This is a genomic window from Leptospira kmetyi serovar Malaysia str. Bejo-Iso9 (assembly GCF_000243735.2).
Taxonomy (GTDB): domain Bacteria; phylum Spirochaetota; class Leptospiria; order Leptospirales; family Leptospiraceae; genus Leptospira; species Leptospira kmetyi.
The window spans coordinates 3,487,672-3,545,342 of sequence record NZ_AHMP02000003.1; the positions used below are offsets into that span (position 1 = coordinate 3,487,672).

Genomic DNA, 57,671 nt, shown 5'->3' on the forward strand with positions numbered 1-57,671 from the left:
TTCCCTTCTCGAATAATAAAGAAGCTAGGAGAATCCTTTTTGCCCTCTACGATAATGTAGGAGCCCTTCTGGAAATTAACGATTTGGAAGATCCCTGTGGACATGCTGTTGTGTTAGTATTTTTTTTGAAAATCAGAGTTCAACTGTTTTCATTATCGGAATCCGGGAATCGAATCTCGAAAAAAAGCGCTACTTTTCTCCGCATTCCGACATTTCCGTCTTGGAACCGCTTAAAATCTCCCATTCCGAGAGTTCCAAAGAGGCTTTTTCGGCCAGTTCTCTGGAAAAGGATTGGGAACAGATCGACTTGAAAACGTCTCTCGCCTTACTTTCCTCTCCGATTTCAAGGTAGAGTTTACCGGCTTCGAAAAAGGCGTTCAAACCTTGGGAAGAATTCGGTTCCTGAGCGTACTGATGCAGATTGATTTCGAGGACTTTTTCCGGACGACCAAGTCTGGAATAGTTGTTCTTTAAAACCTGGTAGGCCTTGTTTTTGAACTTACTCGAAGGATAAAGAATCAGAAAACTTTTAATTTCTTCGATCGATTTATGGAATTTCCGATCCTTGAAGGCTTCTTCCGCGATTCTGAGGAGATTTTCCGCCTGAGTTTCCTGGAGGGGGCTCGCTTCCGAATGGAGGGAATCGGAAAAGGAGATCCAAGTTAAGAATGGGATCAGTATAAAAACGAAGAATCTTTGGGCCTGCAAGATAAACTCCCGAGGAAAACGGTTCCCTCTAAAGATTATCTGCAGGTTTTCCGAAAAGGTTGATTACTTTTTCTTATCGATTGTCTTGCGGTGGTGTTCGCAAAGCCTATAAAGTTTGCCGGAGGAAGGGTTCTTTTTGGAGACTTTCGTTCCGCATACGATACAAAGGCCGTTGTTTCTTCTTCTTTGATAGAGAAGTTGAACTCTTTCAGCGCCGGACAGATTATATTTACTAACCTGTATTCTGAATCCTTTATATAGATAATTCCCCACTGCTTCTAAGGATTGAGATTTAACACCTGTTACCAGGGACTCAAGATCGTCGTTCGAAATTTTTTTTGGTTTCATACAGGTATTTATGACGAAATCACCTAATTAAAATTACAGAAAAAAATTAACGTTGAATATTTTTTTCTATAAGCGCCAAAAAAAATGGAACATCTTTTTACCCCAAACAGCGATTAAAGGCCAATCATTTGAAATAATTTTTTTCCTAATTTTAAATAAGGCTAAACCGTTTTATCACCGATTGATACGATAAAAATCCGAATCATGATTGCCCGACCGCCGGTCGGTCCGTGAAACGTTAGCGGAATGAATGCGCGGACGCTACGACAAGAGTGAAATCGCGTTTCGCTAAAACGTCGAAAAACGGCTAAAAGCTTGCAAAAAACCGATGGATCTCCTAAAATTAATGAGTCTCTTTCGATAAAGAAATAAAGGAGGTTTTTCCATGAGAAATGAACGATTGTATTTAAACGAAACGGATCAGAACTCCTTCTCGAATCAAAAACAAGTTCCTAAGAATCAAAATATTGTATATAGGGCCTTTCACCCTATTCTTCTTTTTGCGATCTTAATTGCGTATACGGGTTGTAAGCCGACCGCCAAAGACCAGGTTCAAAAGATATTATCCGATCGCCGGGTTCCCGTTGAGGAAAAAATTCGCCAGACCTCCTTTTTACTGTTAGGGGATCGATTGAAGGAAATCGAAATCTCCCCCGGTGTTTCGCCTGACGGAACCACGACGGACGCGGTGCGAGTAACGTTATCCGTGGGCGGAAACTCCGCGCTAACCTTTCTCGGGCAGAAAGAATATAAGGAAAGAATGAAACTCGAAGTCGCATTATTGTCCTTTCGGCTTTTGCAGACCTTAAAGGAACTTCCGATCGAAAGTTTTCGAGTAAGCATCGTAAAACCGTATTATGTGAAGAATTCTCCCACGGAATCCATCGAAGAGTTCGAGGTATTTCGGGCCAAAATGGAAAAGAATTCCCTGATTCGGATCAAAGGTTTCGAGACGGTGGATTCTTTTGCCGCCGATTCCTACGATTCTCCAGAACCCGCCGTGTTGGACGTGATGGTACAAATCGTCCAATCTTGGAAGGTGGAACTGGACGAATTGAATCGGGTCGAAGTGAACTGAAACTTTCGAGGAAGAGTTTTCGGATTTTTAAATCCGATTGTTTTCGGGTCTTAAAATAGAATAAATTTTCATTTATAATTCGTAAAAGACGGAGTTCGGGCGATATTCCGTTTCGGGATAATTTATGTTTTTTGAATATTCTAAAAACATGTTTTAGAAATCGAAAATATCCCGGACTTCCGCGTTCTCGAAGCGATTTTTGTTTGCATTATTTTCGCGTTTAAGACAAATCAAACGGAATTGAAAAGGACGGTTGTTATGACCTTATACGAAACGAATTCCGATATATACGGAAATAAAAAAATTCTTACCAACCTCGAAATCAAACGGCTGATCGACGAATGCAGAAACAATCCGAATCATTACGTTTGGATCCGATTTCTGTTTCTCTTCGGATTAAAACAGGAAGAGCTGGTCGGAATTCGGGTCATCGACGTAAACATAAAGGAAAGAATATTACGAATTCGTGGATTTCAAAGAAGAAAGGATCGTCGTCTGGACATTCCGCTTTGTCTTTTGAAGGATTTTTACGGAGCGATTCAAGGAAGAATGCCCGAGGAATATTTATTTCCCGGAAGAAACGGAAGGCTTCATCCGAAAACGATTCAGAAACTTCTACAAAAATTGAAACGTAAGACGGGAATCGAAGTGAACGTTCCGAAAATCAGAGAGACAATCGCCGTTCGTATGGACGCGAACGGAAATTCAATCCGATTTATCTCCGAGTATCTCGGATTTAAAACAAGGCGCGCTACCTATAAGTTGATCGGGAAAAAATCGAAGTCCGAACCGGTAAAAATATTTTCTTTGGATGAAATTCTAGATATCGGAGCTTAAAAATGAGTTGTAAACGCGTTCTGAAACCTTAATTTAGTCCTAATTCTTTAAAAGGAAGCCATCTTTGGAAATTAAAACGAAAAAGATCGGTAAGCACACTCTGGTTGCGCTCAACGGTAGGCTGGATATCGGACATTCAGACGAAGTCGAAGCGAAGTTACTGGATGATGTTCAGTCCGGACAGGGCGATATCTTAATCAACCTGGAAAATATTTCTTACATTTCATCCTCTGGGATTCGTATCTTTGTCGGTATGGTCAGAGAGTTGGAAAAGCAGGGAAGAAAGTTGAAACTTTGTTGTATCACTCCTCCCGTAAAAAAAGTATTCGATGTGGTCGAACTCTTAGATCTGTTTGAAGTGTACGAAACAGAAAGTTCCGCTCTCGATTCGCTTACCTAAAATCCGGGGTTAATCCCGGATTCTCCTCGGGTCTATGTCCCGGAAACGATCCACTCTCATTCCGATCCAAGCGGTCCCCTGGACCCTCTTGGTTTTCATCATAGCCCTTTTCGTCTGGGCTCCTTTCAATCAAAGACTCGAGTTTCCGCCGGTTTGGCCGGACGAGGTTCTATTCTTTTCACCCGCCCAGGATTTTGCGGAGAATGGAACCTTAAGAACGCAGGTTCTCGAAGGTTTGATTCCCGGTATGGAAGAAACGACGTTATGGATGCCTCCCTTGTATTTTTTCACGGGCGGTTTCTGGATGAAATACGTTCTTCCGGGAATCGTAGGACTTCGGTTGTTTACGCTTGCGACCGCGGCGTTTTGTATATTCGTATTTTATGGAATTCTAAATCGAATCGGATTTTCTCCGCTTTCCTCTTTGTTTTCCTGTCTTCTTCTTTCCACCGATCTTTTGTATCTAAGAGTAGGGACGATGGGGAGAATGGAAGCTCTTTGTCTTTTGTTTGCGCTCGCGAGTCTGTTCTTTTTAATCCGAAGCGCTTTCGATGAAAACCCCGAGCCGGTCGGTAAAGTCGAATCGTTTGTATCGGGAATATTTCTCGGGCTTTCCTTTCTTTCGCATCCTTTCGGCGCGGTGTTCGGCGTTCCCGCTTTGTTTCTTTTGTGGAAAAGAAAATCCTTGTCGGCGCCTTTGTTTTGGATCGGAGGAACGATTCCGCTCGGAGTTTGGATCGTTTGGTTGTTTCCGAGATTCGATCTGTTTTTGTTTCAGTTCGGATTGCAGTTCGGAAGAAAGAAGGAATTGTTTTCCGTTTTTTCGATTTTGACCAAGATCAAAATTCTGATCGGAGGTTATGAAAATCCGGGAGTGAGAATTCTATTCTATATTTTTCTTTTGGCCGGAATCGGAATCAATCAAAGGTTGTTGAAGGAAAAGTTGGATCGGTTTTTGTTTCTTTTCGTTTGGATTTTCGGAACTCTTTTCTTTTTGTTTTTATCCACGGAATTCTATTACGTGATGTATCTTACGATCCCCTTATCCGCGTTAGGCGGAATTCTTTTGGAGGAGTCGGATCGGAAACGGGTGATCTACGTCGCGTCCGGACTTTTGTTCTGCAATTTGATCGTTTTGTTTTTGGCGTATCGGAAAGTGGGTTTTTTAAATCCTGAATTCGATCTCGGAAAGAAATTTTCGGAGGAGATCGCGGCGGAATTGAAGTATTCGAAAAAAGTTTATCTTCAGGCGATTCCCGATCCTTATTTTCATCTTAGAGAAATTTATCCGAATCAAAAAATCCTGGAATTCATTCCGGGAGAATTGCCGGTTCCGCACGAAATGTTCGTTTCCACTTTGGATTCGATCGATACTTTCGTTTTCAGCGAAGGAACCAAACGCAACGAAGCCGTGGAAGGTTATCTTAAGGAGAATTCATCCTCATTTTACAAACGGACCGTCGGCGTTTCCCCGTCGACTACGCGGAAGTTGGTGCGCGCTCAGGCGGAAATTTATCTTCGGAAGAAAAAATGAAATCCGCCCGATTTCAATCCGTTTTCGTATTTCAGAATATTCTACTTTTCTTATTCTTTTTCTGCGTAAACGGTTGCGTGGGAAAGGAACACGAACAACAGGGACTTTCCGCGTTGTTGCCCTTGATCGGTCCTCTTTTAAAAGTGGGGATCATAGGAGATTCTCTTTCCCAAAGATCGGACGGTTTCGGTCTCAGGGAAAAATTGGGTTCTCGTTTTACGGTTACGGATTATTCGGTTTCGGGTAGGGACGTTCCCGGTTGGACCCAGGCGATCGGAACCGCGTTTACGGAACAACAGGACGTTTTGATTTTGGAATTGGGGACCAACGACGTTTCCGGTTATCCCACGGATCAATTTCCGAATCACTATGAGAATCTTATCGGAACGATTCAGTCGAAAACAAACTCGGCGATTATAGTCACCATTCTCCCTCCGACGATCCAGCCGGGTTATCGGGCGAACATCTTTCAGATCAATCCGTATTTGAGAAGTTTAGGTTCCCGATATCCGACCGCGGATATGGAAACCGTTTTTTTGGAAATGGAAAAGACGATTCCCTTGTATCCGGTAACGGATCCGATTCATCCGAATCCGGTCGGATACGATTTGATGGGAACCGTCTACGCGGATACGATCCGAAAATTCTACGTTCGTTAAAAGAAATCGAGCCGTTTTCTATTTGCTTGAATTATTATATTCGCAATTTAGAATATAAGGATTGAACACCTGCGCGATATACAATCTTCCGTCGTAAGGGATCGCGGTGCTTCCCGCCGAAATCAAATCTCCCGAAGTCGCGAAAATTTCCTGAGAACTTCCGTCCGGTGAAATCCGATATACTTGAGTCGGCGCGGGATAATCCGCGTTTCGCACGTGTCTCAAAAATCGATATACGGAGGCGTGACCGACTACGAAAATTCTCCCTTGGGAATCCAACTCAAGATTGTCCGGACCGGAACTAAGAAGGATCGACTTCGGTTCTCCGAGCACGGGTTTTCCTTGTTCTCTTGTGATCGGAAATTGAAACACGGTTTTGTCGGAGAAACCGGATCGATATAAGAGTTCCTTTCCCTGAGAATCTTTTGTGTAGAGAATTCCGTTTCCGAACGAAAGAGGGTTTCCGAGGTTCGACCAGGTTTTTCCGTCGTAGTAGGAAATTTCCGCGCGTTTGAATCCGAACAGATCGTCCCAGAGATACCGAACGATTCCTCCGGCTCCGTGGTCGTTGGAAAGATAGATTTCGTTTTCGGATACTACGAAGAGATCGTTCGGGCTTGTGACGAGCGGGTCTGTAAGAGTTCCCACATGGGACCAATCTTTTCCTTTGCGTTCGAAGATTTCGATCGTGTGGACTTCGTAGATTTTCGGATGGGAGATTACGTACAGCCTGTAGACGTCTTTCGTTTTGAGAAGACTGATTCCGTGTGGTCGGAAGTCCGGCGGATATTTCAAAGAAATTTCCTTGGGCGTAGCCGCGGGATTTTTCAGATCGATCGTAAAGATCTTTCCGGTTTGATCCTTGATTCTTCGTTCGTGGCTTGAGACATAAAGAATCTTTTCTTCGGAATCGATGGCCAAGTCTTCCGGACCGGGAAGTCCTTCGATCTTCGTGCAAGCCGCGCCGGAAGGACCGACGGCCTTGATTTCCGCCCCGCAATTCCAGAGGTTTAGGGTTAAGAGGAGAATGGTTCCCAGGTAGAAACCGAAGGAGTTCCTACATTCTCGGTTTTGTTTCAGCAAATTGGGTAGTTTCATATCTTTGTACGGTCTCCGAACTTTCGGGAAAACGGAAACCCGGGCAAGGAAAAAAAGGAAAAAAGTGTTTGCTATTTTTATGCACTGCACAAAAATAGCAATAGAGATCCTCGAAAGCAAATTGAGGGGTTACTGTATGGAAAACAAAAAATTAAACGACATAATCAATGCAGGAATCGGGGCCGTTCAGACTTCCCGTGAGATTTTTGATAAACTCGTGGATGATTTGAACGAAGGCAAAGAAAAGATCGAAGAAAGATTCGATCAACTCAAAGCCCAGGGCGAGAAGGACATGAGCGACAACGCCCTTAAACTGAAAGTCAACTTAGCTTGGGGATTGGTTCGGTTCGAAGAGATCCGGGACAATATCCTCAATCATTTTATTAAGAAATAAGGTTCTTGCTCAAAGGAAGAATTCTATTTCTTACTCTCTGGATTTTAATTTCCGCCGGAGAGATTCGATCCAAGGAAATTACACTATTCTCACACTTCACTGACCCCTCTCCTCGAATTTCCGGGGAGGGGGATCTTCTCAAAGAAAATTTCACACCTGCATCCACTCTCAAATATTGGATCACCTTATTCTTACTCGAAAAGAATTTAGTCGCGCCGGGTTTTCAAAAAAGAAGTTTCGAAGCGCATATCCCCGATTCTCCCCGCGATTTGAATCTGAGAGAAGCCATGTTTTATTCCTCCAATTCTTTTTTTCTTTCGTTTTTCGAAGAAGAGCCGAATCGATACGAAGAATTCGAAGACTTTCTGATTCGCATCGGATACGTTTCCGAAACATTCAAAAAACATTATTTAGATAAAAAGAATATTTATTTTTCGAAAGCGGTTCAAAGAACTCCCGAACGACAACATAACTTTATGGTGGAATTTCTAAAGGACGAGGGAAAATCCAAAGGAATCGATCGAAAGAATTTTCAACGTTGGAAAGAATCCGCGTTCTGGTCCGAATGTGATTCTGAAAATTCAATCGTCTACGGAAAGACCGGTTCTCTTTCGGGTGCGTTTTGGTTTTTGGGATTTTTAGAAAAGAAACAAAATCTTTGGGAACGTTGGGTTCTAAATTCTCCGAAGGAATATACGGTGATTACGGTTTTACAAACGGGGCAGGGCGCTTCGAGAGAAGGCGCGATCGATTCTTTTTATAAAACCGCTCGTTGTAAACGATGAAATTCGTTTCCAAAGGTTCGCACGGTTTGCGGATCGAAAGTTTTGTAAATCGTTTGTGTGGATCGGATCGGAAAGAACGGCGGGACTTTTAACATAGAAAGAATCTCGGAGTGACTGGATTCGAACCAGCGACCCCTTCCCCCCCAGAGAAGTGCGCTACCACTGCGCTACACCCCGATTCTTACTAACTACAGTAAGAATTTACGAAAAGGCTCTTCTGTAAACTTAAAAATGAAAAGGACTTAGCAGAGAAAATCGGGACAGATAAACCAGATGATTTGACCGTCCAAAAATTTTTCTCGAGGAACGTTGACGGCCAGAGCGGAACCCGGTGAAAAAAGAAAACTCTTTCCGACTCCGCCGATTCCCAAAAGTTTTTCGGCAAAGATGGAAACGTCCGGGCTATGACCGACCAACAGGATCGTATCCGAGTTGGAATATTCTCGGATCATCGGACAAACTCGGGACATGTCCTGACCGGCTTCGAGATAATCCAAGGATTCGGTTTCCTGTTCGGGTTTTAGAATGTCCGTATAAATTTTTGCGGTTTGTTTGGTTCTTTCGTAAGGACTGTGATAGATCTTGGAAATTTTGAAACCGGTCTTGAGAAAATTAGCCATCTTCCGTACGTCGGTTTCTCCCTTTGCGGTGAGCAATCTCGAACGATCGGTTCCGTCCGGAGAAGTCGTTTCAGCTTCCCCATGTCTAGCAATAATAATCTTCATGTTTCCAGAGGATTGACAGGGAATGGTTCCCGAAAATCATTGATCCTTCTCAAGTGGAACCTTCGTTTGCAAAAAAGGTCCAACGTTGTCATGGCTTCTTACGAAACTTAGTTTTCTTTGATATAAGTTTCGCTTTGCAGTTCCGTATCCCTTAACGGAGGATATGGATTCCGCCTTCGCGCGGTTTAAGAAAAGGCTCTGATTCCAAGGAAAAGTGCATGTCCGAATTTGCAATTGAAATCGATTCGATTCAAAAAAAATACAAAGAACAAAACGCTCTCAAAGGTATCTCCTTTCGAGTCCGCCAAGGTTCGGTTTTCGGTCTTCTCGGCCCGAACGGAGCCGGAAAAACGAGTTTGGTTCGAATCCTCATGGGATTTTCCAAACAATCCGAAGGAAGCTTTCGTTTATTTGGACTTCCGTTTTCCTCTCACTTGCGGAAAAGAATCGGTTATCTTCCCGAAAAAGTTTCCATTCCCGGATTTTTAACCGGGGAAGAATTTTTAACCTTCAGCGGAAAGTTAGCCGGAATCAAGGCCGCTTCGATCCGCGAAAAGTCTAAGGACCTTTTGGAAAAAACGGGAATCGCCGACGCGGCCGGTAAAAAAGTTTCCGGTTATTCCAAAGGAATGTTACAAAGACTCGGACTCGCATCCGCGTTGATCGGAGATCCCGAACTTTTGATTTTGGACGAGCCCGGTTCCGGCCTGGATCCGAAAGGTTATATCGATTTTCGGGAAACCCTCGTCCAGGAAAACAAATCCAAGGGCACAACCGTATTATTGAATTCTCATAGACTTTTGGAAGTCGAAAAGGTCTGTCACGAAATCGGAATTCTCAACTTGGGAAGTCTCGCGGCGATCGGACCTTTGGAATCCTTGAAAGAAGGGAAGAATCGAATTCTCGTGAAAGTCGAATCGATGAGTTCCGAATTGGATTCTTATATTCGCAAAATCTCATCCGAACAAAAGATCGTGGAAAATCAGATCGAGTTTCTTCCCGCAAACGGAATCGATCTCAGAAAAATTCCCGCGGAACTCGTGGACTTAGGAGCCAATATCTTGAAATACGAAAGAACCACCGAATCTCTCGAAGAGGTTTTTCTGAGAGTCACCGGAGGAAACCATGAATAATTTTTCCTGGGTTCGCGATCAGATTCCGAAAGTTTTTTCGATTTCGTTTTTGACTCTGAGGGAAACACTTCGAAAAAGAATCGTATATTTCATTTTTATAATATCCGCTTTGTTTCTCTTTTTGAATTTTACGTGTCAGCTTCAGATCGGCGGACAGGATCAATCCGGAAATCCCGATTTTCAAATCTACGTCGTGTTTTTGTTTTTCGCGTTTTGGAATACGGTTCTCGCCCTGTTTCTTCCCGTTTCTCTTTTGGGAGAAGAACTGGAAAACAAAACATACATTCCGATTCTTTCCAGACCCGTTTCACCTCTGACATACATTGGCGGAAAATCCTTAGGTGTGCTTTTACTCATCTTTGCGAACGCCGTTTTTTTGATCGGAACCTATCTCGTAAAACAGCAGATCGGCGGAGGAAACTTTTCCTGGGATCTTTTAAAGGCTTGTCTTACAATGTTTTTCGTTTTTTACTTTCTGATTCTTTTCGGGTTCGTTCTCGTTTTGAGTTTCGGTAAGAACGCGGCGTTTTTCGGAGGACTGGCGCTTTTGGTGTTCTCCACGTTTTTGGATCTGTTCATCTACGAATCGGCCGCCGCGAGTATCGTGCAAACCTCGGATCTGAAAAAACAGATTCTCGAGGTCGTTTATTGGATTCTTCCCCAAGAAGGAACGATCTTCTTTTTCTCGAGTTCTCTTCTTGCAAAAAGTCTTTCCCAGGTCCATTATTACGGAGAATATTCTCTGATCCAAATCGGAGTCTGGGTCGTTCTCTGTTTCGGCTTAGTAAAAGTTGTTCTGGACAGGAAAGAACTCTAAACTTAAAGTACCGGTTGACAAAACTTTAAAGAGTCATAATTCTACCTTGGGTCGACGTTCAAAGGACCCGGGCAGAATTTGGAAATCGGCAAATGAAGATTCAGTGGTTTCACTATGAAAAGGAGGGTTACTTTCTCTCCGTCAAAAACGTCAACGAGCCGATCGAATCTCTCAATCCTCTCTATTTAAGAATCACTCATCTCAATCGTAACATCGATAAGATCATCAGCTTTCTTCTGGATCGTTATCTTCAATATCTGGATATCACTCCTCTGCGGGAATGTATCTTTTCCATTCTTCGCGAAACCGTTATGAACGCGGTTAAAGCCAATCAAAAGAGGGTCGTTTTTAAGGAATCGGGTTTGGACATCAACGATCCGGGCCAATACGCGACCGGAATGGAAAAGTTCAAAGAGGAACTGATCGCCAATAAGGATCTTTATACGGATCTTCTCGAAAAAAACGGTCTTCACGTTTTGATCACCTTCGGTTTTAATCAGAATAGTTTTCTTTTGAAGGTCGCGAACAACGTAAGCATTCTTCCCGAAGAGGATCAAAGAGTTCAGGAAAGAATTTCGAAAGCGCACACATACAACGATCTTTCCGAAATTTTCGAAAATCACGGAGACGAATCCGAAGGCGCAGGACTCGGACTTGCGATGTCCTTGTTGATGTTGAAAAACGAGGGAATCGAAGGGGATTCGTATCGGATCAAATCCGAGGAAGGAGTCACTTCGGCTTATATCAAAATTCCTTTCGGTTTTAAAAAGAGAAACGTCAATCTTCAAAAGACGGGGGAGATATTGTCCGAAGTGGACACGTTACCCACGTTTCCCGATAACGTGAATCAGATTATGAGTCTGATCAACAAACCGGATTCTTCGATTCAGAATATCACCGAACTCGTTGGAAGAGACGTATCACTTTCTACGAATATTCTAAAACTTGCAAATTCGGCTTCGTTTTCCCAAAGAACGAGGGTGGAAAGTCTGGAGGACGCGATCAAGGTGATCGGTCTTTCGGAATTGAACAGCATTCTTTTGAGTTTGGGAACGAAAAAAATTCTCGAGGAAAAATACAAGGAATTCGAAGCGATCTGGGAACGATCCAGTCTTTCGGCTTTTATCTGCAGACGTCTCGGGGAAAGAATGGGTTGGAAAAAACAAACCATCACCGTTCTCGTCTGCGCGGCTTTGTTGCACGACGTGGGTCGAGTCATTTTGATCTCGCTCGAACCGGAGATTTCCGGAAAAATTTCCGAGATATTGGGGAACCGTTCGTTTCCTTCTCCTTTGACCTTGGAGGAAGCCGCATTAGGAATTTCTCATACTACCTTAGGCGCGATGATCTGCGAGAAATGGAATTTTTCGGATACGATCCGCGTTTCCGCGGAAATGCACCACAGACCTCTTTTGGTGAAGAAGGAATTTCAAGACTCGGTTTTTTCGATCTATCTTTCGGATATGATCATCGATATTTCCCAAGGACTCGCCGATTTTACTCTCATTCAATCCACGGTATTACAGTATTTCGGTTTTAAAAAAGAAGGAGAGTTCTCCGAATTTATGGAGAATACGCTTCAAGAATATAAGGATTTTAACAAAAAGTCCTAAGCGGTGCGGTACGCGCGGCGCTCTTCTATTTCGAAGACATTCGGTAAAAACCGCAATTGACCGTTCAACCGATCTAAACGATTCAAAACTTCGTTTCTCAAAAACGAAATTCAAATCACATTCAAAATTTTTGATATATAATTCGAAAGAAACTTTGCGGCTCCGTGAAAGTCGCCGGGGTTCAATTCTTCCGGTCTTTTGTCCAAATCGATTTTCGCCTCGTCCAAGGCTTTGAAACATTCTTCCCGAAACTTTTCTTCCGAAAAATTTTCGGAGGAACGGACTTCCAAAGGAAGGGAAGCGATCGGCGCGTCCCGAAAAGACGAAGTCAATTTTTTTCTTTTTCCCCAGAACGCGGTTCTACAAAGACATTCGAGCGCGAGGAAACCGAACTCGTTTTCAAAAACGGGCGCGGCTTTGTATTCTAAGATGGAGGAATCTACGTTCGGTCTCGGATAAAACGCTCCGGCTTTCACATCCTTTTTTAAACTCCAACTTCCGTACGCGGAAAGATAAAATTGGATCGAAGAAGGTTCGTTTGAAATTCTTTTTGCGAATTCTTTTTGAACGAGAAAGGCCGCGCCTTTCAATCCTTTGAGATTTTTAACGGCGCTTAACGTAAGTTCGGAGGAGATGTAATAGGGAAGATTTCCGAAAAGATAAACCGATTGGTTTGCGTATTCGGAAAGAAAATTCAAAGCGTCTCCTTCCTTCAATTCGAACTCGGGAAGATATTCGCGAAGCCAATTCGCGTAAACGGGATCGATCTCGAACAAGGTAACCGGTTTTTGAAATTCGAGTAAGCCGTGCGAGATGGCGCCGAGCCCCGGGCCGATTTCCAAAATACGATCGATCTTGGAAACAAGGTCGGAACTCAGACAAGAAAGAATGGATTGGATCGCGTTCGGATCGATTAAAAAATTCTGCCCCCATTTCTTCAAAGGCGCGGAGGATTTCGACTCCAGAAATTTCCGGATCTCAGTGATTTTCCGAAACGGGTATTCTCTGGAGCTCATCTTTTTCCAGAAACACCCAACTCTCCGAAAGCCCAAGCAGTTTTCGGTTTCGATTCCAGACTTCCGAGTCGTCTTTGCTTCCGAAAGGATGTTCCAAAAGAATCCAACCGCTTCCGCTTTTTGTTCTTCGAGCTAATTCCGTAAGGGAATCCTTTTTCGTATGAAAGAATACGATTTTGGAATCGACGGAACCCGTGCCGTTCTTCGTTTGGGAAAGGGAAATTTCCCGGATCGGCGGAGATTGCAAAAGTTTGAATTCGCTCGCGCGGCTCCAAAGGTCTAAATCCCTGCCGGAATACAAAAGTTCGGTTTGGGGGCGTTCCTTCAAACAACGAAAGGCCCAGGTCAGACAGGATTCGTCTTCCACGAAAATTTTTTCGAGGGGGCGGTCGTCGCGGTGTTCGCAATAATTTTTTTGCGAGGTTCGAAACGCGTTCGAGATCGCCTTGAATCCGTATTTGCACTTTCCGGAAAAGATCAAAGAATCTCCGTTGCGTAAGATAAAAAAGAATCGGTTGTTTACGATTCGATTCTCCCTCGGAAACCAATCGGGAGAATGGTACAAAAGAATATGAATTCCGCAAACGGATAGAAAAAACAAACCGATCAGAATCGGATAAAGATTTTTGATCCTTCGTTTTTTCGGCCTTGGGAAAGAATATTCTAAATTTCGAATGTTTTTTAGGACATTGTGTTTGTGTTCGTCGAGGTCGGAGGGAGGATCGGTTCCCGCTTTCGCGTCGACGCCTGAAACGGAGGACCCGGAAAAAAATTTTTCCAAAAGATACGCGAAGAACAGGGTTTCAAAACAAAGAAGAATCCATCCGATCATTCCGATCCAAACCGCTTCTCCCATTTCTTTGTAAAATCCGAGAGGCTTGGAAAGTGTTTCGGATAAATAGATCAGAATTTGAATCAAGAATTCCGTAACGGACCAAAACGGTCCCGTGATCGCGGTCAGTTTTGTTTCTTCCAAAAGCAAGGAAAGATAAAGGATCGGCAATAGAATTCCGGCGAGCGGAACCACAATCAGATTGAGAAGAATCGATCCGAAACTGAAAGATCCGAACGCGAAGAGCAACACAGGCATCGTTCCGAGTCCTGCCGCAAATGAAATCGATAGATTCTCCTTAAAAAAGGAAGTCAAAAAATTCTCGTCAGAAAGAAATTTACAAACGACTTGAATCGGATAAGAAAAAAGGAATATTCCCGCGACCGCTCCGAAGGAAAGACAAAAAGATACGCTGTAAAATCGGGAAGGATCGGAGATCCATAATATCCACGCGGAACAAAGTAGAAGATCGATCGCGCGAAGTTTTCGAAAGAACAATCCCTGCGCGAGTAATATTCCGGCGAAGATCCAGGCCCTTGCCAGAGATACCGGATAACCGAGCGCGGATAAATAGAGAAAGCCCGTGAGAAGCGGAAAAATTCTCGGGAAGTTGTGACCGAGACTCGGGATCCAGGAAAGAATTCTAAACTGAACTCCCATTAAAATTCCGAGATGGAGGCCCGATGCCGCGAACAAATGGAGAATTCCTCCTTCTTTGGCCTTCGTTTTAAATTCTTTGGAAAGCTGTTTGGCTTCTCCGAAGATCAATCCCAGCGCGATTCGATTGGAATTTTTTTCGAGGTCCGCGCCCTTGAGATCGAGTAAAATTCTTTCCCGAAATCTTTCTTGGAAAATTTTTTCCGGTTGTCCGAATAGATTTTTCTTCTGCGCGGGCGCGAAGTTGTTTTTCGAAGGACGTTCGACCGAGAATCGTTCCGGATAAAAAGATATCGCCGCAGCAAAAAAGAATATTCCAAATATAATATATTCTATTTTTTGAATTCGTTTTTTGATAAATGCTCCGGTCGAAAGGATCGAAAGCGCGAGGATGAAAATTCCGATCCAGAGTAGCGCGGTTCCCGGAAATAGGAGATCGCATACGATTCCCGTTAAGGTTCCTAAGGAAAATCGGGAGAATGTGGAGCAGGGGAGCCAATTTCGGATATGTTTTTCCATATCCTTTACGGTTCCGCGCCGGTTCGTTGCGGAGTCGGGGATTTGGTCGGAAGTCCGGCGCGCGGATTTGGTTCGGTCTTCGGAAGAATGTAGGAACTACTACGCGTTTCGCGAGGTTCTACTTTTATCCGCGAGGGCAAACGTCGACCCCGGTGGATACTTTGTAGTTTCCACGAGTGTAGGAACTACCACATTCTCCCGAAAAAACGAAACGATCTTAAAAGATACGAAGCGATTGGAAGGAACGATTCGCGCAACGAAAACAAAACGGAAACAAAAACGATTCCGCGTTGAAAACTAAAATCGATACATCCCCAATTCTTTACGAACTCGGTCCAAAACTTCAGTGATCGTTTTCTGCGCCTTTTCCTTTCCCTTTTTCAACGCGTCTTCCACAAAGGTTTTATCGGCTCCGATTCTCTCGCGTTCTTTTCGATACGGCGCAAAATAATCCAGAGTATCCTGCAGAAGTTGTTTTTTAAGATCACCGTAACCGGTTCCAGGAGTTAAGAATTTTTGTTTGAGGGATTCTTTTTCCTGCGCGTTTAAAAACAAAGAATGAATCGCAAATATATGACTTTGAGAAGGGTCCTTCGCTTCGTCCACACCGGCGGAATCGGTCATGATGGACATTATGGATTTCTTAAGTTCTTTTTCTGAATCGAAAAAGTTGATCGTGTTGCCGTAAGACTTGGACATCTTCTGGCCGTCGGTTCCGGGAACAAGCGCGGTCGCTTCGTCGATTTCCGGTTCGGGAATCTTAAAGACCGGACCGACTTCCCGATTGAAAGCCGCGGCGATATCTCTCGCATATTCCAAATGTTGTTTTTGATCCTTACCGACCGGAACACGATCTCCGTCAAATCCGAGAATATCCGCGGCCATCAAAACCGGATAAAAGAAGAGCCCGCCTCTCGGATGAAAACCTTTTGCGACCTTGTCCTTAAAAGAATGCGCGAGTTCCAATTGATTCACGCTGATCGAATGACTGAGATACCAAGTCAGTTCGGTGACTTCGGGAACCGAAGATTGAAGCCAAAACGTACAACGGTTCGGATTGATGCCGAGCGCTAAAAAATCGCAAACCGCGTTGAAGGTATTCTCCCTTTGTTTTTCTTTTGAGGAGAATGTGGTCAAAGAATGCAGATCCGCGACGAAACAGAATAAGTCCGTCGTTTCCTGATATTCTTTGAGTTTTCGAATGACTGAGAAGAAATTTCCTAAGTGAAGTTTACCGGAGGGCTGGACTCCTGTGAGAATCCTCATGCTTCCTCCGATCTCGTTGTTTCGTATGGTTTACCGGCAAGTCTTTCGTATTCTTTCATCAATGAACCGAGTTCCGTATCTATTTTTTTGTGTAAGGTCAGTTTGGTGATCGTGGATTTATCTTTGTAAATCACGGCGTAGTTATAAAGCAATTTGGCCATTTCCAAAAAGACGAAGTCGAGGGTTTTTCCGTTCAGACGATTTCCCGATACGACGGTGGAATCGCAGTATGGAATAAATCTATGAAGAATTTTGATTTCTTCGATCACCTTTTCTTTCGAAACCAAAACGCGTTCGTTCAACTTACCCGTCGATTCGTATTGTTTCGCGAGAAGGTGGTTTTCCACGATTATGTTGATCTTCTCCGCGAATTTTCCCATAAACCCCGCGGCGTCTCCGAGCAACTTCAAAAGATTCTGAGTGATCTGATCTTCCACGCCGGTTGTGGACGTCGTATGTTCGTTGTAAGTCGCAAAGCTGTATTGAAAGCTCGGATACTTTTTGTTAAACGCATCCAAAAGACGGAGCAAGTTGTTGATCTGTTCGATGTCGCCCTTGAAAAGACCGGGCAACATGATGATTACGTCGCGGCTTTGATTTTTCGTTCCGACTTTGACGGTTCCTTCGAGGATCGGAGCGTAAGACGCTTGGAAATCTCGGAGCAAAAGATACATCAACTTGTGAGGAGTTCCTTTAAACGAGGACTTGATCGATGCCGATTGCATGTTTTCGGGAACGTGATTCTCGAAGTAATCGTCGACGATGAGATTGAGGAAGTCGAAGTTCATTCTTCCCTTGTCGTCGATTCTAAAATATCTTTCCCGTAGGCTCTGCAATTCTTCCTTGCGGTTCAATCTCGTTTGAATGTCGTCCGCAAGACGGATCAAAGTCGTTTCCACTTCCTTGATGATATCGGAAGAACCTTGGAACTTGGTTTCGTTGATCGGAGGAACGTTGAGTTGTTGGACGATTTCTTCCCAAGTGATCATTCGTTTTGTGGCGACGATATGAAAGGCTCGGATCGCGTCCGACATTCTCGGCCTTCCGTTTTCCAAGTTGAGACCGTAGGAAAGACCGGCCATGATCTGAGGCATTCTCGGAACGAGTTTTTCGTCCTTGCGAATCAGTTCCGGAACCTGAGTCATGATGATGTCCTTGGAATCTTCCCGGCTCAAATGTCTTGCATAATAAAGTTCTAATTTAGTCGCGCGGTTCAAAAAGATTTCCGGAGAAATCTGATCGATGAACAAGCTATCCAAGGAAATGATGCTGTTGAGTAGTTTATTAAAGTTTAATACTACGTTATAAACGAGAGGCTTCCAATATCTCCAACCCTGTTGTTCGCAAAATCGAAGCGCCTGAATCGTAGCGATGATCTGATCTTCTTTCAGAAATTTGAATAGGTTTTGAACTCCGGGAGCGATCTGAAGTTTTCTTCCCAAAAAGCCAACATCAATCGTTCCAGAGTCTTTTGCGAACTTATTGATCGCGGGATTTCCGCCGAAGAGGTTCGCTAAAAATCCGATTCCCGCTCCGCCTCCGGAATTCGTTTCGGTTCTGCGGGCCGGTTTGGCGGCGGTTTTAGAAGCGCCCGCGGATTTGTCGGATTGTCTTTTTGATTTTTCCTCGTCTTCGGACTTTTTGTTTTCGTCTTGTCTTTTCTTTTCGAACTCTTCATCGACCTTCTTCATCAAATCGATTCGGATAAAGATATCGTTCGATTTTTGAATGACTTCGTCGATCTGCTCCTGATGTTCGGGGCTTCTCTGTTTTCGATAGAGATCCGCAAATATCTTATGGGCGTCGGTCCTTGAGTTCAGAGACAAGAGAATTTATTCCTTTTCGTTCAGAGGATTTTCTACGATCTGCGCGCTGGATGGAGCGCTGAAGTTGAACAAGGATGCCGCAAGTCCCACGTTCGTTTGCACGCCGGAGAAACTGATTGAAGTATATTCTCCGGTTCCTCTGTGTTTCATTCTTAACGATTTTGGAGTGTTGTCGGAATTCATAGTCACTACGATTTCTTCGTATGTTTTAGTCGCCGATTTGAGTCGGATCGATCCTCCGACTTGAGTGACTTCTTCGTAGCCGCTTAACAACCCGAAGACCCCGCCCGTACTTCCGCGCAGATCCTGTTTGCCTACGATCGCTCTTGCTGGAGAATAAAACCAAAGAAATCTTCCGTTGGAAGATACAACTCTGCCGTCTGAGAATTTGACGTGTAAATAGTTAGGTTTCTTAAAGGAAAGTGTTCCGGAAATTTCGTTATTGATCGTAACGCTCGCTCTCAATGAGTTGATTTCTCCCATTCTTCCTAAGAGAGCGTTCAGTCTGTCTCGTCCAGGATCCCCTGAAACAGAAATGCCGCAGACCATGATCAGTCCTGCGGCACCTGGGAGGATTCTCCTGATTTTCAAAAATGCCATAGTTTCAAACTATGGGCAAAGGTTGATTATCCAAGTACTTTTTTGAATAAAAACTCATGCTCAACTCCCTAAATGCCGCCCCATAGGAAGGCATTTATGAGTTTCCGATTCGTTTCGCAGGTTGGTTATCCAAGTACTTTTTTGAACTCTGCAGTTACCGCAGGAACAACCTCGAACAGGTCGCCTACGATACCGTAAGTCGCAACTTTGAAGATCGGTGCGTCTCCGTCTTTGTTGATCGCAACGATATACTTGGAAGATCCCATCCCAGCTAAGTGCTGAATCGCGCCGGAAATTCCGCAAGCGATGTAGCAGTTAGGAGAAACGGTTTTTCCTGTTTGTCCAACTTGGTGAGAATGGGAAATCCAACCAGCATCCACAGCCGCACGAGAAGCTCCGAGAGCCGCTCCGAGTGTGTCCGCAAGTTCTTGAAGGATAGGCCAGTTTTCAGGTCCTTTGATACCGCGTCCGCCGGATACGATGATGGAAGCTTCAGTCAATTGAACTTTAGAACCGCCGCTCAGATCGGTAGAAACGATTTTTACTTTTGCATCGCCCGCAGAAGGAGAAGCAGCTTCCACAGCGCCCGCTCCCGCTTTCTGAGTGATCTCTTGAGAGTTAGGACGAACGGTGAAAACTTGAATCGCGCTTGTAACTTTGAAGTTTGCGTAAGCTTTTCCGGAATAGATCGGCTTTTTCGCTACGACCTTTCCTCCGTCAACGGAGAATCCCACAACGTCCGCGATGATTCCCGCTCCGACCTTAACGGCAACGCGAGGAGAATAATCTTTTCCTTGAGAAGTATGTGGAAGAAGAACTACCACAGGGTTTTGCGCTTTTACGACTTCCGCAACGATTGTGGAATAAGTTTCAGCGTTGTAATCTCCGGAGTTAACGGTTACGATCGTGTCCGCACCGACAGCGGCCAATTCAGGAGCGTGTTTTTCAACTCCGCTACCGATGAGAAGAGCCACAACTTTTCCGCCGATGGAATCAGCGATTTTTCTTCCTGCAGAAGTGATTTCTCTGGAGATTTTTTTAAGTTCTCCGTCTTTCAATTCGCCAACAATTAATACGTTGATCACTTGTGTTCTCCTTATATAACCTTAGCTTCTTCTCTGAGAGCTTTAACGAGTTGAGATGCGAAACCGTTCGCGTCCGCCGCTTCCAGTTTTCTACCTGGAATTCTTGGTGGAGGAGGTTCGAGTCCTACAACTTCGATTTTGCTTGCCGGGCTTCCGAGATCCGCAGCGGATTTCGTTTCAACAGGCTTTTTCTTAGCGGTCATAATTCCTTTGAGAGAAGGATAACGAGGTTCGTTCAGACCTTTTTGTGCAGTAAGAGCGACAGGAGTGGTCGTTTCAACGGTTTGAGTTCCGCCTTCTACTTCTTTCGTAGCTTTTACCGCGGTTCCGTTGATTTCAAGGCTAACCGCGAAAGCAACGTGAGGAATGGAAAGAAGTTCCGCAACTTGAACCACAACTTGGGAAGAATCCGTATCGATGGATTGTCTTCCTCCGATGATTACGTCCGCGCTTTCCGCTTTTGCGAAGTTAGCGATCAGTTCTGCGGTATTGTTCGTGTCGAAAGGAACGTAGTTATCAACTTTGATATGAACTGCGCGGTCTGCGCCCATAGCGTAAGCGGTTCTGAGAGCTTCTACGACTCTGTCGGGTCCGAGGGAAACGGCGATTACTTCGCCACCGTGTTTTTCACGTAGTCTGATCCCTTCCTCGATAGCAAATTCATCATAGGGAGAAATAATCCATTTGATTCCGGCTTCGTTGATGGATTTATCCCCTACTTTAATACTGGTTTCGGTGTCAGGTACCTGTTTCACTAATACGATGATTTTCATTAAATGGGTACTCCAAAAAAATTAGTGCTGTTAAACACAAAAATCTTGTGTCTATGTCGTGCAAACCACTTTTTTAAACAGGTCTAAGCGGCCTCATCCGTGGAGAAGAGATATTTCAACCAGTAATAGGTCCAGATCATAAATCCGATTACGATTAGAACGTTCGCGTCCGTCTTTAGAAAAAATGCAAGTCCCCAGAACAAGGGCAAAAGCATCCAAGCACAAAGAGACAGAAGTAGGAAGGCGGATTCTTTCTGAAAGGGAGAATGGAGCGCCGCCTGAAACCGAGAACGCAAAAAGGACAATCGAAAAGACACGGAATTATTTTCCTTTTGGGCCGCGCTCTTATAAGATAGAATCAAAAAAAGTCCACAAAGGATTGTCAAAATGAGTGCGTAGATCATAAGATAGTTTTTGGAAAACAAAGATTCTCTGTCGAGCTGTTTTAGTCGTGGGGAAGAGGATATTAGAGAAGAGGACAACATGAGAGCTGTGCTTGAAAAACCGAATGATTTATACAACCCGACGGAGAACCATCTCGCTCTTCGGGAAAACGTAGCAAAGTTTGCAAAAGAGAATATGGATGCCCAGGCGAAGGAGCACGACGATCACGAAACCTTTAACCTTCCTCTTTTCCGGAGAATCGGTTCCGAACTCGGGCTTTTCGGAGTAACCGTTCCCGAAGAGGACGGAGGAATGGGAATGGACGCGGTCGCCGCGGTCATCATTCACGAAGAGATGTCGGCATACGATCCCGGCTTTATGCTGTCGTATCTCGCGCACGAGGTATTGTTCGTAAATAATTTCTATCATAGTTCCAACCCGACACAAAGAGCGAAGTATCTTTCGAAAGTGATTTCGGGAGAATGGATCGGAGGAATGGGGATGACCGAACCCGGAGCGGGAACGGACGTGCTCGGAATGAGAACCATCGCCGTAAAGAAAGGCGACAAATACGTGTTAAACGGTTCCAAGCAGTACATCACCAACGGAAACACCGGAAGCGTATTCTTAGTATATGCAAAAATGAGCAAGGACTCGAAGAAGACCACTTCCTTCATCGTAGAAAGTTCCTTTCCCGGTTTTAGCGTGGGCAAAAAAGAAGAGAAGATGGGAATGCGTTCCTCTCCGACCACTCAGCTTATATTCGAAGATTGTGAAGTTCCTGCGGAGAACTTAGTCGGTCAGGAAGACGGGGCTCTCGTTCACATGATGAGAAACCTCGAGATCGAAAGAATCACGTTGGCCGCTCAGTCCTTGGGAATCGCAAAACGTTGTGTGGACGTTATGGCCGATTATACGATCCGCCACAGAGAAGCGTTCGGAAAAAAACTCGCGGACTTCGGACAAATCCAAAGGCTTCTCGCGGAATCATACGCGGATTACCAAGCGGCTCGCGCGTTGGTTTATCATGTCGCAAGCGGAATCAATCCGGACAGTAGAAATTCTTTGGGAGCGGCTTCCGCAAAACTCGTCGCGACTCAGATGGCAGAACGAGTGTCTCGGAACGCGATCCAAGCCCTCGGCGGTTACGGATATTGCAGAGAATATCCCGTGGAAAGACTTCACAGAGACGCGATTCTCCTTTCGATCGGAGGAGGAACGAACGAGGCGATGCAGAAAAACATCGTGGCCGACTTGAAGAAAATCTACGAAGGAACTCCTTGAGTCGAAAGAACGTTCAACTTACGGAAAAGCTGGAAGAATATATCTTTCGGAATTCCGTAAGAGAGCCGGACTCTTTCCGCAAACTCCGGGAAGAGACCGGCAAGATGGCGCAAGCCAACATGCAGATCAGTCCCGAAGAGGGACAATTCCTCGGCATTCTCACCAAACTCAGCAACGCAAAAAGAATCATAGAGATCGGAACCTTTACGGGTTATTCTTCCCTTTGTTTCGCATCGGCGTTGCCGGACGAAGGAAAAATTCTCTGTTGCGATATCAGCGAAGAATGGACCAAGATCGCCCGCAAGTATTGGAAAGAAACCGGACTTGAGTCCAAGATCCGTTTGAAGATCGGATCTGCATTAGAAACTTTGCAAGTTTTGATCGATTCCCAATCGGCTCCGGATTGGGCGCCCGACTTCGCGTTCGGACCCGCTTCGATCGACTTGGTTTTTATGGACGCGGATAAGGAGAATTATCCGAATTATTATCCGCTCGTGATGAAGTTGCTCAAACCGGGCGGACTATTGATTGCGGATAACGTTCTTTGGGACGGAAGTGTGGCCGATGAAACTCACCAAGAACCGTCCACGATCGGAATCCGTAAACTCAACGAAATGATTTATAAGGACGATTCCGTGGATCTCAGTTTGGTTCCGATCGCGGACGGAGTTTCGTTGGTAAGAAAAAAATGAATCTCGTTGATTCAAAAATTCTAAAGTAGAATCGAAGCGTCCGCCGCGTTGTGCGTTGTAGAATCGAGAAACTTGTTCAAAGAGACGTCGCGTCTTTTTCGCTCGATCTTTTTCTTGCAATCAAATCTTATCCAGCTCGTAAACGTCGACCGGTTCTTCCCTGCCTTTGACTTGGATGGAAGAAAGATGTTTGCCGGAAATCGTTTCCTTGATATCGTCATACACCGCTTGTGTGACTAAGAGTTTCGTACCGAATTGTTTATTCAACTGTTCCACCCTGGACGCGAGATTGACCACGTCTCCGATGATCGTATATTCTTTTCTAGTTTCCGAGCCTACGTTACCCGTCATCGCTTCGCCGGTGTGCAATCCGATTCCGATGCTGGTTTCCGGAATTTTACCTTCCTGATTTAAGAATTCGATCTTCTTGAGAATTTCGCCGGAAGCGTCGACCGCGTTCTTTACGTCGTTCGAACCGTCCGAAAGAGGAGCGCCGAACACCGCCATAAAACCGTCCCCGAGAAATTTATTGATCATCCCGTTGTGTTGGTTTACGATATCGATCAAATGGGTGAAGATGTAATTCAGATAATCGATGACTTCTCCGGGCGCTCTTTTTTCCGAGAATCTCGTGAAATTGCGAATGTCTAAAAACATAATACAAACGCTTTTGAACTCGGAAAAGTTTTCGTTCTTTTGTTCGAGAAGTTTGTCCACGACGTCGGGTGAAACATACTGACCGAACATTCCCACGACCTTATTCTTTTCCTGAACCGCGGAGATCGCCGAAATCAGCGAACGTTTTAATTGATGTCCGACCAAACCGGCCGCGACGCCGCTGAACGTAAACAAAACCCCTTTGGAAATAAACGGCGCGAACGAATTGAAGAATTGGACCGGCATAGGAACCGGATTTCTAGGAATATAATAATATGCTAATATGAAAAGTTCCGCGCCCGCTACGAAACCGGTGAACGCGCTCAGCCAGAATTCGAGACGCAAAACCGAAAGAATGATGAACACGAAAAAGATCATAACCGCGGGAGAATACAACGGAATCAAAGGAGAAGCGAAAACTCCTATGTTCAACCAGATCAATAAACCGATCGCGGATATTTCCACGAAAACGTTTCCGAATCTTGCGGCGCCGATGAGATTCTTTTTGTTTCTTAAAAGATACTGAAAGACTTGGTTCACCAGAAATTCGTAAAGTGCGATTCCTACGTTGACTCCGAGAACGGGATAAAAAGGAAAACGAGTTCCGATTTCCTTCGAGATCTTATCGTAAAAAAGCGTGAATACGATTGTCAGTAAAACGGAAGAAAAAGAAAAAAAGAGGAAAAGGATTCTAGTACGAACGATTTCGCTTTTTAGAATTTCGTATGCGAGCGGATCTAAGGTTCGCTTGTTTTGTTTCTCGTTTGATTCTTGAATTGGATTCACAATTTTGACTCCCAATAATTTACCGACCGAACTTTAACGAAGTAACTTCAATCAAAGTCGGGGGTATCATTGGAAGACAGGATCAAATGAAAACTATAAATCCTTGGAACAAACGAAAAAGAATCAAACTAATATTGCAGAGTTTTTTGGGAGAATGATTCCTTTAAAATCGCGCGCGCACGATTCGGTTCCGGATATGTGAAATACGTTTCGCATTCGGTTGTACAAGTTTTATCGATGAGAATCTTCTGTTTTTGAGTGTGGATTTGAGGAAGATTCAAAAGGTTGGAATTGAAGTGAAACAGGATCGCAAACGTAAGAATCAGCCAAAAGTGTTTTTTAATTCTCACATAAGGAAGAAGACAAACATAAATCAGCGAATAAACGAGTAACGTGTTTACTTGATACCGGGAAGAAAACGCCTGATCGATCCCGAAACCGCCCCTCGCGATTACGAGAGAAGCGAAACTCAGAAGCAAAAAGGAAATCATCGCGATCGGAAGAGGAGAAAACTTGCGATAATTCTTATATAGATACGCGATGGCGAGTAACGGAACCGTTCCTAAAATCAGAACGAATTTGGAATTGAATACGCCCGACAAAAGCGCAAGTCCGTAGTAAATTCTACTCAAAAAGAAAAGTTTATCGAACGTAAAAAAAGCGAATTGAGAATGCGCCGGTTTGGAATACGGAAACACGAAGAAATACAACAAGCCCGAAAGAAATCCGAATCCGATCCAGGAAATCAACTTCGTTTTATTCTTCCATAAAAGCGGGATTCCGCTTATAAAAACGAACATTCCGTTTCCCTGACTGAAAACGGCGACGATCGCACAAATGATTCCGAAACCGAAGCTCGCGTAATTCTCCTTGGTCAAAAGATTTAAGGATAAGAATCCGAAAAAGACCGCGGGGTAATTGGATAAGGAAGCCATCGCCCAGGTCTGCGCTTCCCAGTTGGAGAAACTGAAAACGAGAAATAGAATCGGAGGAAGAAGAATCCACTTTCTGCGATCCTCGACGGATAAATACAATACGAGCAAACTTAAGAAAACGAACGCGTTTCCGATCAGGATCAGATGAATAAAATTCACCGTATGAAACAATTGAAAATAGAATAGGGTAACGATTCTTAAAAAGACAAGACGGTGTTCGTTGTGTTGTCCGAATAAAAGGGAAATTTTGGAATCGCTTTGTTTCCATTGATTTAAAAAATCGAGGATCGCGTCGTAATCGTCTCCCAAAGGAAAGTCGACCGATAACTTTCGAATCGTATGGAAATAGTTGTAAACGCAGTAAAGAAAAACGACGGAAGATAAAATTCTAAAAATATGAATCCGATTCTTTTTTAAGAATTTTGCTAGAGAAGTCATGTTATAACTCGGTGTCTTTGAGAACGATTTGGAATAGGGCCATTCGAAACGATCCGAATGTCTATGTCTATTGAATAAAAAACTTTAGGAAGGTCCGCAGGTCGTTGAATTGATCGTTCGGAGATTTGTTTGTCGAAAATCGAAAGGAAGGTCGGCGAGAAGATAAAAAGGTCGCTTAACGTAAAAGTCGGATCTTGGATTCTCGAGAATCGGAATCCGGTTTAAGGAAAAAGGGGAATCGAATTGAAAAAATTCCCCGATTTTTATTCTTTAATCAGTCTCTCGATCGTTCTTTCGGAGAGTTGTTTCATCTGAACGTTTTTACCGGTGATCGCTTCCAAGGATTTGGAAAAATTATCCTGTCCTTTCAACATTCCCACGGAAAAAATATTCTCGGATTCTACTTCTAAGTTACGGATCGCGTCTGTGATTTTGTTTTTCTTTTCCTGAATCTGCTCTTTGAGAACCGCTTGATCGATATCCGGATTTTCCGCAAGTTCCCGAAACAAAGGAGTTTCTCCGAACAGAATGTTGATCAGTTCGCTGTTAGGCGTACTTCCTTCGTTCAGAACTCCGAGTTTCATTTGTTCGCGAGTGAATTCTCCCTGAAGACTGGAAAGGGTTTCCTGAATTTTCAGATAACGAGAGGTGAGTCCCGAAGAAAATTCGGTTTTGTCCAGACTTCCTTGTCCTTCTTGAGTGGATACGTTTCTGCCGCTAACGGAAGACCGTTTATCGCGGATCAGCTTTTCCGCAGAGCTTATCAGATTTGTGAGTGGAACGTCCATGTTCTTTCCTCCTCTTCAGAATTCAGATCCGGAAAGAATACCGACTATGGTGCAAAACTTTAGAAGGGACTTCTTTCGTTGAATACTCTATGTCGCATCAAGGATCTTACTTCTGTAGACAATCTATACTAGATATCGGACGGTACCCGGGAAATAAATGAATTTTTTTTCCGAAATTATAAAAAAAAATCGGCTCGAACTAAAGGTGTTAATAATTTTTTGACCAACGTTGCCGTAGTTCCGACCAAACTCGGGATCTTTAGAGATTCATTTTTCGGAACATCCAAAGACACAGTCCTAGAAAAAGCCCGGGTGTAACCCAAACTCCCAAGAAAGGAGGAATGACTCCGTTTTCTCCCAAGGATTTCCCTGCTGAATTGAATATATAATAGATCAATACGACTCCGATCGTGATTCCGAGTGACGCGACCCCGGCCGTCTTTTTGGTGAAATAACCCGCGATCGTTCCGATCAACGTTACGATGATCGTCATCATTGGAAGCGCGAAAACGGAATGTTTTTCGGTGAGAACGTCCCCGTAAGAAAGTCCTTTCTGAATTCTTCTTTTTTCCTCTTCGCCTAATTGAAAGAGATTCATCTCTTCCACCGAACCTGCGGGAACCTTAAAGTAGGTCGGGTCTTCCGGAAGTTCGTATTCTTTTTCGTCGAAGGATTCCTGAGAACTCAGTTTCAGATCGTTGTCGAAATGCCATTCTTCAACCTTCTTCATTTTCCAAAGTCTGCTTTCGTAATTATACTTCGCTTTCAAAGAAGAGATGACGGTTTCGGGAGATCCGTCCGGTCTGAGTCGGATATAATTGAATCCGCCGTTGATCTCGTCCTTATCGGGATCGTAAAAGTATAAATAATAGAATCCTTCTTTTCCCTTTACGTGGAATTGATACACGCTGTTGGCGAGCGTTCCCATTCCTTCGGTAAGAGTGTCGTGTTCTATCTTCGCCAATTTATTGACGGGTCTTACGATGAACTCCGTCCCGAGAAGCATAACGACCCACATCAGAATTCCGAATAGAATCAAAGGTGTTACGATTCTAAAAAAGGAAACTCCGGCCGCCATCATCGAGACGAGTTCCTTGTTCACCGAAAACTGACCGACGGTAAAACAAATCGAAAACATCAAGGACATCGAAACGACCGTGGTCGATATGATTTTGGGAAGGCTATAGAGTAAAAATAATGCGACATGATAACGAGGCGCTTTGGTCGCGGTGAAGTTTCTCATGTTGTCGTTTACGAGGGAAAGAAGCATGATTCCCGTAAGAAGAACGACGGTTCCGATGAAGATTTTGAAAAATTCTCCGAATAAATACTTGTCCAGAATTTTCGGCGGAACGAATTCTTCCTTCCATTTATGAAAGAAGGATCGAATCGAATTCGGGTTGAGTTGAATCGAAGGTATTTTCATTCTTTTTCGAAATCTCGAACCATTCTCGCAGAGTTCCCGCAAATGACAACACCGTTTGATTTCGACCGAGATGGAATTGAATCCGTTTCGGCCTCCGCTTTGAACGCGACTTTTGACGTCGTTCTTCGAGTTCAAACGCGCGCTTCGGGAAGTTCGTAACGGCGAAAATTCTTATCTAAAAACCGCGAAGCTCGTAAGATACAAGGCGCCGCCGAGAATCGAGGCCGCGACCGCAAATCTAAGAAAACCAGGAATCAATCCGTCCGCGGTTTGAAAGCGATCCCATAGATCCAAACGTTTTTGAAGTTTGCGTTCTTGGCCCGGAGTCATCGTTGGATAATCGGAAACCGCTTTCGACGGCGCGGGCGCGGGTCCCAATTCCGTTTTCGGGTTTTTGATTTTTTCAGCGATTTTGGATTCCGCGATCAATAACTTTTCCAAGCTGATCTGTTTGAGCGCGTAAAGAATTCCGATGGCCTCGTCGATCCAAGAATCGACGACCTCCAACCATTTCTGCATGTTGTCTTCCGTCGCCGGAGTAAATTCGAATTTGCTAAAACCGGAACTCCAATCCTTGAGTTCCAGTTTTTCCAATATCTCGGAATCTAATATTATACTTTCCTTATGTTTATGGATTTCCGCGAGAGCGTTGTAAACCTGATTGCCCGCCGATACGAGACGAAGCAATTCGGCGGAACTTACGTGACGATCGGCGGTGACGACCGCGTATACGTTGTTCAATAAACCTCTGCTGTCCTCCAAGTTGGCTCTTAAATGATCCGCGTAATGGAGAATCTCCAACAAACCCCGCAAATATTCGGGCCAACCTTGACCGATCGTTTCCGCGGCTCTGAGATATGCGGAACGACATTTTTGATCGTGTTCGAAAATTTTGGCGTATGTTTGTTCGCAATCCTGATCCAGTTCTTGGATCACACCGGTCAGTTCCCGTTTTTTCAATTCTCTTCCGCGAAACCGTATGATTCCGTCGGGCGGAGTATAATATCCTTCGTGAAGCGCGGTTAAAAGATTCTTTTCCTTTTCCAAAGAACGGATTCTTTCCAGTTGTTCGGATAAACTCGGAGGATAAAGACTTTCTAATGTTTCTTTCACGTCCCCAATCGGATGTTCGTAATAACGCCTTGGAGATGACGCATAACGTGTAAAGGATCTTCCGAGATACGCTCCTCTGTATTTGCTGTTGAGATATTCCTTTGCATAGAACTTATCCACCGCGTCGAGAATTTCGGGATCCTGTTTGAATTCGGTTCCGAAGGCGGAAAGAATCCGATCCGTAAACTTCTCGCGCAAAGATTCCGCGTCGTCGAAGATCAGCCAGCTGCTTCGATCGTCCAAAACTCCTGGAACGTATCTTTTTTTCGCATTCGCTTCCCGTTCGTGATTGTACGGATGGGTCGCCCACATTCTCGGAGGTTGTGCGATCTCGGAAGTGAAGACGCGATGACGTTCCGGATTCTCCGAAGGAAGTACGGGAACCGAACCGTAATCGGGATTGTTCCAAAGTTTTCGGGAATGATCGATGATTCTGGATTGAATCGGAAAAATATCCTTCGCCGATTTTCCGGATCGAACCTGATCGGAAATAAAACCCTGTGTGGTTTCCCAAGCTTCGTCCGCGGCTTGCAGTTTATGCAACGCGTGGATCAACGCGTCGCTTCCCGTCACGGAAACCGCGACCAAGTCCGCTTGAAATTCCATCTCGCGCGAAAGAGCTCTTTGTGCTAATACGACAATGTTGAAAACGGATTCCAAAGCGGATCTCAAAGACCAGATGATTAAACGAAGAATCCATCCGATCCAAGCGACCCGAATGTCGAAACGCGAAACAGAAAGTAAAAAATTATCCAACGCGTCCCTGCTTCCGATCAGATGAGAAGCGACTTGTTGCGCGATGTACATCCAGTTTCCGACGGCCATACTACGTTGTGCGAAATGTCCGAACTCGTGCGCCAACACGGCTTTCAATTCGCTGATGCTCAAAACGTTTACGAGCGCGAGTCCGATTTCCAAATTCTTTTTGGAAGGAAAGATGAAGTTGAGAACGGAAAGATCGTAGAACACGCAAGCGTTCACCTGAGGAGAAAGAAAAACCCGATGCGGTCTTGGAGCCCCGGTTTCATCCGCCAATCGATGCAGAAAGTGAAACAACTGCGGTTGTGTTTCCTGAGTGATTTCGAACGGATCTCCCAAGTTTCCTTTTTTAACGAAGAATAGGGCCTTGATCATAAAGAGCGCGATCAAACCCGAACCGATTCCCGCCACCCAAGAATAAATTTCCCATCCCGGACCGAAACCGTGCGCGAACAAAGAATAAGAAGCCCAGGCGAACCATCCGCATAAGGCGAGATAAACGAGAATAAAAAGAATCAAACCGAGAACGGTAAACCAAAGATTGCGTTTATGCGCCGGATTTAAACCAGTGAGATCCGATGGTACATGCGCGGGATTAGCGGGGTACAAATGATCCATAACAACTTCCTTGAATTCGAGGATTTTGCGACTGCCCATTCTATCGGTAAAGTAAGAAACGAAAGACACAAAATGAAAAGAACCGGCGGAACCGGCGTAGAGAAGACGAATATTTAGATTGACGCTTCCGTTTCTTTGCGCGAATCTTCCGAAGGAAAGGAGTCACTCATGAAATTTCGTTCTCTTCTCATTCTTGCGCTCGTTGTATCTTTTTCATCCGGCGCTCTTCTTGCGGAAAAATCCACCGAAGAACATATCAAAACTCTTTCTTCCGGTTCCGATTCCGAAAAATACGAATCCGCAGTCGCACTTGGAAAGAATAAGGAAAAGTCCGCAATTCCGGAACTCATCAATCTTCTCAACCGAAACAACGAACCTAAGATCGCAACCGCGGCCGCGATCGCATTGGGAAGAATCGCCGAGCCGGGCGACGCGACCATCGCACTGAAGAACAAAATTATTTCCTCGGAAAACGGGGACATCGTTTACGCTTCTTTGGCGTCTCTTTTGAACATCACGACTAAAAGTGAAAAACTCGAAGATTCCACAAAAGAAGCTTTCGAATACGCGGATAAGAATCGCAGAAGCGACGAGTTCGTTTCCGATTTTCTGGATCTGATCAAAAAGAAATTGAAACTCTGATTTTTTTCTAAGACCTTGTTGACCCCTCCGGAAATCAGCCGGTATTCCCGGAACATTCTTCTGGATGAAGTAAAACGCAAGGGTCAGGAAACTCTTAAGTCCTCTCGCATCACCGTGATCGGAGCGGGGGGATTGGGTTCTCCGGTTCTTTATTATCTCGCCGCCGCCGGTGTCGGAAAGATTCGAGTCGTGGACTCGGATATCGTGGACACGACCAATCTTCAAAGACAGATTCTTTTCAAACATTCCGAGATCGGTTCTTCCAAATCGGAATCCGCAAAACATAGAATCGAAGAATTAAATCCTTACATAGAAATCGAATCCGTTCCCGTTCGTTTCAGCGCTGATAACGCGGAGAATCTTTTGAAGGACAGCGATCTCGTTTTGGAAGGTTCGGATAATTTCGAAACCAAGTTTCTCGTAAACGACGTATGTTGTTCTTTGAAAATTCCGTTTCTCATCGCGGGCATTCTCCGTTTCGACGGAATGGTTTTGGGAGTTCGTCCCGGAATCGATCCTTGTTATAGGTGTATCTACGAAACACTTCCGCCCGCGAACGCGATCCCGAGTTGTTCCGAGGCCGGAGTGATCGGAAGTATGGCGGGAATCATAGGAAGCATTCAAGCCACCGAGGCGGTAAAGTTTCTATTGGGATTGGTCCGGGAGGAATCGAAAGGAGTTTTCGGTTCCATTCTCCAGTTGGAAGCGAAATCCATGGAATTCCATAAGGTTTCTCTAATGCGTCGTTCCGACTGTAAAAGTTGCGCACATATATGAGTAAAAAAGAATATTCTAAACCGTTACAGGGATACGCGGATCAGTCCGATATTCTCAAGGAATTTCGAACCCTTCCCGGAGTGGGAAAGTCGATCGCGATGGATTATTGGAATCTGGGTTTCCGAAGTTTGGACGAGATCGGAAAAGCCGATCCGGAAGATTTATACGTACGTTGTTGCCAACAACACGGCGGTTACGTGGATCGTTGTATGCTTTACGTTTTCCGTTGTGTTCATTACGCTCTGAACGTCAAAAAACCGGATTCGGAAAAACTAAAGTGGTGGAACTGGAAGGATTCCGAAAAACCTCAAAAGTCGAAACGATAATTCGCACCGACTTGAAAATACGTAAGAATCGTTTTCGAATCGTGTAAGATCGGAATTAGAATTCTCGGTCCGAAAATTTTAAGACCGATCTGCTCCGTATTACCCTCGTTATCAGAAATATAACCGGTTTGAAGCGTGTTCTTCAAATTCATGTTGCTCGTTTCCGCGAATAAACTCAGGTTGTTGTAAACCTTCGCGGAAAGTCTGAGATTGACCTCGGTTCCCTTGGAGCTCCACCAATAATCCAAACCGGTCGCGTTGAGTTGGACAACTCCTATGGAATTGTCGGTCTTGTATTCGTAGTTTTTGGAAGAGGACGGAGTCGTTCCGCTGATTTTCAGGATTTGTCCTTGCAGGGAAAATCTCTCCAAAAACTTAAATTCGAAACCGATTCCGAAACTTCCGCCTCGGAACGTGCTCGTATATTCGCGAAAGCTAATGCGATTCGGATTCATTCCGGTCGTGGTGATTCCGCCCAAACTGTCCACTTCCTCGCTGGTTCTCGTCCAGATTCTTTCCACTCCGCCCACGACTTGAAGATCCAAAACGGGATGCGGATACGGAGTAAAACCGACCCTCGAAGAAACTTTTTGAAACTTAGTGTGCGCGTCTCCCATAAGAATATTTACGGCTCGATCTCCTCCCGAAGAACCGCCCGAACCGCCGCTACTTCCATAGGATAAGGTTTGAAAACCGCTCGGATCTATGGTTCCTTTCGCTTCCGTTCCTCTCAGCTCGAACGTAAAACGGTTCCAAGCGTATTTGATCCGGGTCGTAGAACTGCTGTTAGACGATTTATAGGGATTGGTGAGAATTTCCGCCTGACCGGAGCTGCTGAATAAAAGTCCCGCGTATTGAATGGTTTGATAAAAAGGTCGTAACTCGGTTTGTTCTTTTCCGCTTCCGACTCCGAACGAGGCTTCCAAATAATGCCGTTTCGAATTGACGAGTTCCTGTTCGCGTTTCTTGGCTTTCTCTTCCTTGGCTTTGAGTTTTTCCTCGTCGACTTTTCTTTTTTCCGATTCCGCCTTTTGTTTTTCAGCGAGTTCGGCTTCTTCTTTTTTCTTTTTGTCGGCTTCCTCTTTTTCGATCTTCTGAGCTTCTTCCTTTTTGGAAGTGGGTTCCGCGATTTTTGCGAAGGAAATCTTTTTGATCTGGGATTTTTTATAAACCTTGATGGTTCCGTCCGCAAGTTTGAAGGAAACCGTTTCCTTGTCTTGGCCGACTATGTTTCCGTCCAATTTTTCTCCGGATTTTAAAAGAATGGTTTCGCTTCGAAGAGAAGAAACGGAAAAGACACAAACACAAAGGACGAAAATGAAGTATGAAATAATTTTTTTCATAAGGCTCTTTATCGGAAAGACGTTATCGGGAATGTTAACACAGGGTTTAAATACTGCAATTCGATTTAGATTTCCGAAGATTAAATTCGATGGAAAAGAATTTCTTTTTCCCACTTGAGGAAGGCAGATTTTTTGAAATCAAAACGAAACGGAAACCGAAAAAGTAAGATTACAAGTGTAATAAAAAACCCGAAACGAAAATCGAAAGGTTGTTATACGATTCTTTCTTTGAGAAAGGAAACGAGTTTTTCTTCCTTATCGAGTTTGTTTTCCAAAAGAAGAATTTTCAGATTCTCCGGAGGTTTTGAAATTTTGACGAGATCCTTTTCGGTGCAAACGAGATAGTCGTAGTTCTTGGAAATCGTATCCAAAGCGTTTTCGTCTTCCATCGTATAAGAATGGTGATCGCGAAACGCTCTGGTTTCCAACTCGAAGGGTTGGAATTTGCGGATCATCGAAAAGAAAACTTCCGGGTTTCCGATTCCGGTAAACGCGTAGATTCTTTTACCGTATAGAATTTTGGGAGAATCCAACTGCAGGTCCGGCGATAAAAGTTTATCCGGCTCCGAAGTAAAACGAAGAATTCCTTTCGGAAATTTCTTTTGTATGTTCTGTACGGTTCTTTCCACGGAAGGTTCGTATTTGGAAAACACGATCCAATCGGCTCTACTCAAAGAGGAAACGGGTTCTCTCAGATTTCCGGCGGGGATCAGAAATCGTTCCTTATGAATTTTACTCGAATCCAATAATACGACATCGATATCCCGTTCCAATCTGTGATGTTGAAACCCGTCGTCCAAGATCACGATTGTGTTTTCTTTTAGGTCCGATTCTTTTTTAAACCGAAGATAGGACGCGAGTCTGTCCCGTCCGATCCAAACTTCGGCGAACGGAAGATGTTTTTTTAAAAGAAGAGGTTCGTCTCCGGCCTCTCTCGGACTCGATTGTTGCGTTACCCTATGTCCGTTTTTGGAACCCGCGGCTCCGTAACCTCTGGACAATAATACGATTTTCTTTTCGGGAAATTCCTTATGGATGAGTTTTGCGAGATGGATCGAAAAGGGAGTTTTGCCCGTTCCTCCCATGGAAAGATTTCCCACGCTGATCACGAACGCTTCGGGAAGTTTTTGTTTTTGTGTAAACTTCTGATCGAGGATAAAAATTCCTCGGTATACGAACGACAACGCGTAGAGAATCGGAAACAAAACGACGTGCAGAAGTGAAAGCGGGGTGAAGGATTTCATTAGAAAATTAGAATATTTTAAAATTAAACGATTTCGGAGGATTCCACGAATTGGATGTCGTAGAGTTTTTTATATTTTCCGTCGAGCTGGATCAATTCGTTGTGAGTTCCGGATTCCACGATTCTCCCGTCTTCCATGGCAAAAATCCGATTCGCGATTTGGACGGTGGAAAGACGGTGCGCGATGATGATTACGGTTCTGTTTTTATAAAGCGATTCGAGCGCTTGTTGCACGAGTCTTTCCGATTCCGTGTCGAGCGCGGAAGTCGCTTCGTCCAAAATGAGAATTTCCGGATCGAGAAGAAGAGCGCGTGCGATCGCGATTCTTTGTCTTTGACCGCCGGAAAGCATCACACCCCGTTCTCCCACGATCGTATCGAAACCTTCCTCGAACGAAAGAATGAATTCCATCGCAAAAGCCTGTTCGCACGCGGCGTAGAGTTGTTCGTCGGTTACGCTCTGATTTCCGTAGCAGATATTTTCGCGGATCGTTCCGTTGAATAAGAACACTTGTTGAGCGACGATTCCGATTCTTTTTCTGAGGTTGCTCAGATCCATTTCTCGTAGGTCGATCTCGTCGATGAGAATTTGTCCTTCCTGCGGATCGATCAAACGAGGAACAAGATCGACTAACGTGGATTTTCCGGCGCCAGACGCTCCCACCAACGCGACGGTTTCTCCTTTCGGAATTTCCAGATTGATTTCCTGAATCGCGGGATTTTTCGTTCCGGGATACGTGAAGGTTACGTTTTTAAAACGGATTCCTTTCTCCATTCTTTTTAAGAACTTGGGATTTGCAGGATTTTGAATGTCCGTTTCCTGATCCAGAAGTTCGAAAACCCGATCCCCCGCCGAGATCGCGCTTTGGATCGAATTGGAAAGCATGCTCATCTGTTTAAAAGGTCGCATTAAAAAGATCAGCGTTAAAAAGAAGGCCATAAACATCCCGCGGGAGAACGTTCCGTCTTCCATCAGATACGCGCCGAAACTCAGGAAGATCACCGCGACGATCGAGCTGAACAATTCCGTTAAAGAAGGCCCGACCTGATGATAAAAATGTCCCTTGAAGGTTTTATCCGAAAGATCCTGGTTGAATTCCCAGAAGCGGTTGGCTTCGGTCTTCTCCATCGAAAACGCTCGGATGACTCGGATTCCCGAAATCACTTCCTGAAGATGTCCGTTTAACGAGGAAAGACGTTCCTGTTGATTTCGTGTCGCTCTGCGGATCTTATCCGCAAACGCGGAAACCGGTCCCATCACGATCGGAACGATGATAAAAACCGCGAGAAACATCTTCCAACTTAAATACAAAAGAAGAAGTAAGTGCGTGACGATGTAGAAAAAATCCGTGATCGCGTCCTTCAAATCGGAACTGATCAGTTTGCCGAGAACTTCGACGTCGTTGATGATTCTACTCATCAGAATTCCGGTTTTTTCCTGAACGAAATGATTGAGAGGAAGAGTTTGCGCCTTCGCATATAGCTCCGCCCTTAGATCGCGGATCGCAAGATAGCCCGCCGAGTTGATGCAGTAAACGGCCGCGGCGAGAAAGATCAGTTTTAAAAGATAAACCGGAAAAACGATAAAACAAAAAAGTAAAACGAGTTCGTCATGACTCATCGTCTTCAAGGAAGAATTGAGTTGCACCTTCCACTCGGCGAGTTGAAGTTCGATGGATTCGACGCTTGTAAAGGAATCCTTTTCTTCCTGACGTTGAAGAAGAGCCTTGTCTTTTTTGGTGAGAGAAATTTCGAAATTCGTTTTTTCTCCCGTACCGAGAGAATCGAAGATGGGAATCAGGGAAGTAAGAGAGGCTCCGTTTAAAACAGAAACGAGAAAGGACAATACGATCCCCGAAATCAATCTGTATTTGTACTTGAAGGAATACTTTAGGAGCCGTTTATAGATGTTCATTGACAGGTTTAGTCTTTTGAATACTTCTCTACCCTTTTTTGCAGGAATCCTTGTTTTGTCCCTTCTTTTTTCCGGTTGTAATTCTCGGGAAGAAGATCCCGAAGAATTGATTCTATCCATACCTTCGGATCCGATCAGTTTGGATCCGATCTTTTCCACGGATTTGTCTTCGCGTACGCTCGGAAAATTCTTATATCCGTTTTTGTTTCAAAAAACTCCCGAAGGAAAACCGGCGTATCAACTCGTGGAATCGTTTGCGTTATCGGGCAAGGGCGAGGTTCGTTCCCTCAAACTCAAACTGAGATCGCATCTTCTGACCGACGGGGAAGAATTAAAATCGGAACAGGTTCGCGATTCTTTACAAAGACTGATTGAAACGCCCGGTCCGAGAAGAAACCAATATTCGTTTATCAAGGAAGTCAACGTTCTCGCTGAAAAGGAAATCGAACTAAAAATTTCCGGCGGACTCAGACAGGCCGTGGACGCACTTTCCATGCCGCCTGCGGGAATCGTATGTTGTAAAACGAACGAAGCCGAAACGCTCGAAGCGGAGTCCTTTGAAACATTAGAAAAGAATAATGCTATTCCGATTCCAAAGGCCGGCAAATACGTTCTCAAAGAATGGAAAAAGAACAATTACATCCTTCTCGAAAAAAATCCGAACGCGGCCGAAGATCTTCCTAAAAAAATCCGATTGAGGGTTTTGGCTTCGGCTTCCACCGGAGTATTTCTTTTTTCCAAGGGGAAAATGGACCTCATGCGTCTTCCCAATTTTCTATTAAAAAATCCTCATATTCAAAAAGAGAATCTTCGTTTTCGAAAAGGCGCGGGCGTTCAATACGTCGCGATCCAGGCAAAGGAACCCTGTTTCGACAATCACTTTAGAAAAGCGTTGAATACCGCGGTCGATCCGAAACTCGTGATCGATAAGTTGTTGGAAGGAAACGCCGATTCCACGTTCGGATCGGTTCCGCCGGAAACGATCGGACAATCCAAGATTCAGGAAGTGGTCGCGGGAAATCCGGAAATTCTTCTGATACAAACCCGTTCTCTGGAAAGGGCGAAGGAATATCTCAAAAAATCGTCCTGTTATCCGAAAATTCTCGAGCGAGAAATCGATTTTAGAATGCGAGGAGACGAAGAGAACAGCGCGAACGGATTGGCCTTGGCCGGTTTTTTAAAACAACTCGGATTGAAGGTGAAAATCAGTCCGATGGAAAAGGCGATTCTTTATAAGGAGAATTCCGAAGGCAAAGGAGATCTAACGTTGCTTTTTTGGTACGCCGATCTTCCCGGAGCATGGAATTTTATCGACCCGTTGTTTTCGGGAAAGGATAAGGGCAACGGAGGGAACCGAGCACATTACGAAAACAAGGAACTCGAAATTCTTTTTTCCAAAGCGAGAAGTTCCGATTCCTTAAATCTGGAATCGGAAACGACAAAGGCGACGCAGATTCTTCTCAAGGAATATCCTTGGATTTTTCTTTGGTCGCCGTATGAGGCTTTTCTAATATCGGAAAAGGCGAAACATTATCCTAGTTTGGCGGATTATCTGTAGACTCGGGAAGTTCCAATTCCACCGAATCTCCGTCGCCTTCCTCCGCTTGCGGAAGAATCGTTCTTTCGCTCGTGGACGTTCCCGGCTCTTGTAAAGAATTTTCCTGCGCGGTCGCAGAGGTCGCACCGGAAGGAGCGGGCGGTTGTTCTCCGATATAATAATACTGACCGTACAACGGATACGTGCAAGGTACGGAAGAATGGAGCAACAAGCCCGTGTCTCCGCAAACGTCCACTTTCACAAAATCGCCGTTAAACGGTTTGATGAGAGTTTCGGGAAATCCTATGTTTCTTGCGACGTAACTCGCATAACGAAACCAAATGTTTCCGCTGATCGCAGAACCCGAACCTTCAAAGGGAGCGCCCACGTCGTTTCCGATCCACACTGTGGTCACCAAATCCGGATTCACTCCCGCAAACCAAGCGTCTCTCACTCCTTTACGAGATCCCCATTTTTTACGCGCTTCTTTCGGAGATTGAACGGTTCCCGTTTTGCCTCCCATCGGAAACGAATCTTCCGATTTGAGTTTGAGCTTCATCGTTCCCTGTTCGCTTAACACCGCTTCGAGAAGATTGATCGTTTCCGCACAAGCGACGGGATCGAGGATTTGAACTGCTTCATTCGGATCCTTGAGGGGAGCGGAGAACATTTCGCTTCCTTCGAAGTCCGTGATTCTTAGGATTTGAACGGGGCTTACTTTTTTTCCGCCGTTTGCGATCGTCGCGTAGATCAAAGCGAGTTCCATCGGAGACAATTCTCCCGACCCGAGCGCGAGAGAAAGATTGGGTTGGAATCTTTTTTCAAGGGTCGCCTTGTCGATGTCGAGGATCATCGAAACTTTTTCCAAAAAGTCGTTCACTCCGAATTCGTTTAACAATTTTACGGCGATCGTGTTGATCGATTGGGCGAACGCGATTCTTGCGGTGACTTCCCCTTTGTAACCTCTATACCAGTTCTTAGGGGAATAACCTCTGATATTGATTTCCTCGTCCACGACCTTGGAAGAAGGAGTGATGATTCGATTCTCGAAAGCGATCGCGTAAACGAGCGCCTTGATCGTGGAACCCGGTTGTCTGAGCGCGGACACGGCGCGGTTGAGTCTGAATATATTAGAAATCTTGTAACTACCGACCATCGCCTCGATATAACCGTTGTTCGGGTTGATCGAGATCAAGGAACCGTTCATGTTGTCTATGATGGATTGTTGGATTCTCGCCTCTTCGGAGTCGCCTTTTTTCAGGTAATTTGCTTTAACATCCCCGAGTTTTTTACGAACCGATTCGATTCCTTCCCGAAGCGATTTTTCGGCCGCGTCTTGTTTGTCGTAATCGAGAGTCGTGTAAACGTTCATCCCTCTCGTTTCGATGTCGATTTCGGAAAACGTATCGAGGATATGCTGACGGATTCCGTAATTAAAATCCGGCGCGAGGTTCACGGTAAAATCCTTATCAAAACCGTATCTCGCGATATCGGAAGAATAGAATTCTTTTTCTCCGTCCTTCGTGACCGCGACCTTGTAAAAAGAACGGAATGATTTCACACCTGCATCCAACTTCTTCGCAAAATTTTTACTGATGCTCGAAGGGTTCGGATGAAGATTTTGATTCTCGGACATAGGAGTTAATACGAGCCTTTGTCTTTTGAGCGCGGTTTTTAAACTGCGGACCGGATTGTAATTGGAAGGAGCGGGAATGATTCCAACGAGCATCGCGGCTTCTTCCGGAGTCAGTTCCGCCGCGGCCTTGTTGAAGTAGTAACGACTCGCTTCTTCCACGCCCGTGTTTCCTTCGCCCAAAAAGATACGATTGAGATACATGGAAAGAATGGTGTTCTTATCGAACTGGCTTTCGAGATAAAACGTACAGTAGAATTCCGTAATCTTATTGAATATGTTTCTCGCGCCGAGATCGAGAGTCAGCTTTGCGAGCTGTTGTGTGATCGTGGAACCGCCTTGTTTTTGAAACGTTGTGAGGTTGATGAGAATCGCGCGGAGCAGCGCCGTGTAATTGATTCCGTGGTGATTGTAAAATTCGCGGTCCTCGGAGGAAAGAAGGGCCCACACGATGTTTCCGTGTTCCGCGAGATTGTCCGTGCGGATCGGTTTGAATTTTCTTCTCGAGAATTCTCCGATTAATTTTCCGTTTCGATCAAGGATTCGGATCGGACGGATCTGACTGACTTCGTAATAATTCGTGACCTCGTTTTTGAACTTGTCGAGATTGGAAACGACTTCGTCCTTTTTCGTCAGCCAAACGACGTAAGAACCTCCGATCAAAAAAGACGAAACCGAAATTCCGGCAATGATCGAATAACGGAGAATTTGTCTCCAATGCGCTTTGGAAAAGAGGAATATTTTGAAAAGACTTTCTTTGATCGAAATGAAAGCGGAGAATTTTTTTTCGTTACCGGATGCCATCGTTTCCTCTTATCTGCTCGGAGCTCAGAGAAAGACAATAGAAACCGCCTGAACTTTGTAAAGTATTAGAAATCTTTTCGGATATAATTCCGATCGGAATCTTCTCTGCGAATCATTTCTTCTTGAGAATGGTAAAGTTTACCCTTCTGTTTTTTCTACGGCCTTCGTCCGAATCGTTTTTCGAAAGGGGAACCGAATCGCCGAAACCTTTGGTCTGAATTCTTTCCTTGGGAATCGAATGTTTTTTGGAAAGATATTCCGCGACCGCGGTCGCGCGTTTTTCGGAAAGAATCAGGTTGTCTTTTTTCTTTCCGACGTTGTCGGTATGACCTTCGATCTGAATTTCGATCTCTGGGTTTTCCTTTACGATTTCGGCGAGACGATCGAGTTCCGGAGCGGATTCGGGAGCGATCTCGAAACTTTTGGATTCGAAGAATAAATTATTGATTTGGATCGTTCCTCGCTCCCGGATCGGAGGAAGTTGTAAAACCACTTCGACCTTTTCCGAAAATTTCTTTTTGGAACTGAGGTTCAGGTTTTGAGAAACGGGAAGATAACCTTTCTTCTGCGCGTAAAAACCGTAGTTCTCTCCGAAGGGAAGAACGATCGAAAAGTTTCCGGTGGAAGGATCGCTTTTGGCGCTTCCGATCTTTTCGTGAGACTTTAGGGATTCGTAATGTATATCCGCGGACAAAGGATTTCCGTCCGTGTCCAAAACCTTGCCGTCGATCAGGACTACCTTTTCGGGGCGCATTTCTTTCGGAAGATACGCCATAAACAACTGGCCTTCCTTGCTGATATAAGCCCAGTCGCTGTTTGCGGGAATCGAAAAGAAGTTCACGCCTTTTAGGTTTTCGGAAACTTCCACGGGTTTGGTCCACTGATCCCAACCGTCGCCGATTCTTCTCGTCATATAGATCGAAAGACCTTTGTGACCGTCGCTCGAAAAGTAAAGGGTTCTATCGTCGCTTGCGAGAAACGGAGCCATCTCTTCGTGATCGGTGTTGATAACCTCGCCTAAGTTCGTACCAAGAGGAAACGTTCCGTCGCTTAACATTTTGGTCGCGTAAAGATCGAGCTTTCCCTTCGAGTCTTTGTGTTGGGAGGAATAGATCAAGATTCTTCCCGAAGAGGAAAGAGTGGAACCGCCGAAAACTTCCTGACTGGAATCGTTCTTCTTTCTGTAGAGATTATAAAAATCAGGAAACTTTAATATACTCGGTTTCGACCAGGAATCCTTTTCCTTAAAACTTTTATAAAGAGGAACTCTTCTCGTGATCTGTCTCGATCTTTCGTCGTATTCGACTCTGAGTTCTTCGATTTTTTTTCTGTATTCGTTCGAGTTCTTGGAGGAACGCGCGGCCAATTCTCCCTTGCTTTCGAAGTCCTTGGAAAGTTCTTCCAAGAGTTCTCGTTCGCCGAACGTGCCGAAGACGAAGAGTTCGTTTCCGCCCGGAAGCGCGGAGATCACCGCCGAAGGCATCTCGTTGTTTAAGGGCGCACTCATTTCTTTTCCGTCTTCCCAAAAACCTTTCTCGTCCAGTTTGGAAAACCAGATCTTCTGCGTTCCGGATTTGCCTCGTTTGATGTAAGCGGTCCAGAAAAGATATTTCCCATCGGGAGAAGCGTTGGGATTGAACGCGAATATATTATGATTTACGTAATCGGGAATTTTTTTGATCGTCCAGGGTTTGATTTCCTTCGAATCGAGAAACGGAAAAATTTCGTAACGAATCGGATTGCAAGTGGAACCCTTCATGTTGCAGAGAATTCTCACGGTCTTATCGTTGAGTTTGGAAAGTTCGGAAGTGATTTCGTTGGATTCGATCGGGACGTATGCGTTTTCGGTCGCGAGTAATTTTCCGAACTGGAGAATCTTACCGATCAATAATTTATCCTCGGCTTGAAGGCCGGTCAAAAACGGAAAACTCAGGATCAACGGAAGAATGGATCGAAGTTTAGAACGCATACGATATAAACTTCGGAAGAATTTCAAAAGTCCTTAATTCTCCTTTTTCTTGGCAAAAAACCCCTTCTTGAAAATCATGGTCATGATTCTCCCCTGGCAGGTATTCTCAAATGATCAGCACTTCCGGATTAACCCTAAATTTTGGTAAAAAAATTCTTTTTGAGAACGTTTCGGTTAAGTTTAAGGAGAATTGCAGATACGGTTTGATCGGTGCAAACGGTTCCGGTAAGTCCACGTTTATGAAAATTCTCGCGGGATTGGAACAGGCCGCGAACGGCGCGGTTTCCATCGACGCAGGATTGAAGCTCGGTTATTTAAAACAGGATCATTACGAATACGAAAACGAAACGGTGCTCAATACCGTTATCATGGGGAATCCCGAACTCTGGGAAGTTTCCCAAGAACGGGATGCGATTTACGCGAAACCCGAAATGTCCGACGAGGACGGAATGCGCGTTTCCGAACTTGAAGAGAAATACGGAGAACTCGGAGGTTACGAAGCCGAAAGTACCGCGGGTGAACTTCTCGAAGGATTGGGAATTCCCACAACGAGTCATACGCAGACTCTTGCATTCTTAACCGGAGGTTTTAAACTCCGCGTTCTTTTGGCTCAGGTTCTATTCCAAAAACCTGATATTCTTCTTTTGGACGAACCTACCAACCACTTGGATATCAAGACGATTCACTGGCTCGAAGAATTCTTAACGAATTACCGCGGTGTCGTCATCGTGATTTCGCACGACCGTCACTTTATCAATTCGATCGCGACTCATATCGCGGATTTGGATTATCAATCCTTGACCATTTATCCGGGTAACTACGACGACTTTATGGAAGCGTCCACGATGGCCCGCGAACGTCTGTTAGACGAGAACAAACGTAAGAAAGAGAAGATTGCCGAACTTCAAGACTTCGTAAACCGATTCAGCGCGAACGCGAGTAAGTCCAAACAGGCGACTTCCAGACAAAAACAAATCGAGAAGATCAAACTCGACGACGTGAAACCTTCCTCCAGGGTTTCTCCTTATATCCGTTTTAAAATGAAGAAGCCTCTCGGTAAGGACGTAATTCTTGCGGATAACGTTTCGAAATCTTACGATCGTGCTATCTTTAAGGATTTTACGATCAATATCACCAAAGGGGAGAAGATCGCGATCATCGGAACCAACGGAGTCGGAAAGACGACCTTGTTGAAAACGCTGATGAAACAGATCGAGCCCGATACGGGAAAGGTTTCGATGGGGGATTCGGTAACCGCCTCGATCTTTCCTCAGGATCACCGCGAAGGTATATTAGAAGATGCTGATACGATTGTGGAATGGCTTTATCGATACGCCGACCCCGGAACGGAGATGGAAGAGATCCGCGCGATTTTGGGAAGAATGTTGTTCAGCGGCGATATGGCCAAAAAACCGACGAGCGTTCTTTCCGGGGGAGAAAAATCCAGAATCATCATCGGAAGAATGATCATGACCGGGGACAATCTTCTCGCACTCGACGAACCTACGAACCACTTAGACTTGGAAACGATCGAAGCCTTGAACTACGCCTTGTCCATCTTTGAAGGAACGGTAATTTTCGTTTCTCACGACCGCGAGTTCGTATCTTCTTTGGCGACTCGAGTGATCGAGGTTTCGACAGAAGGAATCCGGGATTTCAAAGGTTCTTACGAGGACTTCTTGGAAAGAGAAGGTGCGGAATTCTACAAACGTTTATCCGGCGGGCCCGTTTTGACGGAATCTTGACGATCGCCCTCATTCGTGAAAAGAGCGTCGTTGAACGAACGCGCTCCGCGCCCGAATCCGAGTTTATTCGATTAACGTAAAATTCTAATATAGTTTAGGATTTCGTTTTTAAGAATTCTAAGAGCCCGTCGAGGGCTCTTTTTCTATGAGAAACGGAATTCTTTTCCGCTTCGGGAATCTGTGAAAACGGTTTTTGAAAAGAAGGATAAATAAAAACGGGATCATAACCGAAACCGTATATTCCGATTGAATCATATTCTTCCGAAAGAATCCCCTCGCACTTTCCTTCAAATGTCCGTTCGGTCGTTTCGTCCACATAGGCGATGACGCAAGCGTAATAGGCTTTACGATCCGTGTTCCCTTTGATTTTTTCTAAAAGCAAACGGGCGCGGCCTTCGTCGTTCAATCCTTCTCCGCCGAATCTTGCGGAATAAACGCCCGGATCTCCTCCGAGTGCGGAAACACAAATTCCGGAATCGTCCGCGATGGAAGGAAGTTTCGTCAAACGGAACAATTCTTTCGCCTTCAAAAGGGCGTTTTCCGCGAACGTGGTTCCCGTTTCCTCTACGTCGAAAGAAACGTTCAGTTCCTTCGGCGTAAGGACCTTCACCCCGAGCTCCATGAGAATGGAGCCGACTTCTTTTACTTTATGGGAGTTGTTTGTAGCGAGAGCGAGTTGCTTCAAGAAAGGGGTCAACGATTCAGTTTGAATTCGTCGAAAGCGTCTTCGATATTGGGAACCACTTTGAAAACCTTGTCCAACATGGTGATTTCGAAAAGTTGGAGAAGATCCTCGTCGTTCACCACGATGATGATATCGCCTTCCGCACTTTTGAATTTCTTTTTATAAGAAACAATGATACCTAACGCAGTGGAACAGATATGATTTACTTCCGTAAGATCGATGATGATCTTAGGGCTAGGATCGAAATTGTGTTCACTTAGGTTTCGATCCAATTCTTCGCTGTCCGATTGAAGAATCGATCCTGCAATTTTGATGATATGAATATCGTCTTGTACGGTTATTTCCATGGGCGTCCCGATACTTCTGTGGCTTTTTGAATTTGGTTTTTCAACAAAAAAACGAAGCCGGAATGGGATTTTTGACGTGTTTTTTGATGTTTCAGACTTTTTCTATGTCGCTTGAAGGAAGAATCACCAAAGAATCCCCGCAACGAGCCTCGAAGCGCTTTCATCTTAGCAAAGTAAGGCGCCGAATTACCATTCTCCAAAAATAAAAGAGAAGAATTTTTCGAAATTTATGATTCTATCCTTGAAACTTTGGAACTGGCGGTGCTTGAAGAATGGGAAAAAAAATCGGATATATAACGCTTGGAATTTTTATTTTAATCGGTTTGTCGTATTGGGCGGGGCAAGGACCGAGGGTCGCGATCCCGAAGGACGTAAAACCGGGTGCGGAATTCGTTTTTCCGGGAGAGGAACAAACCACTCAGGAAACTCTTGCGCTTTTGATTTCTTCTCTTAAGGAAAAATATCCGAAAGGAAACGAGGCGAAAAGGGACGCGCATCCGTTCGCACACGGTTGTGTTAAGGCGAGTTTTACGGTGTTGCCTTCCGTTCCCGAAGATCTTAAATTTGGAATATTCAATTCTCCTAAAACATATTCTTCTTGGATCCGTTTTTCAAACGGCTCCATCACGAAAAAGCCGGACGTCGAAGGCGACATTCGGGGAATGGGAATCAAGTTGTTGGGAGTGGACGGTCCTAAGTTGGCGGCGGACGAAAAACGCACACAGGATTTTTTACTCATCAATCACCCGGTTCTTCCCGCGGGCGCTCCCGAAGAATATCTTTCTTTGTTTAAAGCCGCATTCGCTAAAAAACCCATGTCTTATTTTTTCGGAGGAATGCCCTGGAATTGGAAGTTGACCGCGCTGAAAGAATCGATTTCCATCCGAAGAAAAAAAATTCCGGACGTTTTGGAAATCCGTTATTGGAGTACGACTCCGTATCGTTTAGGCAACGATTCCACGGCGGTTAAATATTCTGCGAGACCTTGCGAAACAAAGGATCTTAAAGTCCCCGAAAATCCTGCGGAGAATTATCTGCGTCAAACCATGGTTTCTCATCTTAAGGAGAAGGCGGCTTGTTTCGAATTTATGATTCAAAAACAAGGAAATCCGATTTCCATGCCCGTCGAAGATCCGGCGGTACATTGGAACGAAAACGATTCTCCGTTTGTTCCGGTCGCAAAGATCGAAATCCCGACGCAGGAATTCGCCACCGCGGAACAGGATCGTTTCTGTGAAAATCTTTCTTTGAATCCTTGGCATTCCTTGGAGGAACATCGTCCTCTCGGCGGAATCAATCGTGTTAGAAAACTTGCATACGAATCGATCGCAAAATACAGACACGAACAGAACGGCGTCAAACACGTAGAACCTTCGGAGTGATTTATAAGTTTTCTTTGGAGGAACGAAATGAATCGTGCTATTTTTAATTCTTCTTTCGGCGATCGAAACGTTTCGCTTTGGAAACGTCTTCGATTCGCGTCGATGTCGATATTCTTTCTTTTCGTATTAACGAGCCCTTCGTTTTCTCAAACGAAAGGAGGTTATTACGCGTTGGTTTATTCCAAAAGCGGAGTGATCGGTTCGATCGAGTTCAACGGAATGACGATCGTTCCCGAATCGAACAAGGAGGACGTGACCGGTCAGATCGATTTGAACGTTTGGATTCGTCCCGGCGTAAACAAGATCAAGGTGAAAGGAATCCGCAAAAGAAAAGAGGACGAGTTCGCTCCTAGAATAAAAGCGATTCTTTATCTCGCGCAGAAGGGGCAGTTCCCGGACGAGGGACAAAGGATCGCCGGGTTTGAATGGCAGGAAGGCGAGGGCAAACCGATTCTTCCTTTGGATGAGGAAGTCAGCTTTACTCCGACCGAAGTTCCTCCTTCGGAACTCTGGAAGATCGCCGAAGATATCGAGTTGAATTCCGAGGATAAGGAAAAGATTCAAAAGTTGATTTCGGATCTATACGACGCTTTTCGGAAAAAGGACGAGAAAAAACTTTTTGACTTAATGGAATTCAGGGCCAAAGAACTCGCAAAAGCAAGATACGAATCCCAGGAAGAATATACTGAAGATTTGAAAAAAGGAATTCAGGCGATCTCAAAATCGATCGGCGGTCAATTGGATAAACTCGATCTTAAGAATCTTCAATATCAGGTGATCGCGGATAAGAAGGTGGTTTTCGTGACTACGAAGTCCGGTAACAGTCCGATCGAAAACAAAAAGAAAGGATATTCCGCTCCGATTCATCTTTCCAAAATTAAGGGAGAATGGATCATTTCGCGTTAAAAAATCGATCATGAATCCGTTTGCGAGTCAACGGTTTTCGAACGAGCGCAGGATCTCTTCGATTTGAGACACGTTATACGGCTTTGTAAGAAGGCTGTCCATTCCCCTTTGAACGGCGACGTCTTGGATTTCGGGCGCGGCGTTCGCCGTCAGACCGACGATGCGCACCGACTTTCCTTTCGGGAATTTGCGGATGATTTCTGTTGCGGAAAGTCCGTCGATTCCCGGCATGTTGATATCCATAAAAATCAGATCGTAATGCGAAAGTTTCACCTTTTCGATCGCTTCCATTCCGTCTTCGACGAGGGAGGGCTCTATATTCTTCTTTTTTAATATTCTTCCGAGAAGTTTTTGATTGATCGGATTGTCCTCCACGATCAAAACCTTTAGCCCCGAAAAATCGGATTGGTTCGAGGTCGTTTCTTCCGGGGAAGAATTTTCGATCGTTTCCGTTTTTTCCGAAGCGGGAATTTCGAGCCGAAGTTCGAACCAAAACCGGGTTCCAATTCCGGGTTGGCTTTCTACGTGGATTTTTCCGCCCATCAACTCGATCAATTTTTTGGTGATCGATAATCCGAGCCCGGTTCCCCCGAAATTTCTTGTGATGGAAATATCGGACTGAACGAAAGGCTCGAAGACAGAATCGAGTTTGGACGCGGGAATTCCGATTCCGTCGTCGGAAACCCAGGCTCTAAAGAACACGGATCCATTCTTTTTTTCTAATATATGAAATCCGATTTCGACCGTTCCTTCCTTGGTGAACTTCGTCGCATTCGATACGAGATTCGTAAAAATCTGACCGATTCGAACCGGATCTCCGCTGAGAGTTTCGGGAAAATCGGACGGAAGTTCTATCCTCATTTCGTTTTGATTCTTTTCCGCTTCGATGCGCAAAAGAGCCGTTAGGTCCCGAAGAAGATTCTCCATGTTGAACGGAATCGATTCCAATTCGATCTTACCCGTGTCGGCTTTGGAAAAATCCAAAAGGTGATTGATGATCTTGAGCAGATTATCTCCGCTTCTTCGGATCAGTTCCAAGGAATCGCGTTGATCCGGGGTCGGGGAGGTTTGTAAAAGTAATTCAGTAATTCCTAATATTCCCGTCATCGGAGTTCGGATTTCGTGACTGATGTTGGACATGAACACGGTTTTGGCGAGATTCTCCTGTTCGGCGATTTCGCTTTTTTCCTTCAGGGCTTGATTCAAAAGCGCCAAGGTTTCCTGTTGAAGATGAAACGAAGTGATGTCCTCGAAAAACCAAAGTCTTCCCGGCGCGACCTTTCCGGGCAAAAGAACACAAGTAACTTCGAAGACTTTTTTTTCGGGATCTTGAAACGTCCACTGGGTCGAGAACGTTTCCAATTTCGGATTGGATAGGTTTCGATTTACTTCTAGAAAAATCTCCTCGCGATTGACCGAGGCTTGCATCAATCTCGTCATCGCGTTGGAAACTTCCCAAGAAGAAACGTCTCCTCCTTTCGGAAAAGAAAGCAAGGCGGCCGCGCTTTCGTTGATCCAGGTTTTGCCCGTTCCGGAATCCATAAAGATGATCGACTGGGAAATCGTCTTTACGATCGAATCCAACTGAGTATGAAGAGAATTTAAGGAAATCTCCTTGTTTTTGATCGAAAAAATTTCCCGAATTCTCGGAGATAAACCAGTTAACACTTTCAGAAATTCGGAAATGTTCTCTTCATTTTTGGAATATAAGAATAAAAGAATATTTCGAATTCCGGTTTCCGAGCTCGGTATCGGCAATACGAGCGCTTGTTCGAAGTTCAATTCTTCCAAAGCGTCGAAGTTCGAAAATCGTATTTCCTTTCGTTTTAATGCGAAAGCGGGCGAGGGTTCTCCGTTCGGATAGGATAAGGAAAGAAGTTCTGTGTTGGTTTGTCTCAGTGAAAAGTCGAAGTTCGGTTCCGACTCGGATATTTTTAGGGAAAGAGAATCCCTGCTTTCCAACAATATTATAAAATCGGCATGAACCGTTTTTCTGCAAAGGGAATAAAATCCGCTCATCTCCTCCAGATACGAACCCTTGGAAAAGAGTTCGTGTGAATTTTCATAAAATTCGTGAATTGTTTCTAAGGATTTGTATTCTGAAGAATCTTTCATCAAGCGGGTTCTGTTTCAAAAAAGGATTTGAGTTCCTGAATCACGGATTCGGGGGAACTGAAATGCGGAAGATGTCCGGTCGCCTGAATGGAGCGAAAGGCGGCTTGCGGAATATTCTTCCCCAGATATTCTCCGACTTCCATCGGCACCGCGATGTCGTCTGACGGCTGTAAAATCAATACGGGACGTTTGCTTTGGGCGAGATCCTTTCTGTGATCGGATTGAAAGATCGTTCTTGCGACGGTCAATCCGATATCGGGACGAATCTCTCGAAGGGAAGAAGCGAAATTCTGCGCCAGTTCGGGACGATCCGGATTTCCCATCGCGATCGGAGCAAAGCCGCCGGCCCAGGAAAAAAAGTTGAGTTCCATCGCCGCATACAGTTGATCGAGATCGTTTTGTCCGAATCCGCCTTTGTAATCCGCGTCGTTTAGATAACGGGGAGAAGCGCTGATAAACGCGAGTTTGGAAAAATGTTCCGGTCTTCGAATCGAAGCGATGAGGCCGATCATTCCGCTTACGGAATGTCCAACATATAATGAATTTTGAATATTGATTTCGTCCAAAAGAAGGATCAGATCTTCCGCGTATGCGTAAAGATTCGAATATCGATCGGGGCTGAAAAAGGAAGGGTCCGTTTTTCCCGAACCGATCGTGTCGAACAATACGAGTTTATATTGATCTTTGAAATGAGGGACCAACTTGTCCCAAGTGGATTGGTCGCAACCGAATCCGTGCCCGAATACGATCGTACGGTTTCCGGAACCGATCGTCTTTAAATTGTGGCGAGAGGCTCTTTGCATTATCTTTGTCGATTCCTGATTCGTTTATAAGACTCTTTCAATTTCGGATTTTAATCGAATTCGTTTGGAAATACGATCAAAACGAACTTATGAAAACGAAATTATTCGGCCCGTATTTTTGGAATAGAAAATTATGAAACGAAGCGTTTTCTTCTAACATGGATTTTCCAAGGTTGATACAATCCGCGCCAGTCGACGGAAACTTTGGCGCATTTCTGTTTTTTTAAGGCGCAGGTTTAGAACTACAAACAGCGAAAATTCTTCCCTAAAAAACGGGACGAAAGTTCGGATGTCGAAAAATTCTTCCGTATCGAATTATAAGTCGTTCTTGGAGCGCAGTTTCGTTCGGCGCGATGCGCTTGACATCGCGGAAAATTATATTAGATTTTGATCATGGAAGTTAAAACTCCCCTGCAACAGTTGTTTCTTTGGTTTCGGAATTCGCTTACGATTCGTATTATCGGGATCGGAATTTTGGCTCTTCTGCTTTTGATTCCTTCCTTTATGATTTCGTCCCTGATTCAGGAAAGGCAACAAACCAGAAGTGTAGCGGAGGAGGAAGTCACTTCCAAATGGGGGAATTCTCAGACGATCGGAGGTCCCATCGTTTCGGTTCCTTTTTACGATTGGGTCAACAATGAAAGAGGAGAAAGGGAGAGCGTTCTACGTTATGCGCACTTTCTCCCCGAAGAGTTGCAGATCACCGGAAGCGTGAAACCCGAAAAAAGATACAGAGGGATTTACGTGGTTCCCTTGTATCAGGGAGAATTGACCATTCACGGAAGTTTCGGCGCGTTGGACAAACATTCTCTTCCGATCTCCAATCGGAATCTGCTTTGGTCCGAGGCTTTTCTTTCTCTCGGGATCAGCGACGTTAAGGGAATTCGCGAAAAAATTTACGTAAATCTAGACGGAGCCAAAAAGGAGATGGGACCGGGAACAAGAAGCGCGGACGTTTTCCTTTCGGGCGTAAGTTTGAAAACTCCTTGGGATGCGGGACGTCCGAAAGAATTTTCGCTGAAACTTTCGTTTAACGGAAGTAAGGAATTGTTCTTCTTGCCGATGGCAAAGGAAACGAAAGTCAATCTGGATTCTCCTTGGCAAACTCCTTCTTTCGAGGGGGATTTTTTACCCGATTTCAGGGACGTTACGAACACAGGTTTTAAAGCGAACTGGAAAGTTTTGGAACTCAATCGGAATTATCCTCAGGATTTTATCGCGGATTCGCAATCCAGCGAAATCAACGGATATCGTTTCGGGGTTCGTTTTCTTCTTCCGGTCGACGAATATCATAAGACCGTTCGTTCCTCCAAATACAGCGAGTTGTTTCTGCTTCTTACCTTCATCACGTATTTTTTCATCGAAGTTTACAAAAAAGTAAGACTTCATTTTATTCAATACCTTCTTTTAGGTTTCGCGGTTCTCCTTTTCTATATTATGCTTTTATCATTGACGGAGCATATTCCGTTCAACTGGGCGTATTGGATCGCGAGCTCGCTCATTCTCGCGTTAGTCACCTTGTATTCCAGATCTTTTTTCAAGGGAGAATTCGTTTTTATCGTCGCCGGTGGGACGATTTTCGTTTTCTATCTATTCTTCTTTGCGCTACTTCAACTCGAGGACTTCGCATTATTGGTGGGAACCTTCGGATTGTTCGTGTTGCTCGCCATCGCGATGTATTTTACGAGAAGAATTCAGGAGTTGGAATCGGATAAAGATTCATAACACAAACAAATCGTTTCCGATTTTTACGTCTTCGAAAATGGATTGTGAAAGAATTATAATCCGTTGAATCTGACGCCCATGAAAGAACTGAATCGGAAACAATTTCTAAAGTCCTTCCTTTATTTATATTTGAGCGGGTTCGCGTTGGACCTGCTTTCCAAGGATCAGAAAGGGAAGAATCCTCCGCAAACAAAGGAGAATTCGAACGCCTTAGACGCGCCATCCGAATCGAACTTTAGAAACGTTTATCTGGATCCAAAACTCAAGGAAGAATTCTTTTTATTTCTTCAAAACGTATATCATCTTTATCCCGAGGAAAGTTTTCATAAACTTATATTCGAAGTCTCCCAATCGAAACAAAACGATCGCGAGATTTACGAAACCATTCTGAAGGAGATTCCTCAGATCAAGCCGTTCGCGGGGGCCATTACCTACGCGCTTCCCGCTCTCAAAAAACAAAAATTAGAAATTTCGAATGAAGTCTCGGGACTTTTAGGAGAAGGGAGTCCCGTAAACGGTTATCTGGAAATCGGAACCACGGGAAGATACGTGGGCCATCTCAAAAAGAAACTGAAACTTTCCGGCGACGTGTTCGTGTTAAACGACTTGGAACCGAAATACAGCGCGGAGGATCTGGCAGAACGAGGACAGATCGGAAAGGTCGGCAAATTTATCGCGTTAGGCGATTACGATCCGATTTCGAACGCCGCGATCCGATCCGAGAGTTTGGATTTGGTTACGAACTTTATAGGCTTTCATCATTCTCCCGCAAAACGTTTGGACGGTTTTATCGGTTCGATCGCGCGCGTTTTAAAACCCGGAGGAAAACTCGTTCTCCGAGATCACGACGTATATTCGAAGGAAATGAAATCGATTGTCGCGTTGGCTCACGATGTGTATAACGTAGGTTTGGAGATTTCCTGGAAGGAAACGGCGCAACAAATCCGGAACTTTACTTCGGTTGCCGAGATCGAAGAAAGGGTCAGCGTCTTCGGTTTAAAACCTCTGAAAAAATACGTTCTTCAAAAAGGCGATCCTACTAAAAATACGTTGATGGTATTCGTAAAATCCGCATGAAAAAAACAATTCTTCTTTTAGTTTTCCTCTTTGTCGGTTCTCTTTTTGCCGAACCTACGATCGTAAACGACGTAACCCAGATCAATCCGATTCCGGTGAACCGGGTCGTAACTCCAACCACGTTAGACGAAATACAAGACCTCGTCAAAAATCACGACGGTCCGATTTCCATCGGAGGCGGAAGATTCTCCATGGGAGGTCAGATCGCTACGGAAAAGGCGTTATTCATCGACACGAGAGGGTTCGATAAAATTCTTTCCTTCGATCCGAAAGCGAAACTGATCACGGTCGAACCGGGAATCACCTGGAGAAAACTGCAGGAGTTCATCGATCCTTTCGATCTTTCGGTTCAGATCAAACAAACCTATTCGAACTTCACGGTCGGCGGTTCTCTCAGCGTCAACGCACACGGGAGATACGTCGGTTACGGTCCTATGATTCTTTCCGTTCGCTCCATCAAACTCGTGTTAGCCGATGGAAAATCGATGAACGCAAGTCCTAAGGAAAATCCGGAATTGTTTTATGCGGCCGTGGGCGGTTACGGTGCGATCGGAATCATAACGGAAGTCGCTTTACAACTCACCGATAACAAAAAGGTAAAACGATTCGTAAAAAAACTTCCGATTACGGAATACAAAAAATTCTTTTTTGAAAACGTACGCAACAATCCGAAAGCCCAGTTTCACAATGGGGATATTTATCCTCCCGCTTACGAAAACGTAAACGCGGTCACTTGGGAAGAAACGGAGGAACCCGTCACCGTTCCGGATAAGATCGTTCCGATTAAGGAAAGTTATTGGCTCGAAAATCTCATCTACTTTTGGTTAACCGAACTTCCGTACGGAAAAGAATTGAGAGAATCCGTTTTGGATCCTTTGTATTACCGCAAAGATAGAATCGTCTGGAGAAACTACGAGGCCAGTTACGACGTTCAAGAGTTGGAACCGCCGACTCGAAAAATCAGCACGTATGTTCTGCAGGAATATTTCGTTCCCGTGGAGAAGTTCGACGAATTCTATCCTTTGATGAGAAACATTCTTCGGAAACACGACGCGAACGTGATGAACATTTCGATCCGTCATTCGAAAGCGGATTCCGGTTCGTTGATGGCTTGGGGAAGAACGGAAGTTTTTTCCTTTGTCGTTTATTACAAACAACGAGTTTATGCGAGCGCCAAAAACGAGGTCGGGGTTTGGACCCGAGAATTGATCGACGCGGTTACGAGCGTCGGCGGCGCGTATTACCTTCCGTATCAACTGCACGCGACCGTGACCCAGTTTCATAAGGCGTATCCGAACGCGAACCGCTTCTTCGCATTAAAAAGAAGGCTCGATCCGAAGTATAAGTTCAGAAATAAGCTCTGGGACAAATATTACTTCCACAAAGAAGAGGATCAGAAGATCAGACTGACCTTGGATTCTCTCAACGATTATACGCGCAACGAGGATCAGACCTTTCTCACATTGCCGGAATGGTATATCGTTTTCAGCTCGGATGAATATGCGAATTTTTTAATGCATTCCCGACCGAGCGCGTTTCCGTATTTCGGAAGTATCGCGCAGTTTTGGAAAATGTACGGAAGGGTGATCGTCAAAACCTGGAACGATTACGAATTCAACTGGGGTTATCACCTTATGATCAACGTCATCGGAGTCAGTTATTCCGCGGAATTGATGTTGAAGTCCTTGTATGAAAATACGTTCGGACGATTTACGGAATGGATCGCGGGAACGACGGGGCTCACTGAAGAGACGAAGGTCGAAACCTATATGCAAAAAGTTGCAAGGGATTACACGGACTTCGTACGATTGCGGCCTTGGTACGAGTTTCCGTTCTATTCTAAGTTCAAGGAATTTTGGACGATTCGAGACGGAGAAAACACGAGTTTGATCCGAAGATGGGAAAGGAGAATTTTCTTTTCCACCGAACTTCTCGTCAAAGCCGCTTACGGAAAGTTGATCGCGCTCGGAACCGAGTCCGTTTACGCGCCGGAAACTTTCGAAATAAAAGCCTGGGTTGTGGAGAATGGAAACGGTAAGATCCGATCGATTCCGAGATACGAAGCGTTTACGAAAGCCGTTCCCGAATTGGTAAAAAAGAACGTTTCCTTTATCGAGATCGCGGGCAATCGAAAGATTCTTATGACGTTGATCGTTCCTTCCGACGTAAATCTGCGCGATCGGGAAGAAATATTATACGAATGGGAAATATTAACCGAACCGAATCGAAAACGGGTCGCCTTGGTCGCTCCCGTCTCAAAACTTCATGAAATTTTAATAAACTCGGAAAAGAGCGGATTTAAAGTGGATCATATATTCGACTATTGACGAGAGAATTTATAAACGGATTTCAAATCCGTCTTGCTGATTTCCGTTTGTTTGGAATTTTACGAAACATGAGATACCTTTTACAATTTTTCTGTTTCATCGTATTCGTTTCGTGTGCGGTGACATCGTATTCTTCCAAAACCGTGAACTTGGGAAAACCGTTCGAATTAAAGGACTTAAAACAAAATCCGAAAGGTCCGATTCTCTTTCAGAAAAAACTCGCGGCGGACTGGGTCGCGGATCGCGCGGGGTTGATCAATATAAAAGATCCGAAAGCGAAAGCCGCATCGCTTCAATCCGGAGACGAGCCGATTCAAATCTATTTCTACGTCGTCGATCATCCTAAGTTCGGAAGATATCTGATCGATACCGGAATCGCGCAGATTTTCAGAAAGGATCCGAAGGAATGGCCGGTCTCCTGGCTTGTAGCTTCCGTGATGAACACCGCGGCTTTTAAGGTTCACTTGACCGCGGAAGAATGGCTCAAAAAAGATCCTAAGAAATTGGAAGGAATTTTTCTGACTCATATGCACTTGGATCACGTTCTCGGATCTAAGGACTTTCAAGCGGGAACTCCGCTTTACGTCGGACCGCAAGAGGCGACTCATAAACAATTTATCAACTCGTTCGTTCAAGGAACCACAGATCAACTTTTGGGCGAGAATCCGGCCTTATCCGAGTTGAGTTTTTCACCGGCGTCCAACGATTCTTCCTATCCCGTTCTCGATTTTTTCGGGGATCAATCCTTGTTGGTGTTTCACATCGAAGGTCATACGAAGGGAAGTCTCGCGTTTTTGATCCAAAGTTCGACCGGATATCAGCTCGTATTGGGAGATTCCTGTCACACGGCTTGGGGATGGGAGAATAACGTTCCTCCGGGCGATTTTACCGCGGACCAGGAAAAGAACAAGGCGGGTCTAAATTTTCTGAAAGATCTTGCGACCAAGTTCCCCGGAATTCAAGTGCATCCGGGACATCAAAGTCTATCAGAAAAACGTAATTAACGAATCTTGAATGATCCGTTGTATCGTATCGGAGAAACGAAATGAAAGAAATCGACCGTTCTAAACCGGTTCTTGTTACGGGAGGCGCGGGTTACATCGCTTCCTGGGTGGTCCGTTATTTATTGGAGGATGGAATCTCCGTAAGGGCCACGGTAAGAAACAAATCGGATTACAAAAAAATCTCCCATCTTCTCGAACTCGCGGAACGTTTTCCCGGAAAACTAGAACTCTACGAAGCGGATCTTCTGAAAGAAGGTTCGTTTTTAAACGCGATCCAGGATAAGGGAGGAGTGGAGTTGATTCTTCATACCGCTTCTCCGTTTGTGATAGACGGAATCAAAAATCCGCAAAAAGAGCTCGTGGAACCTGCGGTCGTCGGAACCAGAAACGTTCTTGAATCGGCTAACGCGAGTTCTACGGTAAAAAGAATCGTTCTGACTTCCAGCGTCGCGGCGGTGATGGGAGACAACGCGGACGCGTTATCGTTTCCGAACTGCCGTCTTTCCGAAGCGAACTGGAATACCACGAGCAGTTTGAATCATCAGCCGTATCCGTATTCCAAAACCTTGGCCGAGCGCGAGGCGTGGAGAATCGCGGACACACAATCCAAATGGGATTTGTTGACGATCAATCCTTCCTTTGTGATGGGACCTTCCGTATCGGAACGCGCCGACGGAACGAGCGTAAACTTTATGCTTTCGATGATCAACGGAAAGTTCGCGCCGGGAGTTCCCGATATGACGATCGGATTTGTGGACGTTCGAGACGTGGCGAAGGCGCATAT

General features: G+C 44.8%; 51 protein-coding genes, 1 tRNA gene and 1 pseudogene (2 of these 53 only partly in view). 25 read left to right on the plus strand and 28 right to left on the minus strand.

Going from position 1 to position 57,671, the window contains the following annotated elements; translation table 11 throughout:
- The 3 genes from LEP1GSC052_RS18840 to LEP1GSC052_RS18850 form a co-directional block, all read right to left on the minus strand.
- On the minus strand, positions 1-104 hold the start of the coding sequence (locus LEP1GSC052_RS18840) for a cyclic nucleotide-binding domain-containing protein (RefSeq protein WP_010572707.1). Its footprint begins 1,114 nt before the window's first position; only the first 104 of its 1,218 coding nucleotides appear in the window; its start codon is at positions 102-104; the stop codon falls past the left edge of the window.
- 85 nt (positions 105-189) lie between these two features.
- Entirely contained in the window at positions 190-681 is a 492-nt protein-coding gene (locus LEP1GSC052_RS18845) for a tetratricopeptide repeat protein (RefSeq protein WP_370739498.1), read from the minus strand.
- 90 nt (positions 682-771) lie between these two features.
- Positions 772-1,056 (minus strand): LIC10235 family protein, encoded by a 285-nt coding sequence (locus LEP1GSC052_RS18850; RefSeq protein WP_010572705.1) that lies wholly within the window; start codon positions 1,054-1,056, stop codon positions 772-774.
- A gap of 385 nt (positions 1,057-1,441) precedes the next feature.
- Between LEP1GSC052_RS18850 and LEP1GSC052_RS18855 the strand changes: the two genes are divergently transcribed.
- The 5 genes from LEP1GSC052_RS18855 to LEP1GSC052_RS18875 all read left to right on the plus strand — a co-directional run bounded on the left by LEP1GSC052_RS18855 (position 1,442) and on the right by LEP1GSC052_RS18875 (position 5,564).
- Positions 1,442-2,134: a hypothetical protein gene (locus tag LEP1GSC052_RS18855; protein WP_010572704.1), complete on the plus strand. Its 693-nt coding sequence runs from the start codon at positions 1,442-1,444 to the stop codon at positions 2,132-2,134.
- A gap of 258 nt (positions 2,135-2,392) precedes the next feature.
- On the plus strand, positions 2,393-2,971 hold the full coding sequence (locus LEP1GSC052_RS18860) for a tyrosine-type recombinase/integrase (RefSeq protein ID WP_010572703.1): 579 nt from the start codon (positions 2,393-2,395) through the stop codon (positions 2,969-2,971).
- A gap of 64 nt (positions 2,972-3,035) precedes the next feature.
- Complete coding sequence (locus LEP1GSC052_RS18865; protein ID WP_003005878.1) at positions 3,036-3,371, plus strand: STAS domain-containing protein; 336 nt, start codon at positions 3,036-3,038, stop codon at positions 3,369-3,371.
- A gap of 34 nt (positions 3,372-3,405) precedes the next feature.
- Positions 3,406-4,905: an ArnT family glycosyltransferase gene (locus LEP1GSC052_RS18870; protein WP_010572702.1), complete on the plus strand. Its 1,500-nt coding sequence runs from the start codon at positions 3,406-3,408 to the stop codon at positions 4,903-4,905.
- Positions 4,902-5,564 (plus strand): SGNH/GDSL hydrolase family protein, encoded by a 663-nt coding sequence (locus LEP1GSC052_RS18875; protein ID WP_010572701.1) that lies wholly within the window; start codon positions 4,902-4,904, stop codon positions 5,562-5,564. Before LEP1GSC052_RS18870 ends, LEP1GSC052_RS18875 begins: the two co-directional genes overlap by 4 nt.
- A gap of 18 nt (positions 5,565-5,582) precedes the next feature.
- Here the strand turns inward: LEP1GSC052_RS18875 and LEP1GSC052_RS18880 are convergent, their stop codons facing one another.
- A complete protein-coding gene (locus tag LEP1GSC052_RS18880) occupies positions 5,583-6,662 on the minus strand; it encodes an SMP-30/gluconolactonase/LRE family protein (RefSeq protein WP_010572700.1) in 1,080 nt (359 codons plus the stop codon).
- Between the two features lie 136 nt (positions 6,663-6,798).
- Between LEP1GSC052_RS18880 and LEP1GSC052_RS18885 the strand changes: the two genes are divergently transcribed.
- A complete protein-coding gene (locus tag LEP1GSC052_RS18885) occupies positions 6,799-7,056 on the plus strand; it encodes an LIMLP_16025 family protein (protein ID WP_010572699.1) in 258 nt (85 codons plus the stop codon).
- Between the two features lie 5 nt (positions 7,057-7,061).
- Positions 7,062-7,841: a hypothetical protein gene (locus tag LEP1GSC052_RS18890; RefSeq protein ID WP_020986519.1), complete on the plus strand. Its 780-nt coding sequence runs from the start codon at positions 7,062-7,064 to the stop codon at positions 7,839-7,841.
- 105 nt (positions 7,842-7,946) lie between these two features.
- On the opposite strand, the gene LEP1GSC052_RS18895 is transcribed toward LEP1GSC052_RS18890, so the two are convergent.
- Positions 7,947-8,018: transfer RNA gene (locus LEP1GSC052_RS18895), tRNA-Pro, on the minus strand.
- Positions 8,019-8,083: 65 nt separating this feature from the next.
- The gene (gene sixA, locus LEP1GSC052_RS18900; protein WP_010572696.1) at positions 8,084-8,566 is read right to left on the minus strand and encodes a phosphohistidine phosphatase SixA; all 483 of its coding nucleotides are present in this window, start codon (positions 8,564-8,566) and stop codon (positions 8,084-8,086) included.
- A gap of 218 nt (positions 8,567-8,784) precedes the next feature.
- Here sixA and LEP1GSC052_RS18910 point away from each other — a divergent pair, with 218 nt between their 5' ends.
- From LEP1GSC052_RS18910 to LEP1GSC052_RS18920, 3 genes are all read left to right on the plus strand, one after another.
- Positions 8,785-9,699: an ABC transporter ATP-binding protein gene (locus LEP1GSC052_RS18910; protein WP_020985907.1), complete on the plus strand. Its 915-nt coding sequence runs from the start codon at positions 8,785-8,787 to the stop codon at positions 9,697-9,699.
- Positions 9,692-10,516, plus strand: a complete 825-nt coding sequence (locus LEP1GSC052_RS18915) for an ABC transporter permease (protein ID WP_010572694.1) — start codon at positions 9,692-9,694, stop codon at positions 10,514-10,516. The genes LEP1GSC052_RS18910 and LEP1GSC052_RS18915 overlap by 8 nt, the downstream gene beginning before the upstream one ends.
- A gap of 92 nt (positions 10,517-10,608) precedes the next feature.
- Positions 10,609-12,129, plus strand: a complete 1,521-nt coding sequence (locus LEP1GSC052_RS18920; protein ID WP_020986565.1) for an HDOD domain-containing protein — start codon at positions 10,609-10,611, stop codon at positions 12,127-12,129.
- Positions 12,130-12,239: 110 nt separating this feature from the next.
- Here LEP1GSC052_RS18920 and rsmA read toward each other — a convergent pair whose 3' ends face one another.
- The 8 genes from rsmA to LEP1GSC052_RS18965 form a co-directional block, all read right to left on the minus strand.
- The gene (gene rsmA / locus LEP1GSC052_RS18925; RefSeq protein WP_010572693.1) at positions 12,240-13,145 is read right to left on the minus strand and encodes a 16S rRNA (adenine(1518)-N(6)/adenine(1519)-N(6))-dimethyltransferase RsmA; all 906 of its coding nucleotides are present in this window, start codon (positions 13,143-13,145) and stop codon (positions 12,240-12,242) included.
- Complete coding sequence (locus LEP1GSC052_RS18930; RefSeq protein WP_020985627.1) at positions 13,108-15,153, minus strand: ComEC/Rec2 family competence protein; 2,046 nt, start codon at positions 15,151-15,153, stop codon at positions 13,108-13,110. Before LEP1GSC052_RS18930 ends, rsmA begins: the two co-directional genes overlap by 38 nt.
- Positions 15,154-15,450: 297 nt before the next feature.
- Complete coding sequence (gene trpS, locus LEP1GSC052_RS18940; protein WP_010572689.1) at positions 15,451-16,419, minus strand: tryptophan--tRNA ligase; 969 nt, start codon at positions 16,417-16,419, stop codon at positions 15,451-15,453.
- Positions 16,416-18,245, minus strand: coding sequence for a hypothetical protein (locus LEP1GSC052_RS18945; protein WP_010572688.1), 1,830 nt, complete (start codon positions 18,243-18,245; stop codon positions 16,416-16,418). Before LEP1GSC052_RS18945 ends, trpS begins: the two co-directional genes overlap by 4 nt.
- 6 nt (positions 18,246-18,251) lie before the next feature.
- The gene (locus LEP1GSC052_RS18950; RefSeq protein ID WP_040913205.1) at positions 18,252-18,845 is read right to left on the minus strand and encodes a LolA family protein; all 594 of its coding nucleotides are present in this window, start codon (positions 18,843-18,845) and stop codon (positions 18,252-18,254) included.
- A gap of 125 nt (positions 18,846-18,970) precedes the next feature.
- Positions 18,971-19,930 (minus strand): electron transfer flavoprotein subunit alpha/FixB family protein, encoded by a 960-nt coding sequence (locus tag LEP1GSC052_RS18955; RefSeq protein WP_010572686.1) that lies wholly within the window; start codon positions 19,928-19,930, stop codon positions 18,971-18,973.
- A gap of 11 nt (positions 19,931-19,941) precedes the next feature.
- Positions 19,942-20,703 (minus strand): electron transfer flavoprotein subunit beta/FixA family protein, encoded by a 762-nt coding sequence (locus LEP1GSC052_RS18960; RefSeq protein ID WP_010572685.1) that lies wholly within the window; start codon positions 20,701-20,703, stop codon positions 19,942-19,944.
- 83 nt (positions 20,704-20,786) lie between these two features.
- Entirely contained in the window at positions 20,787-21,128 is a 342-nt protein-coding gene (locus tag LEP1GSC052_RS18965; RefSeq protein ID WP_010572684.1) for an LIC10362 family protein, read from the minus strand.
- 58 nt (positions 21,129-21,186) lie between these two features.
- On the opposite strand from LEP1GSC052_RS18965, the gene LEP1GSC052_RS18970 reads away from it, so the two are divergent.
- Together LEP1GSC052_RS18970 and LEP1GSC052_RS18975 are read left to right on the plus strand one after the other, a co-directional pair.
- Complete coding sequence (locus LEP1GSC052_RS18970) at positions 21,187-22,371, plus strand: acyl-CoA dehydrogenase family protein (RefSeq protein WP_010572683.1); 1,185 nt, start codon at positions 21,187-21,189, stop codon at positions 22,369-22,371.
- A complete protein-coding gene (locus tag LEP1GSC052_RS18975; protein WP_010572682.1) occupies positions 22,368-23,063 on the plus strand; it encodes an O-methyltransferase in 696 nt (231 codons plus the stop codon). Before LEP1GSC052_RS18970 ends, LEP1GSC052_RS18975 begins: the two co-directional genes overlap by 4 nt.
- 120 nt (positions 23,064-23,183) lie before the next feature.
- Here LEP1GSC052_RS18975 and LEP1GSC052_RS18980 read toward each other — a convergent pair whose 3' ends face one another.
- The 3 genes from LEP1GSC052_RS18980 to LEP1GSC052_RS18990 all read right to left on the minus strand — a co-directional run bounded on the left by LEP1GSC052_RS18980 (position 23,184) and on the right by LEP1GSC052_RS18990 (position 26,667).
- A complete protein-coding gene (locus LEP1GSC052_RS18980; RefSeq protein WP_040913718.1) occupies positions 23,184-24,509 on the minus strand; it encodes an adenylate/guanylate cyclase domain-containing protein in 1,326 nt (441 codons plus the stop codon).
- A gap of 125 nt (positions 24,510-24,634) precedes the next feature.
- Positions 24,635-25,879, minus strand: coding sequence for a hypothetical protein (locus LEP1GSC052_RS18985; RefSeq protein WP_010572680.1), 1,245 nt, complete (start codon positions 25,877-25,879; stop codon positions 24,635-24,637).
- A 263-nt stretch (positions 25,880-26,142) separates the two neighbouring features.
- Complete coding sequence (locus LEP1GSC052_RS18990; RefSeq protein WP_010572679.1) at positions 26,143-26,667, minus strand: LIC10415 family protein; 525 nt, start codon at positions 26,665-26,667, stop codon at positions 26,143-26,145.
- On the opposite strand from LEP1GSC052_RS18990, the pseudogene LEP1GSC052_RS21845 reads away from it, so the two are divergent.
- A pseudogene (locus LEP1GSC052_RS21845) lies at positions 26,666-26,890 on the plus strand (hypothetical protein). The gene LEP1GSC052_RS18990 and the pseudogene LEP1GSC052_RS21845 overlap by 2 nt on opposite strands.
- A 36-nt stretch (positions 26,891-26,926) precedes the next feature.
- On the opposite strand, the gene LEP1GSC052_RS18995 reads toward LEP1GSC052_RS21845, so the two are convergent.
- Positions 26,927-28,093 (minus strand): LptF/LptG family permease, encoded by a 1,167-nt coding sequence (locus LEP1GSC052_RS18995; protein WP_040913719.1) that lies wholly within the window; start codon positions 28,091-28,093, stop codon positions 26,927-26,929.
- Positions 28,094-28,264: 171 nt separating this feature from the next.
- Positions 28,265-30,583 (minus strand): M48 family metallopeptidase, encoded by a 2,319-nt coding sequence (locus tag LEP1GSC052_RS19000; protein WP_020986811.1) that lies wholly within the window; start codon positions 30,581-30,583, stop codon positions 28,265-28,267.
- Between the two features lie 168 nt (positions 30,584-30,751).
- Between LEP1GSC052_RS19000 and LEP1GSC052_RS19005 the strand changes: the two genes are divergently transcribed.
- The 3 genes from LEP1GSC052_RS19005 to LEP1GSC052_RS19015 are packed head-to-tail and all read left to right on the plus strand — an operon-like array spanning position 30,752 to position 32,328.
- Entirely contained in the window at positions 30,752-31,225 is a 474-nt protein-coding gene (locus LEP1GSC052_RS19005) for a HEAT repeat domain-containing protein (RefSeq protein ID WP_010572676.1), read from the plus strand.
- 15 nt (positions 31,226-31,240) lie between these two features.
- Positions 31,241-32,002 carry a HesA/MoeB/ThiF family protein gene (locus LEP1GSC052_RS19010; protein WP_020986674.1) on the plus strand — a complete coding sequence of 254 codons (762 nt, stop codon included), beginning with the start codon at positions 31,241-31,243 and terminating at the stop codon, positions 32,000-32,002.
- The gene (locus LEP1GSC052_RS19015) at positions 31,999-32,328 is read left to right on the plus strand and encodes a helix-hairpin-helix domain-containing protein (RefSeq protein ID WP_040913207.1); all 330 of its coding nucleotides are present in this window, start codon (positions 31,999-32,001) and stop codon (positions 32,326-32,328) included. Before LEP1GSC052_RS19010 ends, LEP1GSC052_RS19015 begins: the two co-directional genes overlap by 4 nt.
- Here LEP1GSC052_RS19015 and LEP1GSC052_RS19020 read toward each other — a convergent pair.
- The 3 genes from LEP1GSC052_RS19020 to LEP1GSC052_RS19030 form a co-directional block, all read right to left on the minus strand.
- Positions 32,310-33,671, minus strand: coding sequence for an LA_0442/LA_0875 N-terminal domain-containing protein (locus LEP1GSC052_RS19020; RefSeq protein WP_020985635.1), 1,362 nt, complete (start codon positions 33,669-33,671; stop codon positions 32,310-32,312). The genes LEP1GSC052_RS19015 and LEP1GSC052_RS19020 overlap by 19 nt on opposite strands.
- 212 nt (positions 33,672-33,883) lie before the next feature.
- Entirely contained in the window at positions 33,884-34,915 is a 1,032-nt protein-coding gene (lpxK, locus tag LEP1GSC052_RS19025) for a tetraacyldisaccharide 4'-kinase (RefSeq protein WP_010572673.1), read from the minus strand.
- Between the two features lie 23 nt (positions 34,916-34,938).
- Positions 34,939-36,828, minus strand: a complete 1,890-nt coding sequence (locus LEP1GSC052_RS19030) for an ABC transporter ATP-binding protein (protein ID WP_010572672.1) — start codon at positions 36,826-36,828, stop codon at positions 34,939-34,941.
- Between LEP1GSC052_RS19030 and LEP1GSC052_RS19035 the strand changes: the two genes are divergently transcribed.
- The gene (locus LEP1GSC052_RS19035; RefSeq protein ID WP_051185421.1) at positions 36,827-38,386 is read left to right on the plus strand and encodes an ABC transporter substrate-binding protein; all 1,560 of its coding nucleotides are present in this window, start codon (positions 36,827-36,829) and stop codon (positions 38,384-38,386) included. The genes LEP1GSC052_RS19030 and LEP1GSC052_RS19035 overlap by 2 nt on opposite strands.
- Here LEP1GSC052_RS19035 and LEP1GSC052_RS19040 read toward each other — a convergent pair.
- A complete protein-coding gene (locus LEP1GSC052_RS19040; protein WP_020985567.1) occupies positions 38,364-40,802 on the minus strand; it encodes a transglycosylase domain-containing protein in 2,439 nt (812 codons plus the stop codon). The two genes, LEP1GSC052_RS19035 and LEP1GSC052_RS19040, sit on opposite strands and share 23 nt — an antisense overlap.
- A 112-nt stretch (positions 40,803-40,914) precedes the next feature.
- Positions 40,915-42,771, minus strand: coding sequence for an OmpA family protein (locus LEP1GSC052_RS19045; RefSeq protein ID WP_040913208.1), 1,857 nt, complete (start codon positions 42,769-42,771; stop codon positions 40,915-40,917).
- 110 nt (positions 42,772-42,881) lie between these two features.
- Here LEP1GSC052_RS19045 and LEP1GSC052_RS19050 point away from each other — a divergent pair, with 110 nt between their 5' ends.
- Entirely contained in the window at positions 42,882-44,516 is a 1,635-nt protein-coding gene (locus LEP1GSC052_RS19050) for an ABC-F family ATPase (protein ID WP_010572669.1), read from the plus strand.
- A gap of 94 nt (positions 44,517-44,610) precedes the next feature.
- On the opposite strand, the gene rdgB is transcribed toward LEP1GSC052_RS19050, so the two are convergent.
- Both rdgB and LEP1GSC052_RS19060 read right to left on the minus strand, forming a co-directional pair.
- Positions 44,611-45,201 carry an RdgB/HAM1 family non-canonical purine NTP pyrophosphatase gene (rdgB, locus tag LEP1GSC052_RS19055; RefSeq protein WP_040913725.1) on the minus strand — a complete coding sequence of 197 codons (591 nt, stop codon included), beginning with the start codon at positions 45,199-45,201 and terminating at the stop codon, positions 44,611-44,613.
- An 8-nt stretch (positions 45,202-45,209) separates the two neighbouring features.
- Positions 45,210-45,548: an STAS domain-containing protein gene (locus LEP1GSC052_RS19060; protein ID WP_010572667.1), complete on the minus strand. Its 339-nt coding sequence runs from the start codon at positions 45,546-45,548 to the stop codon at positions 45,210-45,212.
- 272 nt (positions 45,549-45,820) lie between these two features.
- Here LEP1GSC052_RS19060 and LEP1GSC052_RS19070 point away from each other — a divergent pair, with 272 nt between their 5' ends.
- Positions 45,821-46,930, plus strand: coding sequence for a catalase family protein (locus tag LEP1GSC052_RS19070; RefSeq protein WP_020986842.1), 1,110 nt, complete (start codon positions 45,821-45,823; stop codon positions 46,928-46,930).
- A 27-nt stretch (positions 46,931-46,957) separates the two neighbouring features.
- A complete protein-coding gene (locus LEP1GSC052_RS19075; protein ID WP_010572664.1) occupies positions 46,958-47,836 on the plus strand; it encodes a hypothetical protein in 879 nt (292 codons plus the stop codon).
- A 27-nt stretch (positions 47,837-47,863) separates the two neighbouring features.
- Here the strand turns inward: LEP1GSC052_RS19075 and LEP1GSC052_RS19080 are convergent, their stop codons facing one another.
- Positions 47,864-49,951, minus strand: coding sequence for a hybrid sensor histidine kinase/response regulator (locus LEP1GSC052_RS19080; protein WP_010572663.1), 2,088 nt, complete (start codon positions 49,949-49,951; stop codon positions 47,864-47,866).
- On the minus strand, positions 49,951-50,754 hold the full coding sequence (locus LEP1GSC052_RS19085) for an alpha/beta fold hydrolase (RefSeq protein ID WP_010572662.1): 804 nt from the start codon (positions 50,752-50,754) through the stop codon (positions 49,951-49,953). Before LEP1GSC052_RS19085 ends, LEP1GSC052_RS19080 begins: the two co-directional genes overlap by 1 nt.
- A gap of 393 nt (positions 50,755-51,147) precedes the next feature.
- Here LEP1GSC052_RS19085 and creD point away from each other — a divergent pair, with 393 nt between their 5' ends.
- From creD to LEP1GSC052_RS19110, 5 genes are all read left to right on the plus strand, one after another.
- Complete coding sequence (gene creD, locus LEP1GSC052_RS19090; protein ID WP_040913210.1) at positions 51,148-52,479, plus strand: cell envelope integrity protein CreD; 1,332 nt, start codon at positions 51,148-51,150, stop codon at positions 52,477-52,479.
- Positions 52,480-52,557: 78 nt separating this feature from the next.
- Positions 52,558-53,556, plus strand: coding sequence for a class I SAM-dependent methyltransferase (locus LEP1GSC052_RS19095; RefSeq protein ID WP_010572660.1), 999 nt, complete (start codon positions 52,558-52,560; stop codon positions 53,554-53,556).
- Positions 53,553-55,883 (plus strand): FAD-binding oxidoreductase, encoded by a 2,331-nt coding sequence (locus tag LEP1GSC052_RS19100; protein WP_010572659.1) that lies wholly within the window; start codon positions 53,553-53,555, stop codon positions 55,881-55,883. The genes LEP1GSC052_RS19095 and LEP1GSC052_RS19100 overlap by 4 nt, the downstream gene beginning before the upstream one ends.
- A 68-nt stretch (positions 55,884-55,951) precedes the next feature.
- Positions 55,952-56,887, plus strand: coding sequence for an MBL fold metallo-hydrolase (locus LEP1GSC052_RS19105; protein ID WP_240631003.1), 936 nt, complete (start codon positions 55,952-55,954; stop codon positions 56,885-56,887).
- Positions 56,888-56,928: 41 nt separating this feature from the next.
- Positions 56,929-57,671, plus strand: the 5' portion of a protein-coding gene (locus LEP1GSC052_RS19110; protein ID WP_010572657.1) for an NAD-dependent epimerase/dehydratase family protein. The gene runs 334 nt beyond the window's last position; the window shows 743 of its 1,077 coding nt (coding positions 1-743); its start codon is at positions 56,929-56,931; the stop codon falls past the right edge of the window.

Bases quoted from the DNA above. Each gene is read 5' to 3' on its own strand.
- LEP1GSC052_RS18850 (WP_010572705.1), bottom strand. From the start codon at position 1,056: ATGAAACCAAAAAAAATTTCGAACGACGATCTTGAGTCCCTGGTAACA.
- LEP1GSC052_RS18855 (WP_010572704.1), top strand. From the start codon at position 1,442: ATGAGAAATGAACGATTGTATTTAAACGAAACGGATCAGAACTCCTTC.
- LEP1GSC052_RS18860 (WP_010572703.1), top strand. From the start codon at position 2,393: ATGACCTTATACGAAACGAATTCCGATATATACGGAAATAAAAAAATT.
- LEP1GSC052_RS18870 (WP_010572702.1), top strand. From the start codon at position 3,406: ATGTCCCGGAAACGATCCACTCTCATTCCGATCCAAGCGGTCCCCTGG.
- LEP1GSC052_RS18875 (WP_010572701.1), top strand. From the start codon at position 4,902: ATGAAATCCGCCCGATTTCAATCCGTTTTCGTATTTCAGAATATTCTA.
- LEP1GSC052_RS18880 (WP_010572700.1), bottom strand. From the start codon at position 6,662: ATGAAACTACCCAATTTGCTGAAACAAAACCGAGAATGTAGGAACTCC.
- LEP1GSC052_RS18885 (WP_010572699.1), top strand. From the start codon at position 6,799: ATGGAAAACAAAAAATTAAACGACATAATCAATGCAGGAATCGGGGCC.
- sixA (WP_010572696.1), bottom strand. From the start codon at position 8,566: ATGAAGATTATTATTGCTAGACATGGGGAAGCTGAAACGACTTCTCCG.
- LEP1GSC052_RS18910 (WP_020985907.1), top strand. From the start codon at position 8,785: ATGTCCGAATTTGCAATTGAAATCGATTCGATTCAAAAAAAATACAAA.
- LEP1GSC052_RS18915 (WP_010572694.1), top strand. From the start codon at position 9,692: ATGAATAATTTTTCCTGGGTTCGCGATCAGATTCCGAAAGTTTTTTCG.
- LEP1GSC052_RS18920 (WP_020986565.1), top strand. From the start codon at position 10,609: ATGAAGATTCAGTGGTTTCACTATGAAAAGGAGGGTTACTTTCTCTCC.
- rsmA (WP_010572693.1), bottom strand. From the start codon at position 13,145: ATGAGCTCCAGAGAATACCCGTTTCGGAAAATCACTGAGATCCGGAAA.
- LEP1GSC052_RS18930 (WP_020985627.1), bottom strand. From the start codon at position 15,153: ATGGAAAAACATATCCGAAATTGGCTCCCCTGCTCCACATTCTCCCGA.
- trpS (WP_010572689.1), bottom strand. From the start codon at position 16,419: ATGAGGATTCTCACAGGAGTCCAGCCCTCCGGTAAACTTCACTTAGGA.
- LEP1GSC052_RS18950 (WP_040913205.1), bottom strand. From the start codon at position 18,845: ATGGCATTTTTGAAAATCAGGAGAATCCTCCCAGGTGCCGCAGGACTG.
- LEP1GSC052_RS18960 (WP_010572685.1), bottom strand. From the start codon at position 20,703: ATGAAAATCATCGTATTAGTGAAACAGGTACCTGACACCGAAACCAGT.
- LEP1GSC052_RS18970 (WP_010572683.1), top strand. From the start codon at position 21,187: ATGAGAGCTGTGCTTGAAAAACCGAATGATTTATACAACCCGACGGAG.
- LEP1GSC052_RS18985 (WP_010572680.1), bottom strand. From the start codon at position 25,879: ATGACTTCTCTAGCAAAATTCTTAAAAAAGAATCGGATTCATATTTTT.
- LEP1GSC052_RS18990 (WP_010572679.1), bottom strand. From the start codon at position 26,667: ATGGACGTTCCACTCACAAATCTGATAAGCTCTGCGGAAAAGCTGATC.
- LEP1GSC052_RS18995 (WP_040913719.1), bottom strand. From the start codon at position 28,093: ATGAAAATACCTTCGATTCAACTCAACCCGAATTCGATTCGATCCTTC.
- LEP1GSC052_RS19000 (WP_020986811.1), bottom strand. From the start codon at position 30,583: ATGGATCATTTGTACCCCGCTAATCCCGCGCATGTACCATCGGATCTC.
- LEP1GSC052_RS19005 (WP_010572676.1), top strand. From the start codon at position 30,752: ATGAAATTTCGTTCTCTTCTCATTCTTGCGCTCGTTGTATCTTTTTCA.
- LEP1GSC052_RS19015 (WP_040913207.1), top strand. From the start codon at position 31,999: ATGAGTAAAAAAGAATATTCTAAACCGTTACAGGGATACGCGGATCAG.
- LEP1GSC052_RS19020 (WP_020985635.1), bottom strand. From the start codon at position 33,671: ATGAAAAAAATTATTTCATACTTCATTTTCGTCCTTTGTGTTTGTGTC.
- lpxK (WP_010572673.1), bottom strand. From the start codon at position 34,915: ATGAAATCCTTCACCCCGCTTTCACTTCTGCACGTCGTTTTGTTTCCG.
- LEP1GSC052_RS19030 (WP_010572672.1), bottom strand. From the start codon at position 36,828: ATGAACATCTATAAACGGCTCCTAAAGTATTCCTTCAAGTACAAATAC.
- LEP1GSC052_RS19040 (WP_020985567.1), bottom strand. From the start codon at position 40,802: ATGGCATCCGGTAACGAAAAAAAATTCTCCGCTTTCATTTCGATCAAA.
- LEP1GSC052_RS19045 (WP_040913208.1), bottom strand. From the start codon at position 42,771: ATGCGTTCTAAACTTCGATCCATTCTTCCGTTGATCCTGAGTTTTCCG.
- LEP1GSC052_RS19050 (WP_010572669.1), top strand. From the start codon at position 42,882: ATGATCAGCACTTCCGGATTAACCCTAAATTTTGGTAAAAAAATTCTT.
- LEP1GSC052_RS19060 (WP_010572667.1), bottom strand. From the start codon at position 45,548: ATGGAAATAACCGTACAAGACGATATTCATATCATCAAAATTGCAGGA.
- LEP1GSC052_RS19070 (WP_020986842.1), top strand. From the start codon at position 45,821: ATGGGAAAAAAAATCGGATATATAACGCTTGGAATTTTTATTTTAATC.
- LEP1GSC052_RS19075 (WP_010572664.1), top strand. From the start codon at position 46,958: ATGAATCGTGCTATTTTTAATTCTTCTTTCGGCGATCGAAACGTTTCG.
- LEP1GSC052_RS19080 (WP_010572663.1), bottom strand. From the start codon at position 49,951: ATGAAAGATTCTTCAGAATACAAATCCTTAGAAACAATTCACGAATTT.
- LEP1GSC052_RS19085 (WP_010572662.1), bottom strand. From the start codon at position 50,754: ATGCAAAGAGCCTCTCGCCACAATTTAAAGACGATCGGTTCCGGAAAC.
- creD (WP_040913210.1), top strand. From the start codon at position 51,148: ATGGAAGTTAAAACTCCCCTGCAACAGTTGTTTCTTTGGTTTCGGAAT.
- LEP1GSC052_RS19095 (WP_010572660.1), top strand. From the start codon at position 52,558: ATGAAAGAACTGAATCGGAAACAATTTCTAAAGTCCTTCCTTTATTTA.
- LEP1GSC052_RS19100 (WP_010572659.1), top strand. From the start codon at position 53,553: ATGAAAAAAACAATTCTTCTTTTAGTTTTCCTCTTTGTCGGTTCTCTT.
- LEP1GSC052_RS19105 (WP_240631003.1), top strand. From the start codon at position 55,952: ATGAGATACCTTTTACAATTTTTCTGTTTCATCGTATTCGTTTCGTGT.